At 44.5% G+C, this 48,073-nt stretch carries 45 protein-coding genes and 7 pseudogenes; 31 read left to right on the forward strand and 21 right to left on the reverse strand.

Features of this window, described 5'->3' with window-relative positions; all coding sequences use genetic code 11:
- A pseudogene (locus tag AC3A14_RS09485) lies at window positions 1-125 on the reverse strand (IS630-like element ISMae25 family transposase); the annotation flags it as partial.
- Here AC3A14_RS09485 and AC3A14_RS09490 point away from each other — a divergent pair.
- Window positions 64-192 (forward strand): hypothetical protein, encoded by a 129-nt coding sequence (locus AC3A14_RS09490; RefSeq protein ID WP_318733984.1) that lies wholly within the window; start codon window positions 64-66, stop codon window positions 190-192. The pseudogene AC3A14_RS09485 and the gene AC3A14_RS09490 sit on opposite strands and share 62 nt — an antisense overlap.
- A gap of 253 nt (window positions 193-445) precedes the next feature.
- Here AC3A14_RS09490 and AC3A14_RS09495 read toward each other — a convergent pair whose 3' ends face one another.
- Window positions 446-598 (reverse strand): hypothetical protein, encoded by a 153-nt coding sequence (locus AC3A14_RS09495; protein WP_318733985.1) that lies wholly within the window; start codon window positions 596-598, stop codon window positions 446-448.
- Window positions 599-887: 289 nt separating this feature from the next.
- Here AC3A14_RS09495 and AC3A14_RS09500 point away from each other — a divergent pair, with 289 nt between their 5' ends.
- The gene (locus tag AC3A14_RS09500; RefSeq protein ID WP_318733986.1) at window positions 888-1,286 is read left to right on the forward strand and encodes a hypothetical protein; all 399 of its coding nucleotides are present in this window, start codon (window positions 888-890) and stop codon (window positions 1,284-1,286) included.
- Between the two features lie 162 nt (window positions 1,287-1,448).
- Here AC3A14_RS09500 and AC3A14_RS09505 read toward each other — a convergent pair whose 3' ends face one another.
- The 3 genes from AC3A14_RS09505 to rsmD all read right to left on the reverse strand — a co-directional run bounded on the left by AC3A14_RS09505 (window position 1,449) and on the right by rsmD (window position 3,885).
- A complete protein-coding gene (locus AC3A14_RS09505) occupies window positions 1,449-2,411 on the reverse strand; it encodes an RsmB/NOP family class I SAM-dependent RNA methyltransferase (protein ID WP_318733987.1) in 963 nt (320 codons plus the stop codon).
- A 45-nt stretch (window positions 2,412-2,456) separates the two neighbouring features.
- Window positions 2,457-3,167, reverse strand: a complete 711-nt coding sequence (locus AC3A14_RS09510) for a hypothetical protein (RefSeq protein WP_318698194.1) — start codon at window positions 3,165-3,167, stop codon at window positions 2,457-2,459.
- Between the two features lie 181 nt (window positions 3,168-3,348).
- The gene (gene rsmD / locus AC3A14_RS09515) at window positions 3,349-3,885 is read right to left on the reverse strand and encodes a 16S rRNA (guanine(966)-N(2))-methyltransferase RsmD (protein ID WP_318734021.1); all 537 of its coding nucleotides are present in this window, start codon (window positions 3,883-3,885) and stop codon (window positions 3,349-3,351) included.
- A 225-nt stretch (window positions 3,886-4,110) separates the two neighbouring features.
- Between rsmD and AC3A14_RS09520 the strand changes: the two genes are divergently transcribed.
- The 5 genes from AC3A14_RS09520 to AC3A14_RS09540 all read left to right on the forward strand — a co-directional run bounded on the left by AC3A14_RS09520 (window position 4,111) and on the right by AC3A14_RS09540 (window position 9,286).
- Window positions 4,111-5,520, forward strand: coding sequence for an aldehyde dehydrogenase family protein (locus AC3A14_RS09520; RefSeq protein WP_318733988.1), 1,410 nt, complete (start codon window positions 4,111-4,113; stop codon window positions 5,518-5,520).
- A gap of 4 nt (window positions 5,521-5,524) precedes the next feature.
- Window positions 5,525-6,256: an enoyl-CoA hydratase/isomerase family protein gene (locus AC3A14_RS09525; protein WP_318733990.1), complete on the forward strand. Its 732-nt coding sequence runs from the start codon at window positions 5,525-5,527 to the stop codon at window positions 6,254-6,256.
- A 27-nt stretch (window positions 6,257-6,283) separates the two neighbouring features.
- Window positions 6,284-7,354 (forward strand): 3,5-dihydroxyphenylacetyl-CoA synthase DpgA, encoded by a 1,071-nt coding sequence (gene dpgA / locus AC3A14_RS09530; protein WP_487778985.1) that lies wholly within the window; start codon window positions 6,284-6,286, stop codon window positions 7,352-7,354.
- A gap of 3 nt (window positions 7,355-7,357) precedes the next feature.
- Window positions 7,358-8,059 (forward strand): enoyl-CoA hydratase/isomerase family protein, encoded by a 702-nt coding sequence (locus tag AC3A14_RS09535; protein WP_318733992.1) that lies wholly within the window; start codon window positions 7,358-7,360, stop codon window positions 8,057-8,059.
- A 204-nt stretch (window positions 8,060-8,263) separates the two neighbouring features.
- Entirely contained in the window at window positions 8,264-9,286 is a 1,023-nt protein-coding gene (locus AC3A14_RS09540; RefSeq protein WP_318733994.1) for a methyltransferase, read from the forward strand.
- On the opposite strand, the gene AC3A14_RS09545 is transcribed toward AC3A14_RS09540, so the two are convergent.
- Entirely contained in the window at window positions 9,283-9,783 is a 501-nt protein-coding gene (locus AC3A14_RS09545) for a TerB family tellurite resistance protein (RefSeq protein WP_318733996.1), read from the reverse strand. The genes AC3A14_RS09540 and AC3A14_RS09545 overlap by 4 nt on opposite strands.
- 132 nt (window positions 9,784-9,915) lie before the next feature.
- Here AC3A14_RS09545 and glyQ point away from each other — a divergent pair, with 132 nt between their 5' ends.
- Window positions 9,916-10,788, forward strand: a complete 873-nt coding sequence (gene glyQ, locus AC3A14_RS09550; RefSeq protein WP_318733998.1) for a glycine--tRNA ligase subunit alpha — start codon at window positions 9,916-9,918, stop codon at window positions 10,786-10,788.
- 38 nt (window positions 10,789-10,826) lie between these two features.
- On the opposite strand, the gene AC3A14_RS09555 is transcribed toward glyQ, so the two are convergent.
- Window positions 10,827-11,741 (reverse strand): alpha/beta fold hydrolase, encoded by a 915-nt coding sequence (locus AC3A14_RS09555; RefSeq protein WP_318734000.1) that lies wholly within the window; start codon window positions 11,739-11,741, stop codon window positions 10,827-10,829.
- 137 nt (window positions 11,742-11,878) lie between these two features.
- Here AC3A14_RS09555 and AC3A14_RS09560 point away from each other — a divergent pair, with 137 nt between their 5' ends.
- Window positions 11,879-12,232 (forward strand): hypothetical protein, encoded by a 354-nt coding sequence (locus tag AC3A14_RS09560; RefSeq protein ID WP_318734002.1) that lies wholly within the window; start codon window positions 11,879-11,881, stop codon window positions 12,230-12,232.
- 59 nt (window positions 12,233-12,291) lie between these two features.
- Entirely contained in the window at window positions 12,292-12,663 is a 372-nt protein-coding gene (locus AC3A14_RS09565; RefSeq protein WP_318734004.1) for a hypothetical protein, read from the forward strand.
- Window positions 12,664-12,719: 56 nt separating this feature from the next.
- Here AC3A14_RS09565 and clpB read toward each other — a convergent pair whose 3' ends face one another.
- Both clpB and AC3A14_RS09575 read right to left on the reverse strand, forming a co-directional pair.
- Window positions 12,720-15,338 carry an ATP-dependent chaperone ClpB gene (clpB, locus tag AC3A14_RS09570; RefSeq protein ID WP_318734006.1) on the reverse strand — a complete coding sequence of 873 codons (2,619 nt, stop codon included), beginning with the start codon at window positions 15,336-15,338 and terminating at the stop codon, window positions 12,720-12,722.
- Window positions 15,339-15,625: 287 nt separating this feature from the next.
- Entirely contained in the window at window positions 15,626-16,105 is a 480-nt protein-coding gene (locus AC3A14_RS09575) for an agmatine deiminase family protein (RefSeq protein ID WP_318700224.1), read from the reverse strand.
- 297 nt (window positions 16,106-16,402) lie between these two features.
- Here AC3A14_RS09575 and AC3A14_RS09580 point away from each other — a divergent pair, with 297 nt between their 5' ends.
- Window positions 16,403-16,981, forward strand: a complete 579-nt coding sequence (locus tag AC3A14_RS09580; RefSeq protein WP_318700225.1) for a Uma2 family endonuclease — start codon at window positions 16,403-16,405, stop codon at window positions 16,979-16,981.
- 20 nt (window positions 16,982-17,001) lie between these two features.
- On the opposite strand, the gene moaA is transcribed toward AC3A14_RS09580, so the two are convergent.
- The gene (gene moaA, locus AC3A14_RS09585; protein ID WP_318700226.1) at window positions 17,002-17,988 is read right to left on the reverse strand and encodes a GTP 3',8-cyclase MoaA; all 987 of its coding nucleotides are present in this window, start codon (window positions 17,986-17,988) and stop codon (window positions 17,002-17,004) included.
- A gap of 169 nt (window positions 17,989-18,157) precedes the next feature.
- Here moaA and AC3A14_RS09590 point away from each other — a divergent pair.
- Window positions 18,158-18,271: pseudogene (locus tag AC3A14_RS09590) on the forward strand (Uma2 family endonuclease); the annotation flags it as partial.
- Here the strand turns inward: AC3A14_RS09590 and AC3A14_RS09595 are convergent.
- Window positions 18,243-18,617, reverse strand: a complete 375-nt coding sequence (locus tag AC3A14_RS09595; protein ID WP_318734008.1) for a hypothetical protein — start codon at window positions 18,615-18,617, stop codon at window positions 18,243-18,245. The pseudogene AC3A14_RS09590 and the gene AC3A14_RS09595 sit on opposite strands and share 29 nt — an antisense overlap.
- 94 nt (window positions 18,618-18,711) lie before the next feature.
- Window positions 18,712-20,121: an NAD-dependent malic enzyme gene (locus AC3A14_RS09600; protein ID WP_318734010.1), complete on the reverse strand. Its 1,410-nt coding sequence runs from the start codon at window positions 20,119-20,121 to the stop codon at window positions 18,712-18,714.
- Between the two features lie 510 nt (window positions 20,122-20,631).
- On the opposite strand from AC3A14_RS09600, the gene AC3A14_RS09605 reads away from it, so the two are divergent.
- Complete coding sequence (locus AC3A14_RS09605; RefSeq protein WP_318734012.1) at window positions 20,632-21,876, forward strand: hypothetical protein; 1,245 nt, start codon at window positions 20,632-20,634, stop codon at window positions 21,874-21,876.
- Between the two features lie 114 nt (window positions 21,877-21,990).
- On the opposite strand, the pseudogene AC3A14_RS09610 reads toward AC3A14_RS09605, so the two are convergent.
- Together AC3A14_RS09610 and AC3A14_RS09615 are read right to left on the reverse strand one after the other, a co-directional pair.
- Window positions 21,991-22,092: pseudogene (locus AC3A14_RS09610) on the reverse strand (DUF5615 family PIN-like protein); the annotation flags it as partial.
- A pseudogene (locus AC3A14_RS09615) lies at window positions 22,065-22,211 on the reverse strand (DUF433 domain-containing protein); the annotation flags it as partial. The pseudogenes AC3A14_RS09615 and AC3A14_RS09610, both read right to left, overlap by 28 nt.
- Before the next feature lie 81 nt (window positions 22,212-22,292).
- Between AC3A14_RS09615 and AC3A14_RS09620 the strand changes: the two are divergent.
- From AC3A14_RS09620 to AC3A14_RS09635, 4 genes and pseudogenes are all read left to right on the forward strand, one after another.
- Window positions 22,293-25,643: a protein NO VEIN domain-containing protein gene (locus AC3A14_RS09620; RefSeq protein ID WP_318734015.1), complete on the forward strand. Its 3,351-nt coding sequence runs from the start codon at window positions 22,293-22,295 to the stop codon at window positions 25,641-25,643.
- A gap of 31 nt (window positions 25,644-25,674) precedes the next feature.
- Window positions 25,675-25,830, forward strand: a pseudogene (locus AC3A14_RS09625) (FAD-dependent oxidoreductase); the annotation flags it as partial.
- Window positions 25,831-25,887: 57 nt separating this feature from the next.
- Window positions 25,888-26,541, forward strand: a complete 654-nt coding sequence (locus AC3A14_RS09630; protein ID WP_318734019.1) for a Uma2 family endonuclease — start codon at window positions 25,888-25,890, stop codon at window positions 26,539-26,541.
- Window positions 26,542-26,614: 73 nt separating this feature from the next.
- A complete protein-coding gene (locus AC3A14_RS09635; protein ID WP_487778986.1) occupies window positions 26,615-27,277 on the forward strand; it encodes a Uma2 family endonuclease in 663 nt (220 codons plus the stop codon).
- Between the two features lie 83 nt (window positions 27,278-27,360).
- Here AC3A14_RS09635 and AC3A14_RS09640 read toward each other — a convergent pair whose 3' ends face one another.
- Together AC3A14_RS09640 and AC3A14_RS09645 are read right to left on the reverse strand one after the other, a co-directional pair.
- Window positions 27,361-27,702, reverse strand: a complete 342-nt coding sequence (locus AC3A14_RS09640) for a DUF5615 family PIN-like protein (protein ID WP_318733736.1) — start codon at window positions 27,700-27,702, stop codon at window positions 27,361-27,363.
- Window positions 27,699-27,932, reverse strand: a complete 234-nt coding sequence (locus AC3A14_RS09645) for a DUF433 domain-containing protein (RefSeq protein ID WP_318733734.1) — start codon at window positions 27,930-27,932, stop codon at window positions 27,699-27,701. Before AC3A14_RS09645 ends, AC3A14_RS09640 begins: the two co-directional genes overlap by 4 nt.
- Window positions 27,933-28,327: 395 nt before the next feature.
- Here AC3A14_RS09645 and AC3A14_RS09650 point away from each other — a divergent pair, with 395 nt between their 5' ends.
- The 4 genes from AC3A14_RS09650 (at window position 28,328) to AC3A14_RS09665 (ending at window position 34,712) form a co-directional block, all read left to right on the forward strand.
- Window positions 28,328-29,158: an SMI1/KNR4 family protein gene (locus AC3A14_RS09650; RefSeq protein ID WP_318733732.1), complete on the forward strand. Its 831-nt coding sequence runs from the start codon at window positions 28,328-28,330 to the stop codon at window positions 29,156-29,158.
- A 112-nt stretch (window positions 29,159-29,270) separates the two neighbouring features.
- The gene (gene mnmG, locus AC3A14_RS09655) at window positions 29,271-31,175 is read left to right on the forward strand and encodes a tRNA uridine-5-carboxymethylaminomethyl(34) synthesis enzyme MnmG (protein WP_318733730.1); all 1,905 of its coding nucleotides are present in this window, start codon (window positions 29,271-29,273) and stop codon (window positions 31,173-31,175) included.
- 330 nt (window positions 31,176-31,505) lie between these two features.
- Window positions 31,506-33,644: a PAS domain S-box protein gene (locus AC3A14_RS09660; protein ID WP_487778987.1), complete on the forward strand. Its 2,139-nt coding sequence runs from the start codon at window positions 31,506-31,508 to the stop codon at window positions 33,642-33,644.
- A 138-nt stretch (window positions 33,645-33,782) separates the two neighbouring features.
- Window positions 33,783-34,712, forward strand: a complete 930-nt coding sequence (locus tag AC3A14_RS09665; protein WP_318733725.1) for a hypothetical protein — start codon at window positions 33,783-33,785, stop codon at window positions 34,710-34,712.
- A 306-nt stretch (window positions 34,713-35,018) separates the two neighbouring features.
- On the opposite strand, the gene gyrA is transcribed toward AC3A14_RS09665, so the two are convergent.
- Window positions 35,019-37,643: a DNA gyrase subunit A gene (gyrA, locus tag AC3A14_RS09670; protein ID WP_318700235.1), complete on the reverse strand. Its 2,625-nt coding sequence runs from the start codon at window positions 37,641-37,643 to the stop codon at window positions 35,019-35,021.
- A 289-nt stretch (window positions 37,644-37,932) separates the two neighbouring features.
- Between gyrA and rplU the strand changes: the two genes are divergently transcribed.
- Together rplU and rpmA are read left to right on the forward strand one after the other, a co-directional pair.
- Complete coding sequence (gene rplU / locus AC3A14_RS09675; RefSeq protein WP_318700236.1) at window positions 37,933-38,301, forward strand: 50S ribosomal protein L21; 369 nt, start codon at window positions 37,933-37,935, stop codon at window positions 38,299-38,301.
- Window positions 38,302-38,356: 55 nt separating this feature from the next.
- Window positions 38,357-38,623, forward strand: a complete 267-nt coding sequence (gene rpmA, locus AC3A14_RS09680) for a 50S ribosomal protein L27 (RefSeq protein WP_271939661.1) — start codon at window positions 38,357-38,359, stop codon at window positions 38,621-38,623.
- A gap of 106 nt (window positions 38,624-38,729) precedes the next feature.
- Here the strand turns inward: rpmA and AC3A14_RS09685 are convergent.
- Window positions 38,730-39,011, reverse strand: a pseudogene (locus AC3A14_RS09685) (Uma2 family endonuclease); the annotation flags it as partial.
- A 74-nt stretch (window positions 39,012-39,085) separates the two neighbouring features.
- On the opposite strand from AC3A14_RS09685, the gene AC3A14_RS09690 reads away from it, so the two are divergent.
- Window positions 39,086-39,256, forward strand: coding sequence for a hypothetical protein (locus tag AC3A14_RS09690; RefSeq protein WP_318700237.1), 171 nt, complete (start codon window positions 39,086-39,088; stop codon window positions 39,254-39,256).
- Window positions 39,257-39,267: 11 nt separating this feature from the next.
- Window positions 39,268-40,824, forward strand: coding sequence for an apolipoprotein N-acyltransferase (gene lnt / locus AC3A14_RS09695; protein ID WP_318733723.1), 1,557 nt, complete (start codon window positions 39,268-39,270; stop codon window positions 40,822-40,824).
- A 65-nt stretch (window positions 40,825-40,889) separates the two neighbouring features.
- Here the strand turns inward: lnt and AC3A14_RS09700 are convergent, their stop codons facing one another.
- The gene (locus tag AC3A14_RS09700) at window positions 40,890-41,522 is read right to left on the reverse strand and encodes a DUF938 domain-containing protein (RefSeq protein WP_318700238.1); all 633 of its coding nucleotides are present in this window, start codon (window positions 41,520-41,522) and stop codon (window positions 40,890-40,892) included.
- Between the two features lie 81 nt (window positions 41,523-41,603).
- Between AC3A14_RS09700 and phnD the strand changes: the two genes are divergently transcribed.
- From phnD to AC3A14_RS09725, 5 genes and pseudogenes are all read left to right on the forward strand, one after another.
- On the forward strand, window positions 41,604-42,695 hold the full coding sequence (gene phnD, locus AC3A14_RS09705; RefSeq protein WP_318719502.1) for a phosphate/phosphite/phosphonate ABC transporter substrate-binding protein: 1,092 nt from the start codon (window positions 41,604-41,606) through the stop codon (window positions 42,693-42,695).
- Between the two features lie 3 nt (window positions 42,696-42,698).
- Window positions 42,699-44,411 (forward strand): c-type heme family protein, encoded by a 1,713-nt coding sequence (locus AC3A14_RS09710; protein WP_318700240.1) that lies wholly within the window; start codon window positions 42,699-42,701, stop codon window positions 44,409-44,411.
- 71 nt (window positions 44,412-44,482) lie between these two features.
- Complete coding sequence (locus AC3A14_RS09715) at window positions 44,483-44,839, forward strand: slr1659 superfamily regulator (protein ID WP_318733721.1); 357 nt, start codon at window positions 44,483-44,485, stop codon at window positions 44,837-44,839.
- A 1-nt stretch (window position 44,840) separates the two neighbouring features.
- Window positions 44,841-45,152: pseudogene (locus AC3A14_RS09720) on the forward strand (nucleotidyltransferase family protein).
- Window positions 45,139-45,474, forward strand: coding sequence for a HepT-like ribonuclease domain-containing protein (locus tag AC3A14_RS09725; protein ID WP_318733715.1), 336 nt, complete (start codon window positions 45,139-45,141; stop codon window positions 45,472-45,474). Before AC3A14_RS09720 ends, AC3A14_RS09725 begins: the two are co-directional and overlap by 14 nt.
- Before the next feature lie 17 nt (window positions 45,475-45,491).
- Here the strand turns inward: AC3A14_RS09725 and AC3A14_RS09730 are convergent, their stop codons facing one another.
- Window positions 45,492-45,947 (reverse strand): hypothetical protein, encoded by a 456-nt coding sequence (locus AC3A14_RS09730; RefSeq protein WP_318733713.1) that lies wholly within the window; start codon window positions 45,945-45,947, stop codon window positions 45,492-45,494.
- Window positions 45,940-47,409 (reverse strand): site-2 protease family protein, encoded by a 1,470-nt coding sequence (locus tag AC3A14_RS09735; RefSeq protein WP_318733711.1) that lies wholly within the window; start codon window positions 47,407-47,409, stop codon window positions 45,940-45,942. Before AC3A14_RS09735 ends, AC3A14_RS09730 begins: the two co-directional genes overlap by 8 nt.
- Between AC3A14_RS09735 and AC3A14_RS09740 the strand changes: the two genes are divergently transcribed.
- On the forward strand, window positions 47,408-48,073 hold a 666-nt coding region (locus tag AC3A14_RS09740; protein WP_318736108.1), incomplete at its 3' end, for an MBL fold metallo-hydrolase. The two genes, AC3A14_RS09735 and AC3A14_RS09740, sit on opposite strands and share 2 nt — an antisense overlap.

A 48,073-nucleotide genomic window follows, 5' to 3' on the forward strand; every position in this document is an offset into this window, starting at 1 on the left:
TTGAGATTATCTGAAAGTAAGCGAACTTTTGGCTCATCTCGATAGTCCACATCTAATAGTTCTTTGACTTCCTCTGCCCAGTCTTCTGCGGTGCGACTATCTCGACAACTGACCCGTCGCCAACCTCAGCAATATTTGAGCGTGAAGGATTTTCTTGACCGGAGCCTGTCCATTACGGCTGATGGTTTCTAACCTTTTTCTTTGCTCCTGACTCAGGAATACCTTATCTCTTTTTCCTCTACCCATAACAGTTTTCCGTTCTCTACCGATCTATTGCACTATTTTAGCTGTGTCACGGCAATTATACCCTTTCCCATGAAGCGCAGCTTCATAGGGAAAGGGTATCACCTAAAATACCGAGATTTCTTAACTTTTCCAGGACTTGTCTATTATGCTTCAAAATTGCCGTGACAATATTCGTATCCAGTAGATAACCCATGGTGACTTACCATCGACCTTCCACTGCGGCATCAAAAATAGCCATCTGTTCTGGCGTTAGGTCGTTCAACGTTCCGGCAACACTCTCTGTCACCATTATCCGCTCGACTCGCTCTGTCAACTCCGACTCATCCACGGTACAAAATCTTTTTCTAATCACTCTCTGAACTTCTCGTTTTCTTGGAATAAGCGATCGACGATCGCAGAAATTCGACCGATCGCGACATCTTGTGCTGGAAAAACTTGGGTCATAACCTTCTCGCCTACAATGAGATAATCATTCTTTCAACTCGATCTAAGAGTGTCTGTTTTCTAAATTGCTTTCTTAATTGACAGGCTAGAGATATTATAACTCCCAGAAGTGAGAGGGTCGATCGCCCCTTTTCCTCCTCCAGTAAAGCTATAATCAGCCTAATCGTGCTTGCAGGTTAGCGATGGATGAGGCGCTTATGGGATATCTCACAGTCATTAGCGAAACCGGTTTTCCTCATTCTGTGTGTTGGTTTGAATACAACCATAAATCAGAATGGTATGCCTTCAAACCCAAAATCCCCAAATTCCCTCTGTGTCCTGGGTATATTGATCGCTCCGATAGAACTCGCTACATTAAACACTTAGTCAAATTTGAAATTTCTGACTCCGACTTAGAGCAAACGATTAACCAAATTTTCAGTAAATACCAAAGATTAATTTACTGCATTGGTAAAGGCCCCGATTGCGTTACCCTATCTGTAGATGTCGCTCAGTGGTGTGGTTTAACCCTCCCACCACCCCCGAATAGGATTCCCGGTCATCTCGTATCTAATTTAGCTACACTCAATCCTAGTTTAGTCCAAGAACACTATTAAATTAACTCCCATAAATAACCCACTTCGCAATTAGCCCAATGATCTCATCGCTTCCTGGACTTCTGGGAGGCGATCGCCTTGGGAGTGGGGTAGGTTAGGTTCAGAACGTTGTTGGCTTGTCTCCTCGATTGAGGTGAACCGGCTCCTACAGGATGACAACTTCTATAACCGATTAATCGTGGCTAAATCTTCTCTAGAAATCCCTGCTACTTCGCCTAAATTCTGGTTTTGAAAAAGGGCGGTAAATGCACCTGCACCTAACCCTTGGTGAGGCCAGAGGCGATAGCAAGGAAGGTGGGTGAGATGGGATTGGTAATTGAGAAGATGGGGCACGGGGACAGGTTGAAAGTGGGGATATTTTTTCAGTAACCACTGACAAATTTGCTCGTTTTCTTCGAGGGAATAGGTGCAAGTCATGTAGAGCAAATAGCCTTGGGGAGCGACCAATTGGGCGGCATTGCCGAGGATCCGTTTTTGCCGGTTTGCGTTGCGATTAAGGGTGACTTTATGGAAACATCCAGGGACTTTTTTCTGTTTCAAAAGTAGGGATTGACCGCTACAGGGGGCATCGACAAGGACGAGTTGGAAGGCTTGGGAAAAGTCTTGGGCAAGCAGTTGGGGATCGAGCTGGGTAGCGATAATACTTGCCTTCACCTGCTGCTCTGAAAGATTAGCAACTTGACACCGCCTTAAGTTAGCTATCAAAGTTCCCAGGCGCTTACCCACAACTTCATTGCATAGCAGTAAGTCCGGTTGCAGAGTATGCCAAGTGAATAAACTTTTACCTCCCGGAGCAGCACAAACATCGATCGCCGTTTGAACCCCAGATAATTGCAACAGAGGAGATGCTGCAAACACAGAAGAAAAGTCTAGACAATAATAGGCTCCGCGATCGTGAGCGGAATATTTTCCCGGTTGCGCTCCTAAACTGAGTCGATCCACCCGCTCCGGTTGCCAGGGTTGAGGCGGTTCCACGGTAAACGGACGCTCTGAAGGAGGGTCTTCACACCAGAGAATACAGGGATGTAAAGGAGGTGGCTGATCGAACGCTTGGATAAACCGATCGCGCAATTGTGGATCGCTCCAGAGGCGATCGCTCAACTGCTTCAAAAGTTTAGAAGACATCCATAAACAATAAGCAACAACACCTTACGATTTTAAGATGGATTGCTAATCCCAATAAAAATAAAAATCATCCACACTAAATTGTCCATCAAACGCCGAAAAATTAATCCGGTAAATATCGGGTGTCTCTGTGATTAACGTCAACAGGGCATTAGGAGCAATTGAATCGTTTAAGGTAGCCAAATTCGCTTCTGATAACTCGGTATAGGCGATCGCCTCATTCTCTCTATTAAATCCTGTCAACGTAATCCGTCGCGAGCTAGTCACATAACAACTTACAGCCCGAATAGGCTGAGTAAATAGAACTTCCATCCAACCACTTTTGGGGCCGGCAATGAGTACCATGCTTCCTGACTTTGGAGGATAGGCAGGATTCGAGGGTTGAAGGGCGATCGCATTGCGAAACTGGATACCCCAGTGTTCAAACTGGTGGTTAGCCACTTCAAACCCTTGCAAGGTTTCTAAATCCAAATAAATTCCCTTTTCCTCCTCAGCAGAGGACGGTAACCCAGATTCTGTGATATCCGCAGGATTAGACACGGCCGTTGGTTGTTCACTTAAGCGATCAAAGGGATAGATAATCCTCTCGGACGAAGTCTGAGAGCGGTTCACGTACAGATGCCGATTAGATTCTCCAATAGAAACCACAGATTCGACAACCGGAGTTGTTGATACTCTATCAGATAGGCGAAGATGACGCTGAGATTTACCCTGTCGATTCAGTTTTGAGGTCGCCATCTGCTGTGCTGGTGTCATAACTCTCTGTCCCGACAAACTGTCACCTAGAATACTTGATTTTCCGCAAAAACTAGAATGAGGGGTTTTACCCCTCATCCATATTATGTCCTATTTACCTCGTTTTGACTGCTTATCGGGGAAGAAGGTTAGGACTTCCTTAGATACTCGCTCCTATTGCCTATTGCCTATTGCCTGTTACCTAGTGCGAAGCGCCATAAAACGTCACTGCACTATTCCCATAAACCTTTTGGCGAAGAATTTCTAAGCCATCCAATTCATCTGGAGGAGGCAGTTGGGGGGAATGTTCGACGGCAAGTTCTCCCGTATCACAGAGCAGATGCAGATCGGCGATCGCCTCCAACACAGGCTGATACAATGAACTCTGGTAAGGTGGATCGAAATAAATGCGATCGAAGCTCTCTCCCTCTAAGCGCTCTACTCGCTTCAGCACATCCCCACGAAGCACCTGAAACCGGTCTGCCGATGCCATCTGTTGCCAATTTTGGCGAATCACCCCACAAGCACGAGAGGACTGCTCAATCCCCACAACCCAACTTGCTCCCCGACAGAGCGCTTCGGCTCCCATCGAACCACTGCCAGCACACAAATCTAGCCAGCGACAGCCGGCGATCGAACCTTGCCAAATATTAAATACCGCCTCCCTTACCCGTCCCACCGTTGGGCGAGTTAGAGAACCGGGAAGGGTTTTAATTACACGATTACCATAAATACGCATAAGCAAAAGGTTGCCCTGCCATCTCCCTTACATTAAAACCGATGTCTTAATTTAGCATTGTGCAAACAATTTTTAAGGGTCTACAATTCAGCAGCCAATCATCGTTGGGTAGGCAGGGTCAGAGTTGTTGAAGTTAATAGCTTAAACCGGAGATCGTGTTACCCTACTGAGGTACAAAAGAAAAAAATTGAGAGAGAACCCTCAGGCAAGACCGGAGATAAGGGAGTGAGCAGTACGAATTATCAGCCACCATTAGATCGAGTTCAACGAGAAGTTAATCTGTTATTAGATAGAGCAGAAAGGGCAGCTCATATTTTTAGTCGCTATACGACAGAACAAGTCCAACAAATTGTTGAGGCAATGGTTCAAGCCGGCAAGGAAAAGGCTGAATTTTATGCTCAATGGTTGGTTGGCGAAACAGGCTACGGTAACGTTGAGGACAATGTGAAAAAAAATCTAGATTGTTCAGTCGGATTGCTGAACCGATATCGCATTGCTGATTTTATTGAGCCTGAGATCGATGAAGAAAAGAAAATCATTAGTTTTCCAAAACCCGCAGGAGTTATAGCTGGCTTAATCCCCAGTACCAATCCCGTGATGACAGTCTATTACAAGGCCATTATCAGCATGATGACCCGCAATGCGATTATTTTTTCTCCTCATCCTTCGGGCCAAAATTGCTCGATTCACGTTATTGATTTAATGGCAGAAGTGGCAGAACGAGCAGGGGCACCATCGGGAGCAATTCAGACCATTCGTCAACCCAGCCTTCTCGCGCTCAATTGCTTAATGGAATCCCCCAAAATTAGCACCATTCTGGCAACCGGGGGCCCCAAACGAGTCCGGGAGGCTTATCGGTCGGGGAATCCGGCGATGGGCATGGGGCCGGGGAATGCCCCCTGTTTTGTACATGAGTCTGCTGATATCGAGATGGCCGCTGCACAAATTATCGCTAGTAACAGTTTCGATCACGCACTCCCGTGTGTCTGCGAATCGGTTGTGTTTGCCGATCGCGCCATTTCTGCCCAACTCAAAGTCGCTTTAGGGCGATCGGGGGGGTATTTTGTGACCGATGAAGCCGCCCAAAAACTCCGTAACTATCTGTTTTTGGAGACTGGACTCAATCGTGAAGCGATTGGGAAAAGTGCCCTTTGGATTGCTGGACAAGTTGGGTTTTCTGTGCCGAAGGATACTAAAAGTTTGCTGGTGGAAATCAATACTGTGGGCGATCGCGAACCCCTCAGCCAAGAGAAAATGTTTCCCGTGATGGGGTACATTCAAGTGGATGGCATAGAGGGGGCAATTGAGAGGGCTGTGGCAATGTTGGAGATCGGTAAGGGTCACTCTGCGGTGATTCACAGTCAAGATCTGGCTATTGTTGCCCGTTATGCGGCAGCGTTACCCGTCTGCCGAATTGCAGTCAATACCCAAGGCATTGAAGGCTCCAGTGGCGTTTCTACGAATCTGACGATGGGACCGGTAATTGGGACGGGATTCTTCGGGGGCAGTTCAGTGGATGATAATATTGGCCCTCAATACTTAGTACAGTGGTCTCGTGCGGCTTATCCCGCAGACGCGAATGTTTCTCTAAAAGATATGGCAGAGGCGATCGCCGAGTTATCCGGAGAGGCTTAAACCCATGACAGAGCTTTCGGGGACGGTGCAAATGAAACGAGTGGGAGAGAGAAACAACATTGCCCTCTTCATCCTCGATCGCCCAGAAAAAGCGAATGCTTATCATGATGGCATGATTCGCCAGTTTGCAGAACAGTACGCTGATGTAGTAAGCGATCGCACCATTCGCGTGGGTATTGTCACTGGAGCCGGAGAGAAAGTGTTTTGCGCTGGTGCCGATATTTCCAGTTTAGGCGATCGCTCCTATGCCGATGGATTAAACTTACAGAGTCGGCAGCTTTTTGATAATTGGGCTAATGCGCCTTGGCCAACGATCGCAGCGATTCAAGGGCCTGCCATTGCCGGGGGGTTAGAATTGGCTCTGGCTTGTGATTTTCGCATCTGTAGCCCTTCAAGTTGGTTCTCACTACCTGAAGTCGATCTAGGCTTAATTCCGGCTGCTGGGGGAGTGCGTCGGCTGACCAAATTGGTGAACGAAGCGAGGGCAAAAGCGATCGTTCTCTTTGGGCAAAAAGTCGATAGTGCCACCGCGCTACAGTGGGGACTGGTTTCTCAAATCAGCGATCGCGTATGGGAGGATACCCTTGACCTTGCCGAAACTGTGGCTCGGCGAGACCCTCTGGCAATGCACCTGGCTAAACTAGCAATACAATCCGTTCATGGTAGTTTGGGAGATAAAAATGTCGAAGCAGTTGCTCAAGCACTGCTCTACCAGCAAAAAATAGAAGCAGACTAAAGGCATTATGGTCAAGCCCCAATACTCATGCAATCTTCTGTAATTCCATCTCTATCTCCGAGACTCATTGCGATCGGGACTGCAACTCCTCCACAAAAATACACCCAAGCCGAAATATTAGAAATTTTCGGCATCACTAATCCAAAAACTCGCAAAATTTTCAGTAATTCTCATATCAAATCCCGTCACCTTTGTTTACCCAAACCCAATCAAGAGGGTCAGAGGGTGCAAGAAAGCCAAGGGGATTTATTAGAGAAACACAAAAAGATGGCGCTAGAGATCGGACAGTCAGCCATCAACAAGGCATTAGAAAAGGCTCGACTCACTCCTCAAGATATTGATTACATCAGTGTCGTCTCCACCACGGGTTTGCTTTGTCCGAGCCTAAGCGCACTTTATATCAAAGAGATGGGGATGCGTCCAAACATTTACCGGATTGATATTGTTGGCATGGGTTGCAATGCAGGATTAAATGGTCTTCAACCGGTCGTCAATTTTTGTGCCCTCAATCCAGAGGCGATCGGTCTCCTCCTGTGTGTTGAAGTGTGTTCTGCTATCTATGCGATCGACGACACTTTGAATACAGCAGTGGTTAATTCGTTATTTGGAGATGGTGCAGCGGCCGCGATCGTTTCTGGCCGAGCTTTTCTGGAGTTATCCATTGGGCCGAAAATTCTGGGCTTCAGTTCTCACATTATTACTGCGGCGATCAACGCGATACGGCTTGATTGGCAAGAAACCCGATATGCCTTGTATTTGGATAAACAAATTCCTTATCTTTTGGGACGAAATGTTACAATTCCGGTGACTAACTTGCTCGATCGCTTCGATCGCAAACGCCGAGATATTCAGCATTGGGTGATTCATTCCGGGGGTCGCAAGGTGATCGATTCGATCAAATATGCTTTAAATATTACCGAGCATGACATGCGCCATACCACCCATATCCTGCAAAATTATGGTAATTTATCCTCGGCCTCTTTTCTCTTCTCTCACGAACGACTATTGCAGGAAGGGGTTGCTCAGGAAGGAGAGTCTGTCATCATGATGACGATGGGACCCGGTTCGACCATTGAATGCTGTTTGGGGGAATTTTAAAGCATGACGCAATACACCACGTTAAAACTTACTAAACGGGAAACGATCGCCCATGTCAACTTGCAATGGTCAGATCCGAGCCAATTGAATGCAGTCTGCTTGTCAGAATTAATCGAATTAATGAACGATCTCGAAGATGACGGGACTTGTCAGCTCATCACATTTTGGGACTTGAATACTCAGCAGCCTGCGATCGCCGCACCGCCTGCATTTAACGATTGTAGCAAATGGGAAAAAGTTCTCCGGCGGCTAGAAGGATTTGCGGGGGCATCCATCGCGGCGATCGATGGCTATTGTACCCGGTTTCACTTTCAACTTGCCCTCGCTTGCGATTATCGAGTTGCGACTGCGCGATCGCTCTTTCAAATGCCCGAAGTTAAAGAAGGGTATTTACCAGGAATGGGAGTGTTCCGATTAGCCAAATATACTGGAATTGGCGTTGCTCGTCGCTTGCTGTTTACTGGCGCTCAATTTTCTGTTGAAGAGGCGATCGCCCTGGGAATCGTCGATCGCTCCTGCGAAACAACTGCATTGGAACAGACTATTGAAGAGGTTCAGCAGGCGTTGATGCCCATTCACCCTCAAGTATTACAAAATACTCGCAGACTACTCAATGAATCTTTTGCCACGTCTTATGAAGATGCGATCGGACATTATTTAGCTGTACAGGATCTATGCCTGTCTCAATTGTCAGAGAGAATATAACCTAAAATATCATGGGTGTCAGCGAAGTGCATTCATCCGTAAGCAATCAAATACCAGGTAATATCAAATTCGGTGAAACAGTTGTCATTGCGACCGCAGGGAAGCAATCACCAAAATTACCGAGATTGTAGAGATTGCTTCATTCCGCTGGCGCTCCATTCGCAATGACATATCATAATTTATTCAACGGACTTAATATAACTTATGATTTCTTATCAACAAATGTTTTGCCTGCTCGACTATCGCATTGTCTCCCACTTTACGGAGACCTGTATTAGCCTTGGGGTATTCGATCATCTTGCAACTCATTCTTTATCTGTATCGGAGTTAGCCAAGCGAACCGGAACTCATCAGCGATCGCTCCATCGCTGTTTACGGGGACTGGCTCATTTTGACTTATTCGCGCTCGAACCGGATGCCAATCCTTCTCGGTCTATGGTTTCTCTGACTGACGTTTCACAACATTTAGTCCTGAACTCAGAATTTTCCCTTAGACCATGGCATCACTTCTGTCAGTTAGCCCAGTCCAGAAAACATGAGCAACGACGTACTCTTTGGCAAGAATTATTACAGACAGGCAAAAGTATTTATCAGCTTGGGCGCGATCGCCTCTTCTACGATTATCTACAAGAACATCAGGATTTAGCCGCCGCTTTCGATCGCGCGATGGAATCGATGTCGCAGGTTGAAATTCGGGATATTTTGCAAGGGTTTGACTTTTCTCAATCCCAAAAGATTACTGAAATTGCCGGGGGAAATGGGGCGCTCATTACCGGAATTTTACAAAAGTACGAAGGCATTCAGGGGCAACTGTTTGATGTTCCCGACACGATCGCTCGCGTCTCTGTTCAACCGCGCTTGCAGGCGATCGGAGTTGATATGCAGGTTACATTACCCGATATTCCGGGGGATAGCATCCTAAAACGCATTTTGCATTCCTATTCTGATGAGCAGGCACGCACGATTCTCAGAAATGTCAGGCAGGCCATGCACGCTGGTAATAAGCTATACATTTTTGAACTGATTGAAGATTACCAAGTTCGCAACCCCTATATCGGTATCAAAAACTTGCAGATGTTGTTGGTACATGGCGCACCAGGAGAAAGTGGAGGCCCCGGAGAACGGACTCGAAACGAGTTTGCCTCTTTACTCGACAGCGCAGGCTTTGAACTGGCTAGCATTCAACCCTTGCCATCGATCGACGCAATTGTAGCGGTTTATCCCTAGTCTTCTCCGGGGATACCTTCAGGATGCCAGATACGAATGCGCTTCTCTCTCATCGCTTTCTCTTCTTCAAACAAGCTCTCGAGTTCTGCCACCTTAGCTTCACTAATTCCCAGCTTGCCAGCCATTTTACGAATCGTCGCTTTTTCTCCGTCACTGTAGTCCCCATCCGCAGCCGAAGCCTGAATTGCCTCATAAACGAGAACATAACGTCCCTTTTTGGCTAGGGGATCGCTGAATACAAGTTTTTCAATATCATCCGTCGTACCCGTTCCGTTGAAATTTCTCAGTTCATCAATTTGGCTCTCACTCATCTCAGGATGGTAGGTTGTGGCATGACCAATGACCCAATCCCGCTCTGCTTGTGAGAGTTCTCCATCTCCATTGGCACAGAGTAGCAAGGCTTTGTACCAAATTACAGAGGTCTCAGGAGGAAGAGTTTTGGTTATTCCGTAGCGATCGGTTTTAATCCAAGGGGCTGGTCCGTAGGTTTCATACATGGGTAGGATGCTCCATTGACAACTTCGTTACGGAGTATATCATTATTCATTAGTGGTTCATTACTCGTTACTACCCCTCCCCCTTTTAAGGGAAAATAGAAACTGTTGTACTCGATCGAGGAAAGTTGGGGCATGAATTTTCAGTCAGTCATCGCTACCTTAAATCAATTTTGGGCCAATCGCGGGTGTTTGGTTGTCCAGCCCTATGATACGGAGAAAGGGGCAGGTACGATGAGTCCCCATACGTTTCTAAGGGCGATCGGACCAGAACCTTGGTCTGTCGCTTATGTCGAACCCTGTCGCCGTCCCACCGATGGACGCTATGGAGAAAATCCTAACCGTTACCAGCATTATTATCAGTATCAAGTACTGATGAAACCTTCTCCCGATAATATTCAGGATCTTTATCTGGACTCCTTACGAGTTCTCGGTATTCAGCCGGAAGATCGCGATATTCGCTTTGTCGAAGATAATTGGGAATCTCCCACCCTAGGCGCTTGGGGAGTCGGTTGGGAAGTTTGGCTCGATGGCATGGAAGTCACCCAATTTACCTATTTTCAGCAATGTGGAGGCATTGATTGTCATCCCGTCGCCATTGAAATTACTTATGGTTTAGAGCGTTTGGCTATGTATCTGCAAAATGTGGAAGCGCTCACCGAAATTCAATGGAGCGATCGCCTCACCTATGGAGATGTTCACCTGCAAGGAGAGATCGAGCAATGCACCTACAATTTTGAAGCCTCTAACCCAGAATTACTCTTTAAGTTATTTGAACTCTACGAGCAAGAAGCTACTCAACTGATTGACAAAGGCTTAGTCACCCCCGGTTTAGACTATGTACTTAAATGTTCTCATAGCTTTAACTTACTCGATGCCAGGGGCGTAATCGCCGTAACGGAACGAACGCGCTATATTGGCCGAATCCGCAGTTTAGCCCGCAAGATTGCCCATCTGTATCTGGAGCAACGGGAGAAGCTAGGCTTTCCCTTATCAATTAAAAATTAAAAGAGGAAATAGACAGTATTCCCCGATTCTCTGTTACCTTATAGTTCCCATTGACTCAACTGTTGGGCAACCAAAGAAACAAAAGTTTCTGTAGATTCGTAGGGTAAAACATTACGTCCTGAGATTTTTTTTCCTTCTCCATTGGGCAGATGGGCAAGGTATTTAGTTAGCCATTGATCCGCTTTTTCTTGCTTTCCTTCTTTGCTAATGCTGGAGGCTTTTTCCCCCACAACTACTAGAGTAGGTTGGGAGATTTTGCGAATGGCTTCTTGATAATCTCTACGCCAAAATCCAGCCAGAAAGGAAAACACAGCATGGCGACTAGCAGGGTTTTGAGCGCCAACTTGGAGGGTATCTAACCATTCATCATCGACGCGATCGGGTTCGCCAAAGAGTTGACGTATGGAAAAGGACTCTAAAAACTGACGACGACGAGCATAAAGATAAAAGGCTCTGCCCAGGAGGGAGTCAAAGCCATTCCAGAGAAGACGATTTTGCCAATCAGGACTGGTTTGCGTTATGACTGGCCAAGCAGGTGGAGTGGATAAGACGAGTGCTTTAAGCCAGGAGTGACTATTTTGATGTTGCGTTAAAGCAATTGCCACAGGAAATAAGGCCCCCTGAACCACCAAAATAACCGGTTTTTGAATCACTGTTTCGATAAAATAGTTAAGTTGCTCCGCCCAATCTTCGGGAGTATAGGCAACTCGCGGCATATCGCCTTCACCGCATCCGAGTAGATCGGGATTATAAATTGGCTGGCTATAGCCTTGATTGCGCCACTGAGTAATAAATCGATCCCAAAATCTGCGGGATAATCCCACACCAATCGGATGGAGAAGCAGCAGAGGAGTGGTTTGGGGATCGGATTGCGGTGAGGAACTGACTTCATAGGTACAGCGATAGGTTTTCCAGGTATAATATTGGGTCTCTGAAAGGCTTGCATGTTTCATGATTGGTTCCGATGATGATTTAAATTCATGTGTATTCGACACATTCAATCGTTACTCAGATTAAATAAATGTAACAGATTGCCGTAGGCTTAAGGTTTAGGCTGATAAGAGAGGGAAGGATTTCGGGAGTCAATGGGATGATAAGAGTAAAATATCGATCGCGATCCCCTCGTGTGCGAACCTGGGGTTTAATCTTTCGCTATGGTGTAGTGGCGATCTCCATTACCTGTACTGGAACCATTTCCGGATTAGTCAGTGTTTTGGGATCGGGAATTGCCCTCTTGTTAATCACCAGAGGAGATGAAGGAACATCAGCCTCAGTATTTACAGGCATTGCCGCTTGGATCGGATGCAGTAGTTTAATCAGCCTCCTAGAAGGAAATAGCCTAGCATTTTTTACCTCTGGTATCACCTCCTTAGTGCTGTTTAGCCTCGGCATTCTCAAATTCTGGAATCTAATCGAACAAATTGAACGCTCAACTTCTCTGTAGATTGATACAATACAACTATTGCTCCCATCCAACCTTGTCCTGTCAATCTTTAAGGGATAATGACTCAATCCCCCCTTTGTCAATACCTATCTCAATGGGCGAAACTTGAACCCCAACGTTGTCGCCAACGCAATAGCCGCAGCTTTGAACTGATCTATCAAGGAGATTGGTACTCTGTTGCCGATTATCCCGGTAGTCATGGCATGATTATTGTGGCAGTTTTGGATAGTTGTCAAAAACGACAAATGTCCTGTTCCTTTGAATATGTACCCCAATCTTTAGATACACCGGATAAGCTCCAAATCTCCTGTCAATCCGATCGGGTTATTCAACATCAAGATCCTGAAATTCTGACTAAAATTCCAGAATTTTTACTCGAACAATATTTGATAGCTCTGAAAGAAAATAAAACTGTTGCCCAATGTTCTTAGATACGCCAGAAACCCGTTTTTTTGGAAAAGCGGGTTTCTAGATCTCCAGACTAGATTTAAGTTTTGACTAAACTTGCACTCAAGCGTTGCAACGTTAAGCACTCATTTTTTTCATTTACAAATATCGTATCACCTTCGGTAAATTCACCTCGTAAAATCCCCTTAGCTATCTGGGTTTCTAACTCCCGTTGAATGGCTCGTTTTAAGGGTCTGGCTCCATAAACCGGATCGTAACCAACGGCTGCCAGGAAATCCAGAGCAGTATCCGATAGTTTGAGGGCGATTTTCCGCTCTGCTAACCGAGATTCTAAGTGTACTGTTTGCAGTTGCACAATTTCTCGCAGTTGCTCTTTTTTCAACGAATGAAAAATAATTGTTTCATCAATGCGGTTGAGAAATTCTGGACGGAATGTGGAGCGCAAAACCTCCATGACTCTAGTTTGCATTTCCTCATAATTATCGTCATTTCCCGCCAGATCTAAGATGTATTGGGAGCCGATATTAGAGGTCATGATAATAATCGTATTTTTGAAATCTACAGTATGCCCTTGGGAGTCTGTAACCCTGCCATCATCAAGGATTTGGAGCATGATATTGAAGACATCGGCATGGGCTTTTTCAATTTCATCAAAGAGAATGACGGAGTAAGGACGGCGGCGAATGGCTTCTGTTAATTGTCCGCCTTCATCATAGCCAACATAACCGGGAGGTGCGCCAATTAATCGGGAAACGGCATGTTTTTCCATATATTCGGACATATCAATCCGAACGAGGGCTTCTTCGGTGTCGAATAGATAGGCAGCGAGGGCTTTTGCCAGTTCAGTTTTCCCAACTCCTGTGGGACCGAGGAAAATAAAACTGGCAACGGGTCGATTGGGGTCAGATAGACCTGCACGAGACCGTTGAATGGCATCAGAAACGGCAGTTACGGCTTCATGTTGTCCGACGACACGTTGGTGTAATTCATCCTCTAAATTGAGGAGTTTTTGCATTTCCGATTCTACGAGTTTACTAATGGGTATGCCGGTCCATTTGGAGATGACTTCAGCAATATCTGATTCAGTTACTTCTTCACGGAGTAGGGATTTGCCAGTGGTTTGGGATTCAGCAAGATGGGTTTCGGCTTCAGTGAGTTGTTGTTGCAGGGTAGTGAGTTTGCCATACTTTAATTCTGCGGCGCGGTTGAGATCGTAATTACGTTCAGCTTGCTGAATTTCAACGTTGACGCGATCGATTTCTTCTTTTATGTTCTGAAGATTGTCAATCCTGTCTTTTTCTAATTGCCATTGGGAATTGAGGGCATGTTGCTGTTCTTTCAGGTTAGCGAGATCTTTTTCTAAGCGCTCTAATCGTTCTAAGGAAATGGGATCATTTTCTTTTTGTAAGGAAAGACGCTCCATTTCTAGTTGCAAAATTTTGCGGTCAATTTCATCAAGTTCTTCGGGTTTGGAGGTGATTTCCATTTTTAGCCGGGCGGCAGCTTCATCGACTAAATCGATCGCCTTATCGGGAAGGAAGCGATCGCTAATATACCGAGTCGATAAGGTAGCGGCTGCAACTAGGGAACCATCGGAAATCTTCACCCCATGATGCACTTCATAGCGTTCCTTGAGTCCGCGTAAAATGGATACCGTATCTTCAACGCTGGGTTGATCGACATACACCTGTTGAAAGCGACGCTCTAAGGCGGCATCTTTTTCAACATATTTGCGGTATTCATCTAGGGTGGTTGCACCAATACAGCGCAATTCTCCCCGCGCTAACATGGGTTTGAGCAGGTTACCGGCATCCATGGCTCCCTGGGTTGCCCCTGCACCAACGACAGTATGAATTTCATCAATAAAGAGAATAATATTACCTTGAGAATCCGTAACTTCTTTGAGTACGGCTTTGAGTCGTTCTTCAAACTCGCCCCGATATTTGGCTCCGGCAATGAGTGCGCCTAAGTCTAGAGCGATTAAGGCGCGGTCTTTGAGGGACTGGGGCACATCTCCAGCAACGATGCGCTGTGCCAACCCTTCGGCGATCGCCGTTTTTCCGACTCCAGGCTCCCCAATTAACACGGGGTTGTTTTTGGTGCGTCGCGAGAGAATTTGAATGGTGCGGCGAATCTCGTCATCCCGGCCAATTACGGGGTCTAGCTTACCTTGCCGTGCGGCATCGGTCAAGTCTCGGCCATATTTTTCTAGGGCTTCATATTTGCCTTCAGGGTTTTGATCGGTCACTTTGTGAGTTCCTCGAATGTCGCGAATGGTTTGCTCGAGTTTGGCTTCATCCAGTTTAAAATCTTTGCACAAGCTTTTACCAAAGCGGTCATCCTGGAGAAACGCAAGTAAGAGGTGTTCAATGGAAATATAACTATCCTCATACTGATTCTGATAGGTTTGGGCGCGATCGAGCAAGGTATCTAATGAACGACCGAGATAAATCGATCCTCCCCCGCCCTGGACTTTGGATTGTCGTTGGAGAAAGGCTTCAGTTTGCTCCCGAAAGGCAGGTAGATTCACTTGGGTTTTGGATAGGATATTGGTAGCTAACCCATCTTGTTCGAGAAGCGCTTTCATTAAGTGTTCGCTTTCGAGTTGCTGATGTTGATAGCTTTTGGCTATATCGGGAGTTTGGGCGATCGCCTGCCACGCTTTTTCTGTAAATTGATTGGGATTATTGGGTTGCATAGTCTCTTCAGATACTTTATTTAATGCTTTGAGACCATTGTAAAAAAGACTGGAGTGGCTAGAGATTCGGGATTTACGGCGTTTCAGATAGGTATTTCCCACCCCTGTTATTTAAGATTAATGCTGTCATGGTTTTATCTCCCTAAACCGATCAAAATTTTAACAGATAATTTTGAGCGATCGCCCCTTTTTGAGGCAAGGGGGCAGCGCGATCTCGCCCTTCTCTCATTTCCCCAGTGCGATCGTGGGCGGTTTCCAAATCATATAGAATCCCTTGAATCTAAAGATTACGCTGGTCGATCGTTGGTGACACAATGGATACCGCCTCCTGAATCGAAGATCGCTTCTGCATCGATTAAGTGAACTTGGCGATCGGGAAATAGAACTTCCAGTTCAGATTTTAACTCAGCGTCAATCCTCTCCTCTCCTCCCCAGGCATCAAATCTCCAATTTTGAATCCACAGATTGGTTCCATCCGTCACATAAATGGGGCCATTATCCCGCAACCAAGCATTATCTATTGGCACAATATGCCAAGTGATTTGGGTATTAGGAACCCCTTTTTTTAACAAAAATTGTTTGGCTCTCCTTTGTTCAGCCTCACTACTGGTCAACAGGTGAACCGGTTCGTAATCTTGAATAATATCGATAATTTGGGCAAATTCTGGGCGCATCTCTGACTCATAAGAACTTGGCCATTGCATCCAAGTTCCTGCATGGGTTTCCCACTCGGCAGGTACTCGAATTGTTGGGTTAAACTCGTGCATTTCCTTTCCTCCACTGGACAGACAACCCAGCAGCGTAAACAAGAATACTACGATCAATAGTAACCTATATTTTTTGAGTTTCATGAATGATTAAAGATATAGATAATTTATAGTCTAAGATTTTTTCATGTTATCATAGTGGTCAATGGATAGCACTTCGCCCTAGGGAATAGGAAATAGAGAGTAGCTGGTATTGTTTAGAATCTCAGGCTTCACACTGTACTCCATAGAAGAGAGAATTGCTATAGTGGCCAATGTTATGATGGGTAAAGACTCTATTTTCCATTTCTGATAACTATGATTGCAGCTAAAGATAATTATCCCCATCTCACTCCTGAAGAGTATTTCACTTGGGAAGAAACGCAACTGGAAAAGTATGAATATATAGATGGTCAAGTTTATGCTATGGGAGGTGGCAGCAAAAATCACAGCTTAATCTCCGTCAGATTTACCACTTTATTTTCCAATCACTTAGAAGGGAGTGGTTGTGAAACCGGCAATTCCGATCTGAAAGTTAATATCGCTGAGACTCATCAGTATACCTATCCGGATGTTAGTGTAACCTGTGATGAGCGAGATAAAAATACAAGCCAATATATTACCTATCCCTGCTTAATTGTGGAAGTTTTATCTCAAAGTACGGAAGCCTATGATCGCGGTGGGAAATTTAGGATGTATCGCCAGAATCCTGCCTTAATCGACTATTTGCTGGTTAGTTCGACTCACATAGAAATGGATTTGTATCATAAAAATGATGCCGGAGAATGGATCATCATCAACTATCAAGAAGGAGACACCATAGAACTCAAAAGTATTAACCTCCGTTTTCCCATTGAACAAGTTTATCGCGGCCTGAATTTAACGCCAGAAGCTTGAGTGATTTTCCCCTAGCGCTCTCATCCTCCAATCTGGGACATGGTGCGAGTGTAAGCGCCTTCTGTACCCGATTCCCGTTGTTTGAAATTAATCTCTGGTTTAATCTGTAAGAGATCGGCGACTTGTTGGCATAATTCGGTTAAAGGAACCTGCGATCGCAACTCGCTTTTGAGATCGATCTGTCCAGTTTCATTGAGTAGACAGGGACGCAACCAACCATCAGCCGATAACCGCATTCGATTACAGCGATCGCAGAAACACTCAGACATCTGACTAATAAATCCCAACGTCCCCTGAGCGCCAGGAATTTGGAACACATCTGCCGGCCCATTTCCGCGCACCTCACCCCCTGTTATTCCCCAACGCTCCCGAATTCTTTGGCGTAATTCCTCCGAAGGTATCCAGGCTCGCTCGGTAAATAAATGACCATTGCCAATGGGCATAAACTCGATAAATCTGACATGCCATTGGCGATCTAGAGTTAATGCCGCTAAATTTAACACCTCATGGTCATTCACCCCAGGAATCACCACCACGTTCAATTTTAAGGGGTTGAACCCCACTTCATATGCCTTCTGAATCCCTGCCCATGTTCGTTCCCAGCGACTTTTACCCCGATTTCCGATAATTTTGTCAAATGTCTCTGGTTCTAGGGAATCAAGACTAATATTAATCCGCCTCAAACCAGCATCATACAGGTCTTGCGCTAAGGTATCGAGTAAAAATCCATTCGTAGTCATGGCTAAATCTTGGGTTTGGGGCAGTTGGGCAATTTGTCGCACCAAATCCACCACTCCCGGACGTAGTAAGGGTTCACCTCCGGTTAAGCGAAAGCGGGTAAAACCAAGGGGAATAAAAACCTCTTTCAAGAGGGTAAGAATCTCGTCAGATGTGAGGAGATTTTGACTTAAGATATAGTTGAGTTCTTCATCCGCAGGCATACAATAGTCGCACCGAAAATTACATCGGTCAATTAGGCTGATGCGGAGGTAATCTACTGTATTCATAGATTCAGGAGAATGAAACATGATTCTGGTTTTGAGGTTGCTTTTCAAGCAACAACAGATAAACAAAAATATCAACGTATTATAGCGCTTCGCTCTAGGGAATAGGCAATAGGGAATAGGCAAGAGCTTGTATGGCTTAGGGTTGAAGGCTTCAAGCTGTATCTCATAGAAGGTGGAAATTTATCGCCCACAAAAGGAGGTAGAAGGACGAAATTTACCTACCGAATTGTCCGGTGAATCCATATTGCCTGGATTTAGTTTGAATTTGGATCTTTATGATTGATGTCGCTCATGGCTTCTTTCAAGGTTTCGGTTAAGTTAATGGCAATTGTTGGTCGATCGCCATCGCTACTAACCATAATGATACTGCGGGTTTTATTGTCGATCGCCTCGCAGTCGATCGCCACAGAGACGGTAGGACTGATGGCTAACACGCGAGTGTCATTGATATTTAAGACGGGAACATCCGTAGAGGCGATCGCCTGTGTCGCTCTCTGCAAACACGCCGAAACCGACAGATCTAACCATAATTTTTCGTAGTATAGCGTTGGCCCTGCCCAAGCAACGAAGGGAGAGCTAAGAATAAGAGTGCTAACAGTCGCACCGATCCAATGGGAAACAGTTTTCATAGTAATAGATAATGGGTAATGGGGAAAAGACACTTTAGCAATAGGCAATCTCCCCCTGTCTCTCCATCTCCCCATCTTCCCATTCCCTACTCTTTTAACACTGGGCAATACCTTCGGCTCGGGCTGCTTGTTGCACCGCAGCAGATACGGCAGTCGCAACGCGAGCATCGAATACAGAAGGAATGATATTATGGGGACTCAGCTCAGTGGGACTGACTAAAGAGGCGATCGCCCCTGCTGCTTCAATGCACATTTTGCGGGTAATACTGCGGGCGCGGCAATCTAAAGCACCTCGGAATACCCCAGGGAAGGCTAAGACATTATTGATTTGATTTGGATAGTCACTGCGTCCGGTAGCCATGACTGCTACGCGATCGCTCACTAACTCTGGTTGAATTTCCGGAATGGGGTTAGCCATGGCAAACACGATCGCATCTTTAGCCATCGTACTCACCATTCCTGGGGTCAGCACCCCCGGTACACTCACCCCAATAAAGACATCGGTATTTTTCATGGCATCGGCTAAAGATCCTGACTCCGCCACTGCAAACTCCTGTTTAGCTGCATTCAAATCTGACCGTTTGGTAGACACAATGCCCTTCGAGTCACACATGATAATGGTTTTGGCTCCTGCTTCTTGCAATAGATGGGCGATCGCCACCCCAGCTGCTCCGGCCCCATTGATCGCAATTCGCACCTCTCCCAGGCTCTTTTTCACCCATTTCAGGGCATTATAGAGCGCCGCTTGAGTGACGATTGCCGTTCCATGTTGGTCATCGTGAAAAATGGGAATATCTAACTCTTCTTTCAAACGACGCTCAATCTCAAAGCATCGGGGAGCGCTAATATCTTCCAAATTCACTCCACCAAATACAGGAGCCATCCGTTTTACCGTTTCAATAATCTCTTCGGTATCTTGGGTATCCAGACAAACCGGAAAGGCATCAAGTCCACCAAAATCCTTAAACAGCATGGCTTTTCCTTCCATCACCGGCAGCGCACCCAAGGGGCCCAGATTCCCCAATCCTAGGACAGCACTGCCATCAGTGACAATGGCAACCGTATTATTTTTAATGGTTAAATCAAAGGCTTTTTCTGGATTTTCGGCGATCGCCTTACAAATACGACCCACTCCAGGAGTATAAGCCATAGCCAAGTCAGACTGACCTTTAATGGCGATTTTACTATCAATAGTAATCTTCCCACCCTTATGCAGATCGAACGTTTTATCCGACACATCTAGCACTTCAACATTCGGTATCGATTTAATCCCTTGGACAATCTCCTCTGCTTGTTCCGTATAGCCAGCATCAACCGTAATTTCTCGCAGCGTAAAATCAAGAGTGCGTTCCAAAAGACTAATTTCCCCTAAACTCCCTCCAATAGATGCGATCGCTCCAGTTACCTTGGCTAAGGCTCCGGCACGATTTCGGAGTTTAACCCGAATTTTGACGCTAAAACTAGAGCTAGGATTCAATTTAGTGGCGTGAGATGACTCAGTCATGAATTTCCTCTGATTCAGTAATTAGGGTTGCCGCGATCGGTTCTGGCGATCGTCACTTAGGATACCCCATCACAGGACGCTAATCAGCAAAACAGAACAAAACTTCTTCCCTTAATCATATCTTCACTATTTTCCCGTAGATTGGATTGTCCGCAAGTGAAACCTAACGTAATTTACAAACCAAGAGATTTTAGATAGCTTTATAATATAATTAGTACTAAATCAATACCTTCGACATTTTTCCGTAGCTTGGCTTTCACTAGGCTTAGACAAGGGGCTTAAGCCCCTTTTATCGAGCAGAGTAAAGCGGTTGGACAACGATCTGCGGTGCGGTTGTTTCGGGAAAAAATTAGAGTGATTTTGGAGAGCCAGTCTACATAACGTTTAGATTTAGTCCGTTTTAAGACTTGTCATGGCGATCGCTGCTTGCCGCTCTATCTGCTCGATGATATAATTAACACACTCTACTATAAGCTAGAATAAGCTTGTAATGATAATTTAAACCTTAAGATGAAAATATCCTCCTTATTAACCTGTGGACTTTCTGCTGTACTTAGCTCTTTATTCGTGTTAACTCCAGAGAAAGTACATGCCGTGATTGAGAGGGCGGAATTTCGTCATGTGCAAGCCGAAGTTTCCTATGACCAAAAGGAAGATAATTTTCGAGTTTTAAATTTACGCTTAAAACTTATTCGAGACGGGGAAATCATCTTAAATCAGCCGATCCCTACCCGAAGTGAAGAATTCGATCGCCCCTACTTTAGAGAAAACGATCCCTCCTCTTGGGTTCAAGATTTGGATGGAGATTCAGAACCCGAAATAGTCCTGACTTTCTTTACCGGTGGCGCTCACTGTTGTTTCTACTCCCTCATCTACCGCTACGATCGAGCATCTCAAAACTATACTTACATGACCCATGACTGGGGAGATGGAGTCGCTATACCTAGCCTTAAAGATTTAGATGATGATGGGATAATAGAATTTTACAGCCGTGATTCTCGTTTTGCTTATGCATTTACCTCTTATGCTGATTCTGCTTTTCCTCCACGGATTTGGCAATATCATCAAGACAGCTTGAGAGAGGTAACAACTCGTTTTCCTGAAGAGATTGATAGCTCTGCCACTCAACTCTGGGAATCTTATCAAACCCGAAAGGAAACCTATGGAGATGAGCCATCTAATGTTCGGGGACTTTTGGCTGCCTATTTAGCAACAAAATATTTACTCGAAGAAGCAGAAGATGGCTGGCAACGGATACAGGACGTTTATCTCCATGACGATCGCAGTTCATTTTTTGCGGATTTACGTATATTTCTACAAGAAACTGGATATATTAGTAATGCTCGAAACCCGATCTCGCCAGAAGCGATCGATTTGTGGACAGATCGTTTTTTCTATAGTGTCAATCCCCAACTGTCAGAGCGCAAAATTCGGCCGGATGAAACGGAGTATGTCAGAGAATGGAATGCCATTCAAAGTGTGATGCAAGCTCTTCTCATCCCTCACAATCATAACTGTGAGAGTGGACTAGCCAATTCAGCACTGGCTAATTCAGCGGGCCTTGCCAATTATGATAGTGTATCTCGTAATGGAGTTAACTTATCAAGCAAGGATTTAGATCGGGTTGCTGATGCGATATTTTATGTTCGGAATCCAGAATTAGGCGATCGCCAAATTCAACCAGAAGAAACCAGATTAGCGAATGAATGGCTACGCATTAGGAGAGGAGTGAGTCGATTGCATCCTTGTGATTAGGCTCTTAGACAAGAGTAGAGGAATTTCATGCTCATAACCAGCAAGGTTTTTCAGGAGTAGGAGTGCGATCGCGAACATCTGCAAAAATTTCATCAATTTTTGTCGATCGGTCATTTAAGGAATATTTGTAATTTCCACAATTATTTCTCCTTGGCGCAATTGCTCTAACGCATCAGGTAAAGTCGCCGTCAACAATTCTCGCAAGTTGCGGTTAGTCTCGGAAAATCAGTACGTCGTGCAGCAAAGATCAAACAAGCTTGAATATCAGCTCGTTCTAGATCGGGAAAGTCCTCTAAAATTTCAGTAACGCTAACATTTTCTGCTAACATTCCTAAGTATGGGTGAGGGATGGTGGGGGCGATCGCCGTCAAGCTAGAGTATGATACAATAAAAATAACTCACACATCAGGGAAAACATGGGCATTCGACAGCAGGCAGAAGAGGCCAGGAAAAAAGCCTATCAGAAAGTTATCGCAACTAAACTTCTGGATGGGATCGATCAGCTTTTTAATCGAGCATCTTCTAAACGGCGATGGATTTGGGAATTACTGCAAAATGCCAAAGATGTAGCCAATGAGGAAGTTAAAGTAGAAATTATCTTAACTCCAGACTATGTAGAGTTTAGACACAATGGCAATCCCTTCTCCATTGAAAATATTACCTACTTAATTGAACAAGTTTCCAGTAAAGAGCGCAGACGGGAAGACAACCAAACGCCTAAAACTACAGGAAAATTTGGCACAGGCTTCATGACAACTCACTTACTCTCCCGAAAGGTTGAAATTAGTGGAGTTCTAAAAAATCAGGAAGCTCAAACCTGTATTTACAAGCCATTTAATATTCTTCTCGATAGAAGTCCAACTGACTTAGACGAAATGATCGAAAATGTTGATACTGCGTTTTCGATCTTTGAAGATATTGATAGCGATCGCTCCTATCCTCCCATAGACAACTATCAACCCAATCAAACTTGTGATACTTGCTTTCGTTATGTATTAGATGAAGCTGGCTTTAAAGTCGCTCAAGCAGGTATTGAGGACTTGCATCATGCGATCGCCTATGCACTTGCTTTTATCCCTACCATTACCTCCGTCACCGTATCCGATCAGACTCAAGATCTAACCTATTACTATCAAACTCTTGAGCGTCATCAAATCGATACCCTGTCGATTGTGACAATTGTACAACAAAAGAGTAATTCCGAAGAACACAGACCAACCATTGCGTGCTTATCCAATTCCCTGCAAACCCTTACCCTTGCGGTTGAAGTTGAACCACAAAATAATCAGGTTTATTCGATTCAAGAAATTCCCGATGAAATCCCAACTCTGTTCTGTGAATTTCCCCTAATTGGTTCCGAAACATTTCCCTATCCTGTTGTCATCAATAGTCCCTTATTCAATCCCACAGAACCCAGAGATGGTATCTTACTCAATCCTGATAATCCGATCAAAACCCCTCAGAATAAAGAGCTTTTAGAAGAAGCAAACTTACTCTATGCTGAGTTACTCCATTTAGTTAGTTCAAATTGGTATCAAATTCACTTATTAGCAAAATTTAAAAATACGGCTAAAATTCCCGACAATATTGATGAATCCTGGTATAACTCTAAAATTTTAGATAATTTGGTCACTCAACTCAGTAATACCAGCTTCGTAGATACAGTTGCAGGAATTAGAATTATCCTCAAAGAGGCTCTAATACCTAGCTACAAAAGTAGAGAAAAAGTCCAAAGTTTTGCCCAGCTAGCCTCTGATTTTTATCCCGAATACTTACCCAAACTCGAATATATTCTCGATTGGCACGACATCATAAAATCAGTTTTGGGTCAGAAATTGTCAGAGGAGATCAAATACACTTTTGAAAATTTCCTAGAAGATATTCATAGACTGAAAACGGTTGAGGCACTGGCAGAACATCTCGATTGGAATATCGATCGAACTCTGGAATGGCTTAACTCTGTACTTCAATTTGTTAGGGATAATCATGAAAAGTTACTGAGAAAATACTGCCTTCTCCCTAATCAAAATGGTGAGTTAATCAATAATGAAAGATGCTACTTTGACGATCGCATTCCAGAGGAACTGAAAAATGTGATGAAACTGCTAAGTCTACCCTGTCGAGAAATTCTCTTAGATCGCAGAATCACAGGGTTTAAAAATCAGATTGATCGCAAGGGTGTCAAAAATATTTCTGATGAAATCAATGCATCTATTAAAGCGGCGAGTAATAAAGAAGATGCTTCAGATTATTGGAACTTGAGTCGCCCTATCTATCATCTCATTAGCTATTTCCCTGCCTCAGAACGTCAAACCTCTAGAAAAAATCAAATTTGGGAGTTTGCCCATGATTTTTATCCGGGAGCAATTCCCGATAAGAAATACTTAGAAAATATGAGTTCTTTTTCCTGGACTCTGGTTCATGAATGGATTCTAACCTCGATCGCTAACGATATTGAAAATCAAGAAACCCTTGACGGTTTGGCAAAATATTTTGCTTGGGAGCAAGATAGAGTAATTTTATGGCTAGATCGGTTTGTTTATTTTCTGTATCAACAAGACAAACAAATATTTGAACTCTATTCTCTTCTACCTAATCAATGCGGTAAATTGATGCAGAAGGAAGATCTAAAGAAAGATGAGAATATCCCAGAAGAGCTAAAAGAAGTGCTGGAAATCCTCACTTCTGACTATTGGAATGATTTTCTATTAGATAAGCGATTTATTAATGCTGAAACTCTATTCCATAAAGAAGAAGATATCAAAACCATTAAAGATATTGCCATAGACATTGATGGAGCGCTAAAAACTTGGGAGAGAGAAGATAAAACTGGAGATTCTCAGTTTACCCGGGTAATTACTACATTAATTCAATGGTCTAGTTGTCAATCAGATAATTTGCTTGATCGGATATTCCCTTACTTTTATAGTAATAGAGCTAGTCTATTTTTGAAGACATTGAGTGATACAGAAGTCAGTACCGATATTTTTAAAATTCTCAATCATCAGGACAAACTCTCCGCATTAAGTCGTTTGGCAGAAAATCCAGATGTGTCTGAGCAAGACCTAGAGTATTTTGCCCAAAATTCACAGCAATTCAAAGACTTTCAGTCTGCCAGACAGGACATGACAGATCGAGAATTTGAGAGCTTTAGTCGTTTAGCAAAAGAAATTTCGTTAGATGAGGTTACGTTAGATGAAGTGACCGAGTTGATCGAAAATAAGGAAAAAATCTCGGCGGTCAATCTTTTACAAGATACGGTCGAGCTTGGAGATGATTCCAGCTTAGTTTTTGCCTTGCATGAATTGGGAGTATATGAAGCAGTTATGAATCTGTTTAATCCACCTAAAACGGTGCGGTCTTCAGAAAGATCTAGTTTTGTGACGATTCAAGCATTACCGGTCAATAATGTCAGTTTTTATAAACAAGATATTGCCGATATTGGTCGAGAAGGGGAAGAATTTTTATATCGTCAGTTAGTTGAGGATTTTGGTGAACTTCGCGTCATTTGGCTTAACCAACAGGCTGAACAGCGCCAGCCCTATGATTTTGTGATTCTTGATGGGCAAGGTGCAGAATATTTGTATATTGATGCCAAAACAACGGTGACAGACGAATCCCAATCTGATCGCATCCCATTTTATGTCAGTCAAGCAGAATGGGAGTTTTCCGAGCAGTGCGATTACTATTATTTGGCTCGTATCTTTGGTATTCGAGCGTCCAATCCGAAAATCAAGTTTCTTCAAGTTGTCAGATTGCTACAATAAAAGTCTATGTTTTCTGTTCAACCGCAACGCCATGACTCTCGTAGACTTCCAAGATGAATTTGATATCGTTGTTGTCGCTGCAGGCCATTCCGGGTGCGAAGCAGCCCTAGCCTCGGCCCGCCTTGGATGTCGTACCCTGCTGCTGACGCTGAATTTGGATAAAATTGCCTGGCAACCCTGTAATCCTGTAACCCTGTATACCTAAAAAAGTCACACTCAATATAAATTTTCAAGGAGACTACGGATGCAAAGTACAATATTGGCTCCTAAACCACAGCAAGTTTCCCCAGAAAATTGCATCATTTTACGAAATTTAAGCTGGTCAACTTTTACGACTTTGCTGGTCGAAGTTGGAGAAAATCGTGCTTGTCGGTTTACCTACGATCGCGGAGTATTAGAAATTAGAATGCCTTTAGAAGAACATGAAGAACCCAAACGACTGATTGAGAGCTTTGTAGAAGCGTTAGTCGATGAGTTAGAGATTGAACTCAGAAGTCTGGGATCTTTAAGTTTGAAGCGAGAAGATTTAAGCCGTTTTATTGAACCCGATACTTGCTTCTCTATTCAGAATGAAGCTCTCGTTAGAGGTAGAAGCATTAATCTAGATGAAGTTCTACCTCCAGATTTAGTAGTAGAATCCGATCACACCCATTCCTCGATCGATAAAGCATCGATTTATGCAGCGCTGGGAGTACCGGAACTATGGAGATATACAACAAAAGAAACCCTCGAAGTTTATCAACTGATGGATGGAGAATATCAAAAGTCGGATAAAAGTCTGGCTTTCCCTTTTTTACCTGTGGATGCAATACCGGGTTTTATTGAGCAGAGTAAAGAGATAGGACAGCGATCGGCGGTGCGATTATTTCGGCAAAGAATTCGAGAGATTCTCGATTAACCGATGGCAAAATATCTATTGCTCTTATACTTAAAAAGAGTTAAACTAAATCAAACCTCCAAGGATACTGCGGATGCAAACCACAACATTAGCTCCTAAACCACAGCAAGTTTCCCCAGAAAATCGCGTCATTTTACGAAATGTAAGCTGGTCAACCTATCAAGCATTGATGGCAGATGTTGGCGAGGATCGGGGGTGGAGAATTGCTTATCAGGAAGGAGTGTTAGAACTGAGGATGCCATTAAAAGAGCATGAATTGCCTAAAATCATGATTTCCAAATTGCTTGCTGCCTTATCAGAAGAGCTGGAAATTGAAATTCTGGAACTGGGTTCATTGCTCTTAGAACGGGAAGATTTAACCCGTGCCATTGAACCCGATACTTGCTGTTATATTCAGAATGAATCCTTGGTCAGAAATAAAAACATCGAATTCCCAAACGATCCGCCTCCAGATTTAGCAGTAGAATCGGATCATACTCACTCATCGATCAAGAAATTTATGATTTATTCAGCATTGGGAGTGCCGGAACTATGGAGATATACGAAGGAAACCCTACAAGTTTATCAACTCATTGATGGGGAATATAAACGGTGCGAGCAAAGTCTGGCTTTCCCGTTTTTGCCTTTGGATGAAATTCCCAGTTTTATTGAGCAGAGTAAAGAAGTTGGCCAGCGTTTGGCGGTGCGATTGTTTCGGGAGAGAATTCGAGAAATTTTGGAGAATCAGTCAAAATAAGGTTGAGATCCAATGTTTTTCGGGAGTAGGAGTGCGATCGCGAAAATCTGCAAAAATTTCATCAATTTTTGTCGATCGCTCATTTAAGGAGTATTCGTAATTTCCACAATTATTTCTCCTTGGCGCAATTGCTCTAGCGCATCAGGTAAAGTCTCCGTCAACAATGATCGCAAGTTGCGATTCGTGACATTGCCACAAGTTAGCCACAAAATTTGAGGAGGCGATCCTAAACGACATACCAAGTCAATGAAATCACTGTCTTTCGTCATGATCGCAACATTTTCCGATCGTGCTGCTTCAAAAATTTCGATATCTTGAGCATCCCGAAGTCCTAAATCTCGCAATGCCCTCGCTTCCAAAGCAAACGTTTCTGTTATCCAATTGGCTAATGTGGGGGGTAATTGAGCATCGATCCAAAGCTTCATGCGGTTAGTCTCGGAAAATCAGTGCGTCGTGCGGCAAAGATCAAACAAGCCTGAATATCCGCTAGTTCTAGATCGGGAAAGTCCTCTAAAATTTCAGGAATGCTAACATTTTCTGCCAACATTTCTAAAATATCCGTGACGCGAATTCGCATCCCTCGAATACAGGGACGACCGCCACATTGACCGGAATTTTGCGTAATTCGGTTCAGTAATTCAGGCGTTGAACTCATAACTTTTCTAGGCTGAATGAGTGATTGTTTTGTCTAATTAATTATAGCCTAGAAGCAGTTGAAATCACTACAACCTCATGTGTCTGCAATTGAAGCCTGGTTATCTCTCTTCTGTCACTTTCAGAGGCTTTATCTCCTATAGAGAGAGACATCTTAGGAGTGCGATCGCGAGCATCTGCAAAAATTTCATCAGGTTCCTTTAACTGAGTTCAAATAACAGGAATCTGGTGTAAAGGGCGCGTATAACCCTTACCATATCCCAAATTGGAGGGTAAGCCATCAACTATGATAAAATTAACCATACTCACACATCAAGGAAGATCAAACGTTTATTTACAAGTTTTTTGACATTCTTCTAGATAGAAGCACAACCAATCCAATTTAGATGAAATGAGATGTCAACTCTAACTGATGCACTCGATAGGATAATGAAGTGGCTAGAAATATATAAGCCTGAATTCGCTGATTCTTTTCAGCCCGGACTCAGTTTCGATGAAATTCAGGCGGGAGAAGAAAAAATTGGATTCAAACTTCCAGAAGAAGTTTATGAACTTTATCAGTGGCGTAATGGAGCAACATTGGATTGTGATTCGTTATTTTTCCCCTTTATAGGTTTTCTCCCTTTTGATGAAGCTATAGAAACCAGCATAAGTTGGAATACTATGATTGCTGAAGAAGAAGAGTTATATCTTAATAAAGAATGGTATCTTAATCAAGAGTGGTGCGCTAAAAGTCCACTTTTTATCTTTATTGCAGATGATGGAGGCTGTTGTGGTACTCCCTTACAAACTCCACCCAACTACCTAAAACCGCCAGTTGTTGAGTTTGGAGAAGGAGACATGCCAGGAGTATACTATGACAGCTTAACAGCCCTGATGTTAACATTTGCAGAATGCTGTGAAACAGGTGCTTACTATATCGACTCAGATGGATTTATTGTTGAAGATGTATCTAAATCAGCTCCCATTATTCAAAAATACAACTCTCAGTTCGGTGAATACGATGAGTTCGGTCGCCTGACGGCGTGGGTGCAAACAGTAATTATTGAAGGGGAAAAGAAAGAAATTAGGACTCAATATGACTACAATAAAATCGCTCCTGTGAAACAGGGATGCATACCCTTACAAGTCGTGACACTTTTGATTGTAGGAATACCGATTCTAATTGTAGGGATACCGATCCTAGTGGCTTATTTTGTTTGGGTGAAACTAATCCAGCAGTCATAGCAGTAGGCTGGACAGAAGAAGACCGGGATTTTATTAAGGGAGAGGGTCTTTCAAGACTGAACAGTAGAAAATCGCTACAATAAATCTATGTTTTCCGTTCAACCGCAACGCCATGACTCTCGTAGACTTCCAAGATGAATTTGATATCGTTGTTGTCGGTGCAGGCCATTCCGGGTGTGAAGCAGCCCTCGCCTCGGCCCGCCTTGGATGTCGCACCCTGCTGCTGACGCTGAATTTGGATAAAATTGCCTGGCAACCTTGTAACCCTGCTGTGGGGGGGCCGGCCAAGTCCCAATTGACCCATGAGGTGGATGCGTTGGGGGGAGAAATTGGTAAAATGAGCGATCGCACTTATCTCCAGAAGCGTGTCCTCAATGCCTCGCGGGGCCCCGCAGTTTGGGCACTACGCGCTCAAACCGATAAGCGCGAATACGCTGCGGTAATGAAAAACATCGTCGAAAACCAAGAAAACCTCGTTTTGCGCGAAGGCATGGTTACCGACTTGGTATTAGGCAAAAACGATGAAATTATTGGCGTAGAAACCTACTTTGGAGTCGCCTTCGGATGTCGCGCCGTCATTCTCACCACCGGAACCTTCCTCGGTGGTAAAATCTGGGTCGGTAAAAAATCCATGGATGCCGGACGAGCCGGAGAATTTGCCGCCGTGGGACTCACGGAAACCCTGAACCGCTTGGGGTTTGAAACCGGACGACTGAAAACCGGAACCCCCGCGCGTGTCGATAAACGCTCCGTGGACTACGGCAAAATGGAGCGGCAACCGGGAGAAGATGAAGCCGGTTGGTTTAGTTTTGACCCAGAGGTGTGGATTCCACGGGAACAGATGGACTGTCATATTACCCGCACCACCGCCGAAACCCATCAACTCATTCGCGATAACTTGCACCTTTCCCCCGTGTATGGCGGATGGGTGGATGCCAAAGGACCCCGTTATTGTCCCAGTATTGAAGATAAAATTGTCCGCTTTGCCGACAAGGAGTCCCATCAAATTTTTATTGAACCGGAAGGACGCACGATTCCAGAATTGTATATCCAAGGGTTTTCTACGGGTTTACCGGAAACGTTGCAATTGAGCATGTTGCGCTCTTTACCCGGATTAGAACATTGTGTCATGTTGCGCCCAGCTTATGCAGTTGAGTATGACTATCTACCAGCAACCCAGTGTTATCCCACACTGATGACTAAGAAGGTAGAAGGGTTGTTTTGTGCGGGACAAATTAATGGTACAACCGGTTATGAAGAAGCTGCCGCTCAAGGCTTAGTCGCTGGAGTAAATGCGGTACGTTTGGTACGCGGACAAGAGCCGATTATTTTTGCCCGCGAACAGAGTTATGTCGGTACACTGATTGACGATCTGTGTACGAAAGAGCTGCGCGAACCCTATCGGATGTTAACCTCTCGTTCAGAATATCGTCTAGTGCTGCGCTCTGATAATGCCGATCGCCGGTTAACGTCTTTGGGTCGAGAAATTGGCTTGATTGATGACCGACGCTGGACTCTTTTTACCGAGAAGCAAGAGAAGATTGCTGGGGAAAAAGAACGCCTCTATGAAACCCGTGTAAAAGAACGCGATCCTGTGGGTCAGAAGATTGTAGCCGATACTGAACAAAAGATTAAGGGGTCAATTACCTTGGCCGATCTGTTGCGTCGTCCCCAATTCCATTATGTAGATTTAGAACGCTATGGCTTGGGAAATCCCGAGTTAGTATCTGAAGAAAAACAAGGGGCAGAGATTGAGATTAAGTATTCTGGCTATATCCAACGGCAACAAAATCAAATTGACCAAATCAACCGTCATGCCAATCATAAGCTACCGGAAAATTTAGATTATTTCCAAATTGAAACTTTGTCCATGGAAGCACGGGAAAAATTAGATCGCGTGCGTCCGTTGACCGTGGGTCAAGCCTCTAGAATTGGCGGCGTTAATCCAGCCGATATGAATGCCCTGTTGATTTATTTGGAGGTACAAAACCGAAAACAATTAACCATTAATCATTAATAATTGTTGATTTTTGTTGCGCTTTAGCTGCTAGAGCTTCCATAACACTAAAGCGCAACGACAAACCTAGCTGTCTCATTCCTCAAACTAGCTGTGCCACGCCACGACTATGCATAGCACAGGAATCAAACAGGCTTTAATCTATCCATGCTGACCCAATATTTTCTCAAAGTCTTTGTATCGATAGATACAAAGAAAGAAGGCTGAACCCCGATACATTAAGCTGACGTTATTTTGATAACGTTTTGTAAACAATATTAAGATCATCTTCAGACCTCTACCTTATACTCAAAGTATTCACAAACCCCAAAATCATAAATCAAACCTAATATGTACCTTTTGAAATCTGACAACTCTTATAAAACGCCCTTAAAAGCTCAAGTGACTCCCATGGATACCAATCGAGAAAATACCCTCTTCAATCAAGCCCCTACGGGGATGCTTGAATGGTCTCTAGAGGGAAAAATTCTCAGAATTAATCCTCAGTTTGGTCATTTGATTGGCTATCTTCCTCAAGAGTTGCAAGGTCATTCGTTGATGGAAATTATTCATCCCGATGATATTGAGGGCGATCGCCCCTTTATCAATCAACTTCTAGAGGGCGAGTTGCAAACCTTCATCCAAGAAAAACGCTATCTGCATCAAGATGGCTCCATGACTTGGGTGAACTTAGCAGTTTCCTTGCTGTACACTAGCCCCTCTACTCCTCCGACATTTCTGGGAGTGGTGACGGATACCAGCGAACACCAAGCTGTCTTACGCGATCGCCGCAAGGCGCAACAAGCGCTCAAGGAAAGCGAACGTCGCTTTCGAGCAATATTCAACTCTGCGTTTGGATTTATGACGCTATTATCTCCAGAAGGAGAAATTTTAGAAGCGAATCACACCATCCTAGAGTTTGCAGGAGTTCAACTTTCCGATGTTATCGATCAAGCTATATGGAATGCTCCATGGTGGCCCCAAGATTATGCCAATCAGGAACAACTCAAAGCTAAAATTAAGCAAGCAGCTAAGGGTAAAACCCTGCGCTGTACGGTTGATTTTTTGGGCATAAACCAGCAAAGTATCACGGTAGACTTTTCCCTCAAACCGGTGATGGATTCCTGTGGGAAAGTGGTAATGCTGATTGCGGAAGGACGAGATATTAGCGATCGCCAAGCCTTGCAAAAGGAACTCGTCTGGCGAGATCAACTCTGGAATGCCTTCTTCAAAGCGGCTCCCATTGGCATGGCAATTCTGGACAAAAAAATGAGATTTGTACAAGTTAACGAAACCCTTTCCAGTACCAATGATAGTACGATCGGCGATCATCTGACAAAAACCATTAGCGAAATTAATCCCTATCGAGCTAAAACCCTCGAACCCCATCTGAGGGAAGTCTTAACCAGCGGCAAACCCCTACTCAATGTTGAAGTTTCCCATGAAACACCACGGTTATCCGGTGTTGTGCGTCATTGGTTAGAAAACTACTTTCCCCTCACCACCGAGCAAGGTCAATCTAAAGGTGTGGGTATGATCTGCATTGATATGACGGCTCGCAAACAGGCTGAACATGCCTTGCGCCATTCTGAATCTTTGTTAAAAGAAAAAAATCAACAACTTCAGGAAACGTTATGTGACTTAAAACGAACCCAATCCCATTTAATTCAGGCGGAAAAAATGTCATCCCTAGGACAAATGGTGGCGGGAGTCGCCCATGAAATTAATAATCCGGTGAACTTTATCTATGGGAATTTGTTACATGCCGAAAACTACATGCAGGATTTGGTAGATATTCTACAATTGTATCAAGACCATTATCCCCAACCCCATCCGGCGATCGCCGAAGCCACAGAAGTTAAAGACCTCGATTTTCTCCTCGAAGATTTGCCGGAACTGCTCCATTCCATGACTGTCGGTACGGAGCGGATTAGAGAAATTGTCAAATCTATGCGCACTTTTTCCCGCTTAGATGAATCAGCGGTGAAGTCGGTTGATATTCACGAGGGGATTGATAGCACCTTACTGATTCTACACAATCGGATGAAGGTGAAACCCGATTATCCCGGAATTGAGGTGATTAAAGAGTACGGAGAATTACCGAAAATAGAGTGTTATGCCGGACAACTGAATCAGGTAGTGATGAATATCCTCAGTAATGCCATAGATGCGATCGATGAATCCCTTTGCTCGAAACAAGGGCATTTACAAGAGGCTCGTGAGGGACAAATTCGGATTGCCACCCAATTGCTGGATGCAAACTGGGTAGAAATTCGCATTCAAGATAATGGCATGGGAATTCCAGAACGGGTCAAACAACACTTATTTGACCCATTTTTTACGACGAAGCCAGTAGGGAAAGGCACGGGTTTAGGTTTGTCGATTAGTTACCAAATTGTGGTCAAAAATCATGGAGGTAAAATGGATTGCCATTCAATTCCAGGGGAAGGAACCGAATTTATGATTCACATCCCTTGTCAACAAGGATAGTGCTGGTAATGGCTAATGGGGAATGAGTGATAGAGCAGTGAATGAGCGAGTTAGGACGGTTAGGTTATTGCCTAGCGCTTCGCACTATATTGTTAACACAATGCTAAATTAAGGCATTGGTCTTAATGCAGGGGAGTTATGGCACGGCAACCTTCTAATCATCCACCAGCAGAGAGTCCCTCTTGGGTGAAACAGCAGACGCTGAAGATCTTACGATCGATGATTAACCGTTTACAGGCGATCGCGGATCGCCTAGAAACTCCTCCCCGTTCTGGTCCCCAACGCCCTATTTTTCCCCTGTGGAATCAGCTTTTAAGCCGGGTACGCGGATGGCTACCCACTCCCTGGAATCGGAACATCAATGATTTTGACCTCACTTTAGCTTTGGGTACAATTCTTGCCCTATCTCTGGCAATCTTCGTTTCCCTTCTTCCCAGTCGTCTCCCAGAAGTCGTGCGAGTCCCCGAAATTCCTGAACCAACTGAAACAATTGAATTACCAGAGGCAGAAGTTCCAGAGATAGCACCAGAACCGGAAACAGCTCCAGAGGAGATCTCACCCGAACCTATCCCTGAAGAGATCCCAGAAGAAGAGAGTCCAGAACCGATAGAAGAAGTCACTCAAGAACCGGAACCCCCAGAAATTACAGAAATAGAAGAACCCGTTGAGCAAGAAGAAGAAGAGGAGGAAGAAGAGGAAGACATTAGCGAACCCATTCCCGTCGAAATTGCGCCACCGCCCCCTCCCGTTCTCACTCCCGAACAACGGTTAATTGTCACTATTCAAGAGCAAGTCAATCGCTTAACTGAAAAATATGAAGAGGGCTTAATTGATTCCCTGCAAGCTAATTTCTTAAATAGCCTCTTAGTGCTAAAAGTCGATCGGCGCTGGTATGATTTACCCCTAGAGCAACAAAAACGGCTGGCTAACGATATGTTGCGGCGATCGCGAAAACTCGATTTTAGCCGTTTAGAAATCGTCGATCTTGACGGTCATTTATTAGCCCGTAACTCTGTTGTGGGAACCCAAATGGTGATTCTTAAAGCCCAAGACTTTAGTGGAACTTAAAGCCCCAGTAACAATTTAGCCGTAATCAGCCAAGAAATCCGGCTTTTTATCACAGAAACCAAGCCTTTTTGGAAATAGTTTTCTCCATCATCAGTAACTGACGCTATGGTATACATATAGCGCTTTGCCCTAGGGAATAGGCTTTTGGTACATAGCTTGGAGGATTCAACACTGTTCCTCATTATAACTCATTCTGATACCGAACATAAATGGTATGAATGAATTTAACTCCAGAAACCGGGTTTCTTGTTTCTCCTTTCGTTTGTATCCGAAACTTTAGTAGAAACCCGGTTTCTTTGCATCCCATTATTCCGGTAAGGGTTGGGGAGTGTCAGTTTCAGTGGTTAACTCTACCTCTGGCTCCCCGTCGGTTGTTTCTTCCCCTTGGGTGGGAACTAGGGCAACTGCTGCAATGGTATCGTCCTTATCTAGCCGTTGCACTAATACCCCAGTTGCACCACGGGATTGTACGGAAATGGCGTTGGTAGATTGGCGAATAATAATGCCACGGGAAGTGACCATCATTAACTCATCGTCAGGGTGAACGATTCGGAGAGCCGCTAACTCATCGTTAGCTTTATGGGATTTAAACTTAGTGGCAATGATTCCTTTTCCAGAGCGGTTTTGTAGTCGGAACTGGTTGACAGGAACTCGCTTGCCATAACCTCTAGTAGTGACGACTAATACCCAGGGGCCGAGGGTGGATGTGGTCTCAATATCTTCGGTTTCTGGCGTATCATTAACCTCTTCTTCTTCGTCTTCCGCCCGATCGACCATTAGCTCACTGAGAACGTTACCTGGAAGGATATCCATGCTGATCAAACTATCGCCGTCAACCAGTTTCATTGCTCTTACCCCGCGTGCGCTTCGACCTAGGGGACGGACTTGATCGGTATTGGTTCTAAAATGAATGGCTTTCCCTTGGGAGGAAGCAATAATAATGCTGTCTTCTTCTGTCGCTCTTCTCACCCAACGCAACTGATCGCCTTCCGCCAGAGAAATGGCAATTAATCCATTGGTGCGAATGTTGCTGAAGGCATCGAGGGCTGTGCGTTTAATGTAGCCGTTCTGGGTGAGCATGACCAAGTATTCATGGTCGCTAAATTCGGAGACGGGGATAATGGAGGTAATCTTTTCATCCATGGGAATGGGCAACATTTGCACCATGGGTGTACCCTTGGCGTTCCGCGAGCTACTGGGGATTTGATAGGCGAGGAGGCGATAGACGACACCGCGATCGCTGAAAAACAGCAGACTATCATGATCGCAACAGGTCAAGAAATGGTCAATCCCATCATCATCTTTCATTTTCGCCCCCGACTTACCGCGTGTTGCCCGACTTTGGGCATCAAAGGTATCGACAGGCATCCGTTTAATATAGCCCTGTTCGGTGATTAAGATCACGGCTTTTTCATTGGCGATCAAGTCCATATCGACGAGATCCCCTTCCGCTTTTTCGATCTCGGTGCGTCGAGGGGTGGCAAATTTTTGCTTAAGTTCTGCACATTCTGCCTTAATCATCTCTAGGATGCGATTCCGGTTGGCGAGAATGTCTTTTAAGTCGGCAATGCGAAGTTGTAGTTGTTCGTGTTCTTGACGGATTTTTTCGGCTTCTAGGGCAGTCAGTCGGCGCAGTTGCATTTGCAGAATGGCATCGGCTTGCAGTTCGGAGAGGGAATAGCGATCGATCAATTCTGTTTTAGCGGTGGGAGTATCGGCAGCGTGGCGAATGAGTTCGATAATTTGATCCAGGTATTGCATGGCAATCAGCAAGCCTTGCAACAGGTGGTCTCGCTCTTCGGCTTTGCGGAGTTCGTATTGGGTGCGCCGAGTGATGGTTTCGACGCGGAATTCTAGGAAGACGCTGAGGAATTGTTTAATCGAGAGCAGTTGGGGGTCATTGTTGACGAGTGCCAACATATTGGCCCCAAAGTTGGTTTGCAGGGGAGTTTGTTTGTAGAGGTTGTTGAGAACAACCCTGGGATAGGCATCGCGCCGCAGTTCGACGACGATCCGCATTCCGTCGCGATCGCTCTCATCCCTAATATCAGCAATACCTTCAATTCGTTTATCATTCACCAGTTCGGCGATCCGCTCGATCAGGGCAGCCTTATTCACTTGATAAGGAAGTTGGGTAACAATAATCGCATCTCGCGAGGGTCGTCCCCGGTGTTCAATGGTTTCAATGTCAGCTATGCCCCGCATGGTAATCGAGCCACGCCCCAGGGTATAAGCTTCTTGGATGCCGGAGGTTCCCAGAATTTTGCCGCCTGTGGGGAAATCGGGCCCGGGAATATACTGCATGAGTGCAGTATCGGTTAAATCTGGATTGTCAATCAGGGCGACTAAGCCATCAATCAGTTCTCCCAGGTTATGGGGGGGAATATTCGTTGCCATCCCAACAGCAATACCCGCCGAACCATTAAGGAGTAGTTGGGGAACCCGTGCCGGGAGAACGATGGGTTCTTGTTGCGATCCATCGAAGTTATCGATAAAGTCTACCGTTTCGGCTTCGATATCTTGTAGCATGGCTTCGGTAGAGATCGCTTGCAAGCGACATTCGGTGTACCGCATGGCTGCTGGGGGGTCATTGTCTACGGAGCCGAAGTTCCCATGACCATTAATGAGGGGCGATCGCATAGAAAAGTCTTGAGCCATCCGCACCAGAGCATCATAAACGGCTGTATCACCGTGGGGATGGTATTTACCGAGGACTTCCCCGACGACACGGGCACATTTCCGGAAGGGGCGATCGGGAGTTAATCCCAACTCGTGCATGGCGTATAAAATGCGGCGGTGAACCGGTTTGAGTCCATCCCTGGCATCGGGAAGCGCTCGACCTACAATCACGCTCATGGCGTATTCTAGGTATGACCGGGACATCTCATTTCTTAAGTCCGTGGGCACAATCCGATCTAGGGGGGTACTCATACGGGGCAAAGCTCCATGCAGAAAAACAATTCAGAAACCACAACACCTGGTATTCCCCCCCAAGTATGGGGTTTGAGCCTACCAAGTTATGAGTGTTTACTTATCAAATTTTAACATATTTTCAGATTCAAGCCGTACTCTAGGAAGACGACTAAAATTGACAAAACAGAAATTAAAGTGTAATAATAGTGGATTGTCTGCTTAATCCCTGCTCGGATCGGGTACAAGCATCCCCAAATGCTGGTAAACATCAGCTACCTGTACGGCAACCCCAAGGAACCAATATCCTATGAGTTACGCAATTATTGAAACGGGTGGTAAACAACTGAGAGTTGAACCCGGTCGCTTTTATGACATTGAACTGCTGGCAGTGGAACCAGAACAAACGGTTGCCATTGACCAAGTATTGTATATTCAGCATGGCGATGATATGCATGTGGGACAACCCCTGGTCAGTGGCGCGACGGTGGAAGGAACGGTAATGCGTCATTTTCGCGATCGCAAGGTTTTAGTCTATAAAATGAAACCGAAAAAGAAAACGCGCAAAAAACGCGGACATCGCCAAGAACGCACCCGGTTGATGATTAATTCCATTAACGTCAATGGAGAAGTGTTAGCCTCAACTCCAGCCCCTGCTGAAGCCTCTGACGAAGCTTAATTGCAGTAAAGTTTGTACACTAGATATACACGAAGTAATCGATCTCAAAACTCCTATGGCACATAAGAAAGGAACCGGAAGTACACGTAACGGACGCGACTCGAACGCCCAGCGCTTGGGTGTAAAACGTTATGGTGGAGAAAATGTTCTCGCGGGCAATATTCTCGTCCGTCAAAGAGGAACGACCTTCCATGCTGGTAAAAATGTCGGTGTGGGGCGCGATTACACTCTGTTTTCACTAATTGATGGTATTGTTACGTTTGAGCGTAATGGTAGATATCGTAAAAAAGTGAGTGTTTATCCCGCTGAAGCGACTTCGTAAATAACCCACGGTGAATCATTCACCTGTTGAATAAACTTCACGTAAAGGTTGAGTTGGTGTTGAGCATAACTCAACCTTTATTGTTTTCTGATCTTTATCGCGATCGCCAACCCAATCTGGCTCCATTGTCCATATACTCTTGCATTTTCTCTCGCAGAGATTTCACCGTATCCAAGTGCGACCTTAATTCCACCACAAAATCAGGACAAATATTAGCAAATATTCTCTTTTGTTCTTCATTCAATGCATCCCAACGCTCTTGACTTACCCAAGACGCATCAGGAGAGAGATTGGCACTATTGGGTAAAATAAATCCAGTAGAAGAGTCAAAGACTTTCCCTAGTTCGCCTGCATTGCACCACCATACATAAAACTCTCCAGAAATACTGCTCTAATCTTTTCCCGAACTCACTTGCTATAGAATGAGGATAGCTCTTTCCTCAGTGCCCTCACCCCTCCATCATGGTTTCAGTTCACCCCCAAATTGAGTATCCAGAAAGTGACGGTTTATCCTTGGCTGATAGCACGATCCAATTTCGCAATATTACGACCATCCAAGGCTGTTTGGATGTTCTGCGCAACCAAAGCACTTTATCTTTATCCGTAGATACTGTGCAGGATTATCTCGATTAATTGCCCTCGCTATGTCCTCAATTGAATCGAAACAACATTTTGGTATTAATGAGAGATTAGGCAGTTTGGTGCTCTCCCTCTTTGGAGGATTGTTCATGGGAATAACGACTGCTCCAATTAACGCTTGGCCTTTAGCTTGGATTGCTCTCATCCCCCTCTGGATCTTGGTTCGGCGCTCAGATTCCTGGAAACAAACCCTTAGCTATGCTCTGGTTTGGGGAATTGGATTTCATGGGGTAGCCCTATTTTGGATTACGGGAATTCACCCCATGATGTGGTTAGGGGTTCCCTGGTTAGCGAGTTTGGCGATCGCCCTCAGTGTCTGGATCTTTATTACCCTCTGGGGAAGCGCTCTAGTGGCCCTGTGGGCAATACTATTTGCCCATTTTACCCCTGAAAAAAGTAGCGCGTATACGGTTTTATTCGGAACGACTTTGTGGTGTCTCCTAGAAGGGATTTGGAGCCATTCTAACCTTTGGTGGAGTTCCCTCTCCTATACTCAAAGTCCATTTAACTTAGCTATTTTGCACCTAGGGCAACTATCCGGGCCAAATACTATTACAGCCGCTTTAGTCGCTTTCAATGGCTTAGTTGCAGAGTTTATTCTCAGTAGAATATATCATAAAAACCAGAAAGAATCAACCCAAATTTGGGCATTGATCCTGCTTTTTGCGACCCATGCAACCGGCTATTTTCTCTCTCAGAAATCCTTAGCCACACAACCCGGAGAAACCTTCAAAGTTGGCATTATCCAAGGCAATATTCCCAATGAAATCAAACTCTATTCCCAGGGATGGCAAAACGCCATAGCTGGCTATACCCAAGGATACGAAACATTAGCTGCCCAAGGGGTTGATATTGTTCTCACGCCTGAAACTGCCTTACCCTTTCTGTGGACGAATCAGAACCGGGGCTATCCCCCTTTAATCAAAGCCATCCAGAACTGGGGAACTCCGGTGTGGGTGGGTGCATTTGGGCAAAATGGCGATCGCCTCACCAACAGTCTCTTTACCCTAGATGAAAACGGTGAAATCATCAGTCAATATGATAAAATGAAACTCGTTCCTTTAGGTGAATATATCCCCTTTGAAGCAGTTATTGGCCGACTGATTAATCGCCTCTCCCCTCTGGAAGCCACCTTAGTAAAAGGTTCCCCCAATCAAGTAGTGCAAACCCCAGTAGGACAAGCCATTGTTGGCATTTGTTATGATTCAGCATTTTCCCAGGTTTTCCGTCGCCAAGCAGCACAAGGAGGAGAATTTATCATTACTGCGTCTAACGATGCCCATTATACGTCCGCCATGCAATGGCAACATCACGCCCAAGACGTTCTGCGAGCCATAGAGAGCGATCGCACCACCATTCGTGCCACCAATACCGGCTATTCTGCCCTTGTCGAACATAATGGTAAAACTCGCTGGGTTTCTAATCGCAACACCTATGAAATTCACGCCAATACCATTGAGCGTAGAACCACCAAAACCCTATACATCCAATGGGGAGATTGGATCGCCCCCCTGCTCGGTTTTTTAACCCTAGCCAGTAGTGTCGCGACTGCGCTAAAATAGCCCCTTACAAACGAGGGGGACGAGGAAGAGATAGATGAAAGACATAAGTGTAGAACGCGTTTTCCCTATTGCCTATCCCCTCTTCCCTTCTCAAAGATTACCGAGAGATTATTCGCTGGCATTTCTATTGTTTCTAGATGGCGCAAATCATGAGCTTGGGCAACCTCAATCACATCCTCTAAATTACGCACGCCCCACACTGGATTAGAGGAGCGCAAAGAGCGATCGAAAGTAGCATTGCTTGGAGCCGTATGTTCTCCCTTTTGTTTATAAGGGCCATAGAAATATAAAATCCCTCCAGAAGGTAAAACGTGTTGAGCGCCTGTCATCAACCCTAAGCACACTTCCCAGGGAGAAACATGAATCATATTAATACAAACTATAGCCGTAATTTCCGCTTCATAGCCGTTTAAAGCCCAAGGTGGGTTTTGGGCATCTAAACGAATTGGAGGATACAAAAAATCACAAGGATGTACCTTCTGCCAAGCCTTAATGCTCTCTAGTAACTGTGGATTAAATTCCGAAGGCAACCAAGATCGCGGTTGTAAATGAGAGGAAAAAAACACCGCATGTTCACCCGTTCCACTTGCCACTTCTAAAACAGTTGCCCTAGGGGGTAAGACTCGCTTTAAAACCTCTAAGATCGGTTCTCGGTTCCGTTGAGTTGCCGGGGCATGTTGTCGTAAATCAGCAGTCATACATTGAAGATAGAATTAAATTTGGGTAATCTTCATTTTAAGAGTAATCGAGTCATCTTGACAATCTGTTTTGCCTATGCCATGGTGTACAGAATATTATTATCGGGCAAGTATTCTTATGATTTCCTTAAAAAAAAATCAGTTTTTTCCTTGATTTTAATCTCCCTGATTTCTACCCCTCTTTTAATGAGTTGTGATTTAGCTTCTAACTCGGAAATAATTGCCACAGAGAAAGAAAAATCGAGCAATGAACAAGCCGAGAGCTGTGCCCCAGAAATAACTGAATTAACGTTCGGAATTTTAGCGGCTGAATCAGAAGAGACTTTAGATGCATTTTGGACTCCTTTGTTAGAGAAAATGGGAGAGGCGATCGCTAGGCCAGTTCTGCCCTTCTACGGAGACTATGGTAGCCTTATTACTAGCATGGGAGAAAAAAACATTCAAATCGCCTGGTATGGAGGGAAATCCTATATCGAAGCCGCAGAAAAATCCCAAGCCGAAGCTTTTGCTCAAACCGTAAGCAGTCAAGGCTATTTAGGGTATTATGCCCATTTGATGATGCATAAGGATCATCCTTTGCTAGCGCAAATCGATCTAGAACAGGGGGATGGGAATAACGTGGTTTTCCAAAATGCCGAGGATCTGACCTTTGCCTTTAATGACAGCCAATCTACATCGGGTTTCCTCGTTCCGACTTACTATTTATTTATTCAAAATAATCTCGAACCTCAAGCGATATTCAAATCGGTATCATTTTTAGGCTCCCATGAAAATACAGCTTTAGCAGTTGCTAATCAAGAAGTCGATGTGGCGACGAATAATAGTGAAGCGCTACAGCGCTTAAAACAATCTAATCCAGAAGCGTATGAAAACATTCGCGTGATTTGGACTTCTCCCGTGATTCCTGGAGATCCCTTAGCCTATCGTCAAGATTTACCCGATTGTCTGAAAACAGCAATTCAAAACTTTTTCTATCGATTTACTGACCGAGAAATCTTAGAACCTTTAGTTTGGTCTGGATTTGATCCAGCGAGCGATCGCACCTGGAATGTCATTCGAGAACTGGAAGTTGCTAAACAAATCCAACGTCTTAAACAAGATGATACCCTGAGCGAAGCTGAAAAAACGACTAAACTAGAAGCATTACAGCAACAGCTTAAAGAATTTCAGTAAGCAATGTCTATCCGTTTTAAATTCATTCTGGTTACCCTAGTGTGTTTGGTGGTCGTCATGGCTACTGGCGCTTGGTATATTAACCAACTTCAAGCTCAGGTTTTGGAAAAAGAAGCTCAAAATCGCACTGAATTAGTGCTACATTTCACCCAAGCGACCCAAGACTATATGACTTATTCCCTGCGACCTGCTGTAGAGCAAATCACAGACCATGTACCCATTGAAGTCTTATCTGCCAATTTTGCTACCCGTGAAGTCGTCGAAGAGTTTAACTTAGCTCTGCCGGAATACATTTACAAAGCCGCTACCATTAATCCCACCAATCCTATTGATACAGCAAATGAATTTGAAGTGAGTATTATTGAAAAATTCCGTCAAAATTCTACACTAGACAAATTGACCGGTTACACAACGTTAGATCAGGAAGAACGCTTCTATTCAGCCAGTCCCGTCCAGGTTTTCGCCAGTTGTCTGCGATGTCATGGAGACCCAAAAGTTGCGCCTAAAAGCATGATTCAACGATATGGTTCTATCAATGGCTTTGGATGGCAAGTGGGCGATATTGTGGGGGCATTAATGATTTATGTTCCCATTGCTGATTTACGGGCTAATTTTGCATCTACGTTACACGATCTATGGATTGCTTTTGGAATCTTAACTTTCGTGGCTACTCTGGTGATTTATTTTGGGTTTGGTCAATTGGTTGCCTATCGTTTAATCCGCATTTGTGGAGTCATGAGTGAAACGGCAGCTAACCCCACCTCTAAGTTAACCCTTCATGACCGCAGTACAGATGAAATTGGTCTGATGGCGCGGTCATTTAACCGAATGGCTGAATCTCTCTATCTTCTCTATACCCAACTTGAAGATCGGGTACGAGAACGAACCGCCCAGTTAACGCAAGCCAATGCCAAAATTAAAACCCTTAATAAGAAGTTACGGGTTGAAAACACTCGCATGAGTTCAGAGTTAGAAATCCTCCAACAGATGCAATCCATGATTTTACCTAAGCCAGTCGAGTTAGAGCAAATCCAAGATTTAGATATCTCTGGATTTATGCAGCCTGCTGAAGAAATTGGAGGAGATTATTATGATGTTTTAGAAACGGATGGAGTTGTGACTATTGGTATTGGAGATGTCACAGGTCATGGTTTGGAAAGTGGAATTTTAATGGTGATGACGCAGACGGCTATTCGGACTCTGAAAGAAAGTCAGCAAGAGGATACTGTAAAGTTTTTTGATATCCTGAATCGCACCCTCTACCGCAATGTACAGAGAATGGAAGCAGATCGGGATTTAACCTTATCGATTTTGAATTACGATCGAGGAAATCTGCAAATTATAGGGCAACATGAGGATGTGATTGTTGTTCGAGAAAATGGAGAGATTGAGCAGGTGAGTACGATGGATTTAGGAATTCCCATTGCTTTTGATGAGGAAATTATTCCGTTTTTAGATCGGGTGTCTGTAGAGTTAAATCCTGGAGATGGTATTGTTCTTTATACTGATGGGATTACGGAAACTGAAAACGATCGGCAACAGGCCTATGGAATAGATAAGTTATGCGATGTGATTCGTCAGCACTGGGATCTAAGCGTTGAAGAGATTAAACAAGCGATATTGAATGATTTTTATGGATTTATTGGGGAACAAAGTCTGGTGGATGATATTACGGTTTTGGTCATTAAGAGAAAAGTAACTTCTAATTCCTTGTAGTTAATGATTAGTTTTTTTGTGCTATAATTAAGGATTAGAGGAAATTCTGATATCATACTGAAAGGGGAACAATGACGATTACAGAACTACGAGAGGATGATTACTGTATTCAATATGATTCCTCGTTAACTACGGTGTTCTTTGAGGGAAAATTAAGCCTGAGAGATCCTTCGGAGTACAGTCATATCAGTGATTTCCTAGAAGATATTGTTCATTCTAAAGCAGGAGATTTAACGTTAGATTTTCAGAACCTGGAATTTCTGAATAGTTCGGGGATTCGAGTTCTGTCTAAATTTGTTGCTAATCTCCGAAAAAATGCGATAGATATTCAGCTTACGGTGTTAGGGTCAAAAGAGTTTACCTGGCAAAGCAAATCTCTACGGAACTTGCAGAAGTTTATGCCCAGTTTAGTTTTGAATATTCAATAATATGGTAACCCAAAAATTCCCCCTTGAGATTTCTGAGGAGCAGATGGCCCAGTTTTGTCAACGCCATCACATTCAGAAACTATCTTTGTTTGGTTCGGTATTGAGAGATGACTTTACCCCAGAGAGTGATGTAGATTTTTAAGTTGCTTTTGAACCGGATCGTATTCCCGGTTTGATTCGTTTGGCGGGAATGGAAATTGAGTTATCTAACTTAATTGGACGGAAAGCCGATTTACGCACAGCAGGCGATTTAAGTCGTTATTTTCGGGAAGAAGTTATAGCTGAAGCGGTCGTACAATATGTCAAACCATGATGATGAAACTCGGCTATGCCATATGTTAGATGCGGCCAAAGAAGCCTGTGGCTTTACTCAAGGCAAAACGAGAGCGTCTTTAGATAGCGATAGAATGCTGACGTTATCCTTAATTAAGCTGATTGAGATTATTGGCGAAGCAGCATCTAGAGTTTCAAAGGAAAAGCCAGCTGAGTTATCTGAGTTGCCTTGGAGTCAAATCATTAGCATGAGAAACAGATTGATTCATGCTTATTTTGATATCGATCTAGATATTCTTTGGCAAACTGTGTATGAAGATTTAAACCCACTGATTACAGAATTAGAAAAAGAGATTGATTAATTTGTGACTATTACCTATTACCGATTTTTCAATTGATTTAATCGCTCGATCGCGTCTCCCAAGGCAGAAGTTAAATTCTGGCGAGTTTGGGTATGTTGCTCCTTTTCAGTTTGCAGAGCTTGGGATAGGCTGTTGACCGTTTGTAAGAGTCGATCGCGCTCTTGTACGATCTCTACTAACTTAGCCTTGATCTCCTCCACAGACTCAAGCTTCTCTACCTCCTCTTCCACGGGGGTAACTTCCCCCGATAACTGGGGTTGGGGTTGCTGCAAACTCTGCAACTGACCTTTAAGCCGTTTGATTTTTTGCCCAGCTAGTTTGGTATCATTTCGGCGTTGTTGAGCCTCCGTTTCATACAAGCGCTGCCAATTGGCAGCACTCGCATAGGCCCGATCGCACTCTTGTTGCAAATTCATCATTTGCTCTTGCAATTGACGAATTTGCTCTAACCACTGTCGGATATCATCAGCCATAGAACCATTCAATTAACGTGGGGGGAGCTGGTAACACAATCATCACTAAAATCACCAAAGCCAATAATCCCAAGAAATCCCGCCCATTATCCAATTCTGTCACATCATTTAACGCCGGTTCATCGGCGATCGGCATTAACAATAAAAAGATTGCCCACCAGAGGAATTCCTGATGCAAAAATGCCAAAATCAGCACCAATAACCGAGAGATCTGACCAATAGCGACGGCTGTTCGTTGACCAAACATGGCATGAACCACATGGCCACCATCCAACTGACCCACGGGAACTAAATTCAAGGCTGTAATCACCAAACCTAAAAAGCCAGCCACAGCTACTGGATGCAAATTCACCGCCATATCGGTCGTTAACTGATTTCCCAGGGCAATTTTACTGAGGATAGCTAACAGCACCGTCGCTTTAGGATTAAGAGAATCAAAATTAAACATGCTGGTATTTTCCGAGGCAGAAATCACATCGGACTGGGACAACCCCCACATAAAAATAGGAATCGTGACCATCAAACCCGCCAAGGGACCAGCAATTCCCACATCGAACAGAGCCTTACGATGGGGTATGGGGGAGCGAATTTGGATAAAGGCTCCAAAGGTTCCTAGGAAAAAAGGAATGGGGATAAAATAGGGCAGAGTTGCCTTAATTTTGTATCGACGAGCCATGAGATAATGGCCCAACTCATGGATACCCAAAATGGTCATGAGGGCGATCGCATAAGGCAAACCAGGAGCCAAAAGACTGGGATTTTCCAGCAATAAATTGGGATTCTCTTCGACTTCTGGGGACACGAGATCGGAAAAAGCCAGAGTTCCCATGAGTGTGGTGGTTAAGATGGTTAGAGCCAACAATCCTAAAGCCATCATCGGTCGAGTCAGACGAGGTTGGGGAGATTTCGCCTGAAACTGGGGATTGGGAATTAAGACAAAAAACGGCTTATCTTCAAACCCTTCTTGAAACACAATCAAAAAGCGATCGCCAAAGTGAGCCTCGATTTTCTCCCGTACTGTCTTATAGGCTACGTCTGAAGAGGTACGCAACTGACCGCGACAAACCACCACCTGGCCCTTACACTCTGTCTCATGGAGGGCATAGGCAGACCACGGAAAACACTGTTCCAATTGGCGCTGCTCTTCCACAGTCAAGGTAGGGGGAGGGGCAATCCTAGACTCCTGTTCTGACTCGGCAGTATCCCGCTTCGGTGGCGAAGACCGGCCGACCTGAATCAGATACAAATACAACAGAGAAGAAAAAACAAACAAGGCAATCATCACCCCCAAAGGCGGCGGTTGATCTTCCCCTTGAACCCATATCCACACTGTCCAGGCCAAAGCCGGAGTCATCATCACCAACCACAAGATCCACACCGGAGTGCTTGTGCTGCTGGCCACACCACGCTGCACAATAAAATAAGTGATCAGTCCAAGCAACAATAGAAATAACAAAGTCATGGCATCTTTAAATTATGCAAATCCCAAGGAGCAGAGCCAGCATCCAAAACAACCTAGAGTTATTTTAGAAAACCGATTTGCCTTTCCCCCTAATCGAGAGACCTTGGGCGCAACCTCCTATTTTATTGTAGGTAACTCAGTGAATATCCTCATTGACTGTCCCGCTTGGAATCAGACAAACCAAGACTTCTTACAAAACCAAGGAGGAGTAAAGTTCCTGTTTTTGACCCATCGGGGAGCGATCGCCAAAGTTCGTGAAATTCAACAAACGTTTAACTGTGAAGTTATCATCCAAGAACAGGAGGCTTATCTTTTACCCAATTTGAGTGTAACCCCATTCCAGCACGAATTAACGTTTTCTGACGAACAAATCCAAGCCTTATGGACTCCGGGCTATTCTCCCGGATCGTCGTGTCTCTACGATCCGGCTCTAGGGGGAATCTTATTTACCGGTCGCCATCTACTCCCCAATGCACAAGGCTATCCCACCCCCCTACGCACGAGCAAAACCTTTCACTGGAAGCGACAATTAGCCAGCGTCGAACGGTTGTTAGATCTATTCAAAGATAAACCCCTAGAATATATCTGTCCCGGAGCGAATACCGGCTTACTGCGCGGTCAAGGAGTCATTCGAGGATGGGGAGATGGGGGGATGGGGAGATGG

The sequence above is a fragment of the Roseofilum sp. genome (assembly GCF_982964205.1).

Bases quoted from the DNA above. Each gene is read 5' to 3' on its own strand.
- AC3A14_RS09505 (WP_318733987.1), bottom strand. From the start codon at position 2,411: ATGTCTTCTAAACTTTTGAAGCAGTTGAGCGATCGCCTCTGGAGCGAT.
- rpmA (WP_271939661.1), top strand. From the start codon at position 38,357: ATGGCACATAAGAAAGGAACCGGAAGTACACGTAACGGACGCGACTCG.
- AC3A14_RS09500 (WP_318733986.1), top strand. From the start codon at position 888: ATGGGATATCTCACAGTCATTAGCGAAACCGGTTTTCCTCATTCTGTG.
- AC3A14_RS09545 (WP_318733996.1), bottom strand. From the start codon at position 9,783: ATGTATGAAACCTACGGACCAGCCCCTTGGATTAAAACCGATCGCTAC.
- mnmG (WP_318733730.1), top strand. From the start codon at position 29,271: ATGACTCTCGTAGACTTCCAAGATGAATTTGATATCGTTGTTGTCGGT.
- rsmD (WP_318734021.1), bottom strand. From the start codon at position 3,885: ATGCGTATTTATGGTAATCGTGTAATTAAAACCCTTCCCGGTTCTCTA.
- AC3A14_RS09690 (WP_318700237.1), top strand. From the start codon at position 39,086: ATGGTTTCAGTTCACCCCCAAATTGAGTATCCAGAAAGTGACGGTTTA.
- AC3A14_RS09715 (WP_318733721.1), top strand. From the start codon at position 44,483: ATGACGATTACAGAACTACGAGAGGATGATTACTGTATTCAATATGAT.
- AC3A14_RS09645 (WP_318733734.1), bottom strand. From the start codon at position 27,932: ATGAGTTCAACGCCTGAATTACTGAACCGAATTACGCAAAATTCCGGT.
- dpgA (WP_487778985.1), top strand. From the start codon at position 6,284: ATGCAATCTTCTGTAATTCCATCTCTATCTCCGAGACTCATTGCGATC.
- AC3A14_RS09525 (WP_318733990.1), top strand. From the start codon at position 5,525: ATGACAGAGCTTTCGGGGACGGTGCAAATGAAACGAGTGGGAGAGAGA.
- AC3A14_RS09735 (WP_318733711.1), bottom strand. From the start codon at position 47,409: ATGACTTTGTTATTTCTATTGTTGCTTGGACTGATCACTTATTTTATT.
- gyrA (WP_318700235.1), bottom strand. From the start codon at position 37,643: ATGAGTACCCCCCTAGATCGGATTGTGCCCACGGACTTAAGAAATGAG.
- AC3A14_RS09540 (WP_318733994.1), top strand. From the start codon at position 8,264: ATGATTTCTTATCAACAAATGTTTTGCCTGCTCGACTATCGCATTGTC.
- AC3A14_RS09605 (WP_318734012.1), top strand. From the start codon at position 20,632: ATGAAAATATCCTCCTTATTAACCTGTGGACTTTCTGCTGTACTTAGC.
- AC3A14_RS09640 (WP_318733736.1), bottom strand. From the start codon at position 27,702: ATGAAGCTTTGGATCGATGCTCAATTACCCCCCACATTAGCCAATTGG.
- AC3A14_RS09510 (WP_318698194.1), bottom strand. From the start codon at position 3,167: ATGACACCAGCACAGCAGATGGCGACCTCAAAACTGAATCGACAGGGT.
- AC3A14_RS09660 (WP_487778987.1), top strand. From the start codon at position 31,506: ATGTACCTTTTGAAATCTGACAACTCTTATAAAACGCCCTTAAAAGCT.
- AC3A14_RS09630 (WP_318734019.1), top strand. From the start codon at position 25,888: ATGCAAAGTACAATATTGGCTCCTAAACCACAGCAAGTTTCCCCAGAA.
- phnD (WP_318719502.1), top strand. From the start codon at position 41,604: ATGGTGTACAGAATATTATTATCGGGCAAGTATTCTTATGATTTCCTT.
- lnt (WP_318733723.1), top strand. From the start codon at position 39,268: ATGTCCTCAATTGAATCGAAACAACATTTTGGTATTAATGAGAGATTA.
- AC3A14_RS09560 (WP_318734002.1), top strand. From the start codon at position 11,879: ATGATAAGAGTAAAATATCGATCGCGATCCCCTCGTGTGCGAACCTGG.
- AC3A14_RS09535 (WP_318733992.1), top strand. From the start codon at position 7,358: ATGACGCAATACACCACGTTAAAACTTACTAAACGGGAAACGATCGCC.
- AC3A14_RS09665 (WP_318733725.1), top strand. From the start codon at position 33,783: ATGGCACGGCAACCTTCTAATCATCCACCAGCAGAGAGTCCCTCTTGG.
- AC3A14_RS09595 (WP_318734008.1), bottom strand. From the start codon at position 18,617: ATGAAAACTGTTTCCCATTGGATCGGTGCGACTGTTAGCACTCTTATT.
- AC3A14_RS09565 (WP_318734004.1), top strand. From the start codon at position 12,292: ATGACTCAATCCCCCCTTTGTCAATACCTATCTCAATGGGCGAAACTT.
- AC3A14_RS09725 (WP_318733715.1), top strand. From the start codon at position 45,139: ATGTCAAACCATGATGATGAAACTCGGCTATGCCATATGTTAGATGCG.
- AC3A14_RS09620 (WP_318734015.1), top strand. From the start codon at position 22,293: ATGGGCATTCGACAGCAGGCAGAAGAGGCCAGGAAAAAAGCCTATCAG.
- AC3A14_RS09710 (WP_318700240.1), top strand. From the start codon at position 42,699: ATGTCTATCCGTTTTAAATTCATTCTGGTTACCCTAGTGTGTTTGGTG.
- rplU (WP_318700236.1), top strand. From the start codon at position 37,933: ATGAGTTACGCAATTATTGAAACGGGTGGTAAACAACTGAGAGTTGAA.
- AC3A14_RS09555 (WP_318734000.1), bottom strand. From the start codon at position 11,741: ATGAAACATGCAAGCCTTTCAGAGACCCAATATTATACCTGGAAAACC.
- clpB (WP_318734006.1), bottom strand. From the start codon at position 15,338: ATGCAACCCAATAATCCCAATCAATTTACAGAAAAAGCGTGGCAGGCG.
- AC3A14_RS09600 (WP_318734010.1), bottom strand. From the start codon at position 20,121: ATGACTGAGTCATCTCACGCCACTAAATTGAATCCTAGCTCTAGTTTT.
- AC3A14_RS09575 (WP_318700224.1), bottom strand. From the start codon at position 16,105: ATGCACGAGTTTAACCCAACAATTCGAGTACCTGCCGAGTGGGAAACC.
- AC3A14_RS09650 (WP_318733732.1), top strand. From the start codon at position 28,328: ATGTCAACTCTAACTGATGCACTCGATAGGATAATGAAGTGGCTAGAA.
- AC3A14_RS09730 (WP_318733713.1), bottom strand. From the start codon at position 45,947: ATGGCTGATGATATCCGACAGTGGTTAGAGCAAATTCGTCAATTGCAA.
- moaA (WP_318700226.1), bottom strand. From the start codon at position 17,988: ATGAATACAGTAGATTACCTCCGCATCAGCCTAATTGACCGATGTAAT.
- AC3A14_RS09635 (WP_487778986.1), top strand. From the start codon at position 26,615: ATGCAAACCACAACATTAGCTCCTAAACCACAGCAAGTTTCCCCAGAA.
- glyQ (WP_318733998.1), top strand. From the start codon at position 9,916: ATGAATTTTCAGTCAGTCATCGCTACCTTAAATCAATTTTGGGCCAAT.
- AC3A14_RS09580 (WP_318700225.1), top strand. From the start codon at position 16,403: ATGATTGCAGCTAAAGATAATTATCCCCATCTCACTCCTGAAGAGTAT.
- AC3A14_RS09700 (WP_318700238.1), bottom strand. From the start codon at position 41,522: ATGACTGCTGATTTACGACAACATGCCCCGGCAACTCAACGGAACCGA.